Annotated in this window: 58 protein-coding genes (2 of these 58 only partly in view); 36 read left to right on the top strand and 22 right to left on the bottom strand. The window is 63.4% G+C overall.

What is annotated here, in order from left to right; translation table 11 throughout:
- Positions 1–519, bottom strand: partial view of a 1-deoxy-D-xylulose-5-phosphate synthase N-terminal domain-containing protein gene (locus tag BM269_RS02555; protein WP_090435448.1) — the 5' portion only. 276 nt of this gene lie to the left of the window's left edge; only the first 519 of its 795 coding nucleotides appear in the window; the start codon lies at positions 517–519; the stop codon falls past the left edge of the window.
- A 237-nt stretch (positions 520–756) separates the two neighbouring features.
- On the opposite strand from BM269_RS02555, the gene hutU reads away from it, so the two are divergent.
- The 8 genes from hutU (at position 757) to BM269_RS02515 (ending at position 10247) form a co-directional block, all read left to right on the top strand.
- A complete protein-coding gene (gene hutU / locus BM269_RS02550) occupies positions 757–2463 on the top strand; it encodes a urocanate hydratase (protein ID WP_090435447.1) in 1707 nt (568 codons plus the stop codon).
- A 29-nt stretch (positions 2464–2492) separates the two neighbouring features.
- Positions 2493–4034: a histidine ammonia-lyase gene (gene hutH / locus BM269_RS02545; RefSeq protein WP_090435446.1), complete on the top strand. Its 1542-nt coding sequence runs from the start codon at positions 2493–2495 to the stop codon at positions 4032–4034.
- A gap of 9 nt (positions 4035–4043) precedes the next feature.
- Complete coding sequence (gene hutG, locus BM269_RS02540) at positions 4044–4832, top strand: N-formylglutamate deformylase (RefSeq protein WP_090435445.1); 789 nt, start codon at positions 4044–4046, stop codon at positions 4830–4832.
- Entirely contained in the window at positions 4829–6196 is a 1368-nt protein-coding gene (locus BM269_RS02535) for a formimidoylglutamate deiminase (protein ID WP_090435444.1), read from the top strand. Before hutG ends, BM269_RS02535 begins: the two co-directional genes overlap by 4 nt.
- Entirely contained in the window at positions 6193–6777 is a 585-nt protein-coding gene (locus BM269_RS02530) for a HutD/Ves family protein (protein WP_090435443.1), read from the top strand. Before BM269_RS02535 ends, BM269_RS02530 begins: the two co-directional genes overlap by 4 nt.
- 5 nt (positions 6778–6782) lie before the next feature.
- On the top strand, positions 6783–8039 hold the full coding sequence (hutI, locus tag BM269_RS02525; RefSeq protein ID WP_090435442.1) for an imidazolonepropionase: 1257 nt from the start codon (positions 6783–6785) through the stop codon (positions 8037–8039).
- A 5-nt stretch (positions 8040–8044) separates the two neighbouring features.
- Positions 8045–9562 (top strand): glycine betaine ABC transporter substrate-binding protein, encoded by a 1518-nt coding sequence (locus BM269_RS02520; RefSeq protein ID WP_373994374.1) that lies wholly within the window; start codon positions 8045–8047, stop codon positions 9560–9562.
- 418 nt (positions 9563–9980) lie between these two features.
- The gene (locus BM269_RS02515; RefSeq protein ID WP_090435441.1) at positions 9981–10247 is read left to right on the top strand and encodes a hypothetical protein; all 267 of its coding nucleotides are present in this window, start codon (positions 9981–9983) and stop codon (positions 10245–10247) included.
- On the opposite strand, the gene BM269_RS02510 is transcribed toward BM269_RS02515, so the two are convergent.
- The 3 genes from BM269_RS02510 to BM269_RS02500 form a co-directional block, all read right to left on the bottom strand.
- Positions 10244–10726 carry a GNAT family N-acetyltransferase gene (locus BM269_RS02510; RefSeq protein WP_090435440.1) on the bottom strand — a complete coding sequence of 161 codons (483 nt, stop codon included), beginning with the start codon at positions 10724–10726 and terminating at the stop codon, positions 10244–10246. The genes BM269_RS02515 and BM269_RS02510 overlap by 4 nt on opposite strands.
- Positions 10723–11664 (bottom strand): DMT family transporter, encoded by a 942-nt coding sequence (locus BM269_RS02505; RefSeq protein WP_090435439.1) that lies wholly within the window; start codon positions 11662–11664, stop codon positions 10723–10725. The genes BM269_RS02510 and BM269_RS02505 overlap by 4 nt, the downstream gene beginning before the upstream one ends.
- Positions 11665–11885: 221 nt before the next feature.
- Positions 11886–12323: an Mpo1 family 2-hydroxy fatty acid dioxygenase gene (locus BM269_RS02500; protein WP_090435438.1), complete on the bottom strand. Its 438-nt coding sequence runs from the start codon at positions 12321–12323 to the stop codon at positions 11886–11888.
- Positions 12324–12400: 77 nt separating this feature from the next.
- On the opposite strand from BM269_RS02500, the gene BM269_RS02495 reads away from it, so the two are divergent.
- Entirely contained in the window at positions 12401–12910 is a 510-nt protein-coding gene (locus BM269_RS02495; protein WP_090435437.1) for a DNA-deoxyinosine glycosylase, read from the top strand.
- A gap of 319 nt (positions 12911–13229) precedes the next feature.
- Entirely contained in the window at positions 13230–13688 is a 459-nt protein-coding gene (locus BM269_RS28960; protein ID WP_170860257.1) for a hypothetical protein, read from the top strand.
- Between the two features lie 373 nt (positions 13689–14061).
- Here BM269_RS28960 and BM269_RS02490 read toward each other — a convergent pair whose 3' ends face one another.
- Positions 14062–14739 (bottom strand): YebB family permuted papain-like enzyme, encoded by a 678-nt coding sequence (locus tag BM269_RS02490; RefSeq protein ID WP_229204463.1) that lies wholly within the window; start codon positions 14737–14739, stop codon positions 14062–14064.
- 157 nt (positions 14740–14896) lie between these two features.
- Here BM269_RS02490 and BM269_RS30105 point away from each other — a divergent pair, with 157 nt between their 5' ends.
- The 3 genes from BM269_RS30105 to BM269_RS02475 are packed head-to-tail and all read left to right on the top strand — an operon-like array spanning position 14897 to position 17499.
- A complete protein-coding gene (locus tag BM269_RS30105) occupies positions 14897–15835 on the top strand; it encodes an NUDIX domain-containing protein (protein WP_090435435.1) in 939 nt (312 codons plus the stop codon).
- Entirely contained in the window at positions 15832–17115 is a 1284-nt protein-coding gene (locus BM269_RS02480; protein WP_090435434.1) for a glycosyltransferase, read from the top strand. Before BM269_RS30105 ends, BM269_RS02480 begins: the two co-directional genes overlap by 4 nt.
- A 45-nt stretch (positions 17116–17160) precedes the next feature.
- Complete coding sequence (locus BM269_RS02475) at positions 17161–17499, top strand: carboxymuconolactone decarboxylase family protein (RefSeq protein WP_090435433.1); 339 nt, start codon at positions 17161–17163, stop codon at positions 17497–17499.
- On the opposite strand, the gene BM269_RS02470 is transcribed toward BM269_RS02475, so the two are convergent.
- Entirely contained in the window at positions 17490–17735 is a 246-nt protein-coding gene (locus BM269_RS02470; protein ID WP_090435432.1) for a DUF3297 family protein, read from the bottom strand. The two genes, BM269_RS02475 and BM269_RS02470, sit on opposite strands and share 10 nt — an antisense overlap.
- 38 nt (positions 17736–17773) lie before the next feature.
- Entirely contained in the window at positions 17774–19378 is a 1605-nt protein-coding gene (locus tag BM269_RS02465; protein ID WP_090435431.1) for an acyl-CoA dehydrogenase family protein, read from the bottom strand.
- Positions 19379–19452: 74 nt separating this feature from the next.
- Between BM269_RS02465 and BM269_RS02460 the strand changes: the two genes are divergently transcribed.
- On the top strand, positions 19453–20109 hold the full coding sequence (locus tag BM269_RS02460) for a TetR/AcrR family transcriptional regulator (RefSeq protein WP_090435586.1): 657 nt from the start codon (positions 19453–19455) through the stop codon (positions 20107–20109).
- Positions 20110–20118: 9 nt separating this feature from the next.
- Entirely contained in the window at positions 20119–20976 is an 858-nt protein-coding gene (locus BM269_RS02455) for an alpha/beta hydrolase (protein ID WP_090435430.1), read from the top strand.
- On the opposite strand, the gene BM269_RS02450 is transcribed toward BM269_RS02455, so the two are convergent.
- Positions 20960–21796, bottom strand: a complete 837-nt coding sequence (locus BM269_RS02450; RefSeq protein ID WP_090435429.1) for an alpha/beta hydrolase — start codon at positions 21794–21796, stop codon at positions 20960–20962. The two genes, BM269_RS02455 and BM269_RS02450, sit on opposite strands and share 17 nt — an antisense overlap.
- Positions 21797–21903: 107 nt before the next feature.
- Between BM269_RS02450 and BM269_RS02445 the strand changes: the two genes are divergently transcribed.
- Together BM269_RS02445 and BM269_RS02440 are read left to right on the top strand one after the other, a co-directional pair.
- Positions 21904–22785: an RNA-guided endonuclease InsQ/TnpB family protein gene (locus BM269_RS02445; RefSeq protein WP_090435428.1), complete on the top strand. Its 882-nt coding sequence runs from the start codon at positions 21904–21906 to the stop codon at positions 22783–22785.
- Between the two features lie 104 nt (positions 22786–22889).
- Positions 22890–23489, top strand: a complete 600-nt coding sequence (locus tag BM269_RS02440; protein WP_090435585.1) for a YdeI/OmpD-associated family protein — start codon at positions 22890–22892, stop codon at positions 23487–23489.
- Between the two features lie 8 nt (positions 23490–23497).
- Here BM269_RS02440 and BM269_RS02435 read toward each other — a convergent pair whose 3' ends face one another.
- Genes BM269_RS02435 through BM269_RS02420 form a run of 4 tightly spaced genes read right to left on the bottom strand, consistent with a single transcriptional unit; the run spans position 23498 to position 28672 of the window.
- Positions 23498–25414, bottom strand: a complete 1917-nt coding sequence (locus tag BM269_RS02435; RefSeq protein WP_090435584.1) for a CocE/NonD family hydrolase — start codon at positions 25412–25414, stop codon at positions 23498–23500.
- Positions 25415–25463: 49 nt separating this feature from the next.
- Positions 25464–26642, bottom strand: a complete 1179-nt coding sequence (locus BM269_RS02430; RefSeq protein WP_090435427.1) for a tetratricopeptide repeat protein — start codon at positions 26640–26642, stop codon at positions 25464–25466.
- A gap of 42 nt (positions 26643–26684) precedes the next feature.
- Entirely contained in the window at positions 26685–27800 is a 1116-nt protein-coding gene (locus tag BM269_RS02425) for a hypothetical protein (protein ID WP_090435426.1), read from the bottom strand.
- Positions 27801–27805: 5 nt separating this feature from the next.
- Positions 27806–28672 carry an HDOD domain-containing protein gene (locus BM269_RS02420; protein WP_090435425.1) on the bottom strand — a complete coding sequence of 289 codons (867 nt, stop codon included), beginning with the start codon at positions 28670–28672 and terminating at the stop codon, positions 27806–27808.
- Between the two features lie 122 nt (positions 28673–28794).
- On the opposite strand from BM269_RS02420, the gene BM269_RS02415 reads away from it, so the two are divergent.
- Entirely contained in the window at positions 28795–29364 is a 570-nt protein-coding gene (locus BM269_RS02415) for a DNA-3-methyladenine glycosylase (RefSeq protein WP_090435420.1), read from the top strand.
- Here the strand turns inward: BM269_RS02415 and BM269_RS02410 are convergent.
- The gene (locus BM269_RS02410) at positions 29293–31020 is read right to left on the bottom strand and encodes a methyl-accepting chemotaxis protein (protein ID WP_090435418.1); all 1728 of its coding nucleotides are present in this window, start codon (positions 31018–31020) and stop codon (positions 29293–29295) included. The two genes, BM269_RS02415 and BM269_RS02410, sit on opposite strands and share 72 nt — an antisense overlap.
- A gap of 9 nt (positions 31021–31029) precedes the next feature.
- Positions 31030–31479 carry a cache domain-containing protein gene (locus BM269_RS02405; protein ID WP_090435415.1) on the bottom strand — a complete coding sequence of 150 codons (450 nt, stop codon included), beginning with the start codon at positions 31477–31479 and terminating at the stop codon, positions 31030–31032.
- Positions 31480–31650: 171 nt separating this feature from the next.
- Here BM269_RS02405 and BM269_RS02400 point away from each other — a divergent pair, with 171 nt between their 5' ends.
- The 3 genes from BM269_RS02400 to BM269_RS02390 all read left to right on the top strand — a co-directional run bounded on the left by BM269_RS02400 (position 31651) and on the right by BM269_RS02390 (position 35239).
- Positions 31651–33027: a KamA family radical SAM protein gene (locus BM269_RS02400; RefSeq protein ID WP_229204462.1), complete on the top strand. Its 1377-nt coding sequence runs from the start codon at positions 31651–31653 to the stop codon at positions 33025–33027.
- Between the two features lie 132 nt (positions 33028–33159).
- Positions 33160–34362: an MFS transporter gene (locus BM269_RS02395; protein ID WP_229204461.1), complete on the top strand. Its 1203-nt coding sequence runs from the start codon at positions 33160–33162 to the stop codon at positions 34360–34362.
- Positions 34363–34393: 31 nt separating this feature from the next.
- Positions 34394–35239: a fumarylacetoacetate hydrolase family protein gene (locus BM269_RS02390; protein ID WP_090435411.1), complete on the top strand. Its 846-nt coding sequence runs from the start codon at positions 34394–34396 to the stop codon at positions 35237–35239.
- A gap of 64 nt (positions 35240–35303) precedes the next feature.
- Here BM269_RS02390 and BM269_RS02385 read toward each other — a convergent pair whose 3' ends face one another.
- Complete coding sequence (locus BM269_RS02385) at positions 35304–36641, bottom strand: aspartate aminotransferase family protein (RefSeq protein ID WP_090435410.1); 1338 nt, start codon at positions 36639–36641, stop codon at positions 35304–35306.
- Between the two features lie 96 nt (positions 36642–36737).
- On the opposite strand from BM269_RS02385, the gene BM269_RS02380 reads away from it, so the two are divergent.
- From BM269_RS02380 to BM269_RS29720, 7 genes are all read left to right on the top strand, one after another.
- Positions 36738–37292 (top strand): carboxymuconolactone decarboxylase family protein, encoded by a 555-nt coding sequence (locus BM269_RS02380; RefSeq protein WP_090435405.1) that lies wholly within the window; start codon positions 36738–36740, stop codon positions 37290–37292.
- A gap of 80 nt (positions 37293–37372) precedes the next feature.
- On the top strand, positions 37373–37960 hold the full coding sequence (locus BM269_RS02375) for a (2Fe-2S)-binding protein (RefSeq protein ID WP_090435402.1): 588 nt from the start codon (positions 37373–37375) through the stop codon (positions 37958–37960).
- Positions 37961–37971: 11 nt separating this feature from the next.
- Positions 37972–38958 carry an FAD binding domain-containing protein gene (locus tag BM269_RS02370; RefSeq protein WP_090435399.1) on the top strand — a complete coding sequence of 329 codons (987 nt, stop codon included), beginning with the start codon at positions 37972–37974 and terminating at the stop codon, positions 38956–38958.
- The gene (locus tag BM269_RS02365; protein ID WP_090435395.1) at positions 38955–41165 is read left to right on the top strand and encodes a xanthine dehydrogenase family protein molybdopterin-binding subunit; all 2211 of its coding nucleotides are present in this window, start codon (positions 38955–38957) and stop codon (positions 41163–41165) included. Before BM269_RS02370 ends, BM269_RS02365 begins: the two co-directional genes overlap by 4 nt.
- Positions 41166–41339: 174 nt before the next feature.
- A complete protein-coding gene (locus BM269_RS02360; protein ID WP_170860256.1) occupies positions 41340–42095 on the top strand; it encodes an alpha/beta fold hydrolase in 756 nt (251 codons plus the stop codon).
- Positions 42096–42127: 32 nt separating this feature from the next.
- Positions 42128–42559, top strand: a complete 432-nt coding sequence (locus tag BM269_RS02355; protein ID WP_090435392.1) for a MarR family winged helix-turn-helix transcriptional regulator — start codon at positions 42128–42130, stop codon at positions 42557–42559.
- On the top strand, positions 42559–42732 hold the full coding sequence (locus BM269_RS29720; protein ID WP_373994373.1) for a VOC family protein: 174 nt from the start codon (positions 42559–42561) through the stop codon (positions 42730–42732). The genes BM269_RS02355 and BM269_RS29720 overlap by 1 nt, the downstream gene beginning before the upstream one ends.
- A gap of 67 nt (positions 42733–42799) precedes the next feature.
- Here the strand turns inward: BM269_RS29720 and BM269_RS02345 are convergent, their stop codons facing one another.
- The 3 genes from BM269_RS02345 to yjgA are packed head-to-tail and all read right to left on the bottom strand — an operon-like array spanning position 42800 to position 44674.
- On the bottom strand, positions 42800–43468 hold the full coding sequence (locus tag BM269_RS02345) for an alpha/beta hydrolase (RefSeq protein ID WP_090435388.1): 669 nt from the start codon (positions 43466–43468) through the stop codon (positions 42800–42802).
- Positions 43465–44073: a molybdopterin adenylyltransferase gene (gene mog, locus BM269_RS02340; protein ID WP_090435385.1), complete on the bottom strand. Its 609-nt coding sequence runs from the start codon at positions 44071–44073 to the stop codon at positions 43465–43467. Before mog ends, BM269_RS02345 begins: the two co-directional genes overlap by 4 nt.
- The gene (gene yjgA / locus BM269_RS02335) at positions 44066–44674 is read right to left on the bottom strand and encodes a ribosome biogenesis factor YjgA (RefSeq protein WP_090435383.1); all 609 of its coding nucleotides are present in this window, start codon (positions 44672–44674) and stop codon (positions 44066–44068) included. The genes mog and yjgA overlap by 8 nt, the downstream gene beginning before the upstream one ends.
- Before the next feature lie 94 nt (positions 44675–44768).
- Between yjgA and pmbA the strand changes: the two genes are divergently transcribed.
- Positions 44769–46121 carry a metalloprotease PmbA gene (pmbA, locus tag BM269_RS02330; RefSeq protein WP_090435380.1) on the top strand — a complete coding sequence of 451 codons (1353 nt, stop codon included), beginning with the start codon at positions 44769–44771 and terminating at the stop codon, positions 46119–46121.
- Between the two features lie 51 nt (positions 46122–46172).
- Complete coding sequence (locus BM269_RS02325; RefSeq protein ID WP_090435377.1) at positions 46173–47264, top strand: TRAP transporter substrate-binding protein; 1092 nt, start codon at positions 46173–46175, stop codon at positions 47262–47264.
- A 74-nt stretch (positions 47265–47338) separates the two neighbouring features.
- Here the strand turns inward: BM269_RS02325 and BM269_RS02320 are convergent, their stop codons facing one another.
- Positions 47339–48739 carry an aminotransferase-like domain-containing protein gene (locus BM269_RS02320; protein WP_170860255.1) on the bottom strand — a complete coding sequence of 467 codons (1401 nt, stop codon included), beginning with the start codon at positions 48737–48739 and terminating at the stop codon, positions 47339–47341.
- 120 nt (positions 48740–48859) lie between these two features.
- Here BM269_RS02320 and BM269_RS02315 point away from each other — a divergent pair, with 120 nt between their 5' ends.
- Positions 48860–49096 (top strand): hypothetical protein, encoded by a 237-nt coding sequence (locus BM269_RS02315; protein WP_090435581.1) that lies wholly within the window; start codon positions 48860–48862, stop codon positions 49094–49096.
- Between the two features lie 30 nt (positions 49097–49126).
- Here the strand turns inward: BM269_RS02315 and BM269_RS02310 are convergent, their stop codons facing one another.
- Positions 49127–50026 (bottom strand): LysR family transcriptional regulator, encoded by a 900-nt coding sequence (locus BM269_RS02310; RefSeq protein WP_090435375.1) that lies wholly within the window; start codon positions 50024–50026, stop codon positions 49127–49129.
- Positions 50027–50126: 100 nt separating this feature from the next.
- Here BM269_RS02310 and BM269_RS02305 point away from each other — a divergent pair, with 100 nt between their 5' ends.
- The 4 genes from BM269_RS02305 to BM269_RS29345 all read left to right on the top strand — a co-directional run bounded on the left by BM269_RS02305 (position 50127) and on the right by BM269_RS29345 (position 52470).
- Positions 50127–50957: a type 1 glutamine amidotransferase domain-containing protein gene (locus BM269_RS02305; protein ID WP_090435372.1), complete on the top strand. Its 831-nt coding sequence runs from the start codon at positions 50127–50129 to the stop codon at positions 50955–50957.
- A 12-nt stretch (positions 50958–50969) separates the two neighbouring features.
- Positions 50970–51551 carry a DUF4241 domain-containing protein gene (locus BM269_RS02300; RefSeq protein ID WP_090435369.1) on the top strand — a complete coding sequence of 194 codons (582 nt, stop codon included), beginning with the start codon at positions 50970–50972 and terminating at the stop codon, positions 51549–51551.
- 45 nt (positions 51552–51596) lie between these two features.
- Positions 51597–52154 carry a PH domain-containing protein gene (locus BM269_RS02295; RefSeq protein ID WP_090435366.1) on the top strand — a complete coding sequence of 186 codons (558 nt, stop codon included), beginning with the start codon at positions 51597–51599 and terminating at the stop codon, positions 52152–52154.
- A 139-nt stretch (positions 52155–52293) separates the two neighbouring features.
- On the top strand, positions 52294–52470 hold the full coding sequence (locus BM269_RS29345; protein WP_170860254.1) for a hypothetical protein: 177 nt from the start codon (positions 52294–52296) through the stop codon (positions 52468–52470).
- Here BM269_RS29345 and BM269_RS02290 read toward each other — a convergent pair whose 3' ends face one another.
- Together BM269_RS02290 and BM269_RS02285 are read right to left on the bottom strand one after the other, a co-directional pair.
- On the bottom strand, positions 52471–53250 hold the full coding sequence (locus BM269_RS02290) for a DUF2145 domain-containing protein (RefSeq protein ID WP_090435363.1): 780 nt from the start codon (positions 53248–53250) through the stop codon (positions 52471–52473).
- Between the two features lie 3 nt (positions 53251–53253).
- Positions 53254–53652, bottom strand: coding sequence for a hypothetical protein (locus tag BM269_RS02285; RefSeq protein ID WP_090435360.1), 399 nt, complete (start codon positions 53650–53652; stop codon positions 53254–53256).
- A gap of 132 nt (positions 53653–53784) precedes the next feature.
- On the opposite strand from BM269_RS02285, the gene BM269_RS02280 reads away from it, so the two are divergent.
- Positions 53785–54023, top strand: partial view of a helix-turn-helix domain-containing protein gene (locus BM269_RS02280; protein ID WP_090435358.1) — the 5' end (the start) only. It continues 493 nt past the right edge of the window; only the first 239 of its 732 coding nucleotides appear in the window; it begins with the start codon at positions 53785–53787; its stop codon lies beyond the right edge, outside the window.

The following is a 54023-nucleotide window of genomic DNA, read 5'->3' as shown; positions in this document are numbered from 1 at the left end:
GCCTTGCATGCCGTTCTGGTCGACCAGGATGGTCAGGTTGTCGAGGCACTGGTGGACAGCGAAGTTGAGCGCCTCCCAGCAGCTGCCTTCCTGCCATTCGCCATCGGAGCATAGGCAATAGACCTGGCGCCCGCTGCCCTGGTGGCGCGCGGCCAGCGCCAGGCCGGCCGCCAGCGAGGGACCATGGCCCAGCGAGCCGGTGGCAAACAGCAGCCCTGGAATTGCCGAGCCGCTGGGGTGGCCGGGCAATAGCGTACCGTCGCGCGCAAAGCTGGCCAGCGCCGCTTCGGAGAGCTGGCCCAGGCTCCACAGCGTGGCGTACAGCGCGCCGGCCGAATGGCCTTTGGAGAGCACGAAACGGTCGGTCGGGGCCATCACCCGGTGATGCAGCGTCATCAAGGCGTCGATACACGAGAAATTGCCGCCGATATGGCCGCAGTTGGCGTCCCGGTGCAGCTGGAGCAGCCGTAACTTGGTCGCGCGCAGCAGGTCCGCGAAATTCTGTTCAGGCTGTTCCATAGTCGGTTGGTGTCATTTAAATTGCCCTACGTCACAACTTGATTCGTCAGGGCAACTTGTGGGGATAGTAACATTCTAATCTGAACCGGCGGGGGCGTCACCCACTTTGCTGGCGCGCGGCGGTGCGGCGTGCCGGGCACGCCACGAAAAAGCGTTTGACTTGGTTGTCTATACAACTTAAGCTCTGTCTATGCACGGGCTGGTGCAGGCCCGTTCTCACCAACTTGAGGAGATGACATGAGCAGCAAGCACCTGGAAACCGATCCCCGCTTCGATGCCACCCGCGACATCCGCGCCCCGCGCGGCCCGCACATGGTCTGCAAGACCTGGGGCGCCGAGGCGGCCTACCGCATGCTCCAGAACAACCTGGACAAGGAAGTGGCGGAGAACCCGCAACACCTGGTGGTGTACGGCGGCATCGGCCGCGCGGCCCGCAACTGGGAGTGCTTCGACCAGATCCTCGCTGCGCTGAAGCAGCTGGAAGCCAATGAAACCCTGCTGATCCAGTCCGGCAAGCCGGTCGGCGTGTTCCAGACCCATGAAGACGCGCCGCGCGTCCTGCTGGCCAACTCCAACCTGGTGCCGAAATGGGCCAACTGGGAGCACTTCAATGAACTGGACCGCCAGGGCCTGTTCATGTACGGCCAGATGACGGCCGGTTCCTGGATCTATATCGGCACCCAGGGCATCGTGCAGGGCACCTACGAAACCTTCGCCGAAGCAGGCCGCCAGCATTTCGGCGGCGACCTGAAAGGGCGCTGGGTGTTGACTGCGGGCCTGGGCGGCATGGGCGGCGCGCAGCCGCTGGCAGCCACCTTCGCCGGCGCCGTCTCGCTGAACATCGAATGCCAGCAATCCTCGATCGACTTCCGCCTGCGCACCCGCTACCTGGACAAGCAGGCTGCTTCCATCGATGAAGCGCTGGAAATGATCAAGCTGCACCAGGCCAATGGCGATGCCATTTCCATCGGTCTGCTGGGCAACGCGGCCGACATCCTGCCGGAGCTGGTCAAGCGCGCCAAAGCCGGCGGCATCGTGCCGGACGTGGTGACCGACCAGACTTCGGCGCACGACCTGGTCAACGGCTACCTGCCGCAGGGCTGGAGCGTGGAGCGGTGGAAGGCCGCGCAGGCCGACGCCGCGCAGCACGCCGAGCTGGTCGACGCCGCCGCCGCTTCCTGCGCGGTGCACGTGCAGGCCATGCTGGACTTCCAGGCGCTGGGCGCCAAGGTGGTCGACTACGGCAACAACATCCGCCAGGTGGCGCTGGACCGGGGCGTCCAGAACGCCTTTGACTTCCCAGGCTTCGTGCCGGCCTACATCCGCCCGCAGTTCTGCGAAGGGCGCGGCCCGTTCCGCTGGGTGGCCCTGTCCGGCGATCCGGAAGACATCTACAAGACCGACGCCAAGATCAAGGAACTGTTCCCGCACCACGCCAATGTGCACCGCTGGCTGGACATGGCGCGCGAACGCATCGCCTTCCAGGGCCTGCCGGCACGTATCTGCTGGCTGGGCCTGGGCGAGCGCCACATCGCCGGCCTGGCTTTCAATGAAATGGTGAAGAACGGCGAACTGAAGGCGCCGATCGTGATCGGCCGCGACCACCTGGACACTGGCTCGGTCGCTTCGCCCAACCGCGAAACCGAAGGCATGCGCGACGGCACCGATGCGGTGTCCGACTGGCCGCTCCTGAACGCCATGCTGAATACCGCCGGCGGCGCGACCTGGGTTTCGCTGCACCACGGCGGCGGCGTCGGCATGGGCTACTCGCAGCACTCCGGCGTGGTGATCGTGGCCGACGGCACGGAGGCGGCCGCCAAGCGCCTGGGCCGCGTGCTGGTCAACGACTGCGGCTCGGGCGTGATGCGCCACGCCGACGCCGGCTATGAATCCGCCATCGCTTGCGCCAAGCGTAATAAACTGAACCTGCCGATGATCAAATAAAACCGGTAAACGAACACGAGACACAACACATGACCCAACTGACCCTGACCCCCGGCAAACTGACCCTGGCCGACCTGCGCGCCGTATGGGCCGCCCACACCCCGATCGCCCTGGCCAAGGAAGCCTATACCGCCATCGAAGCCTCCTGCCAAGCCGTGCAGGACATCGTCGCCAAGGGCGACGCCGCCTACGGCATCAACACCGGTTTCGGCCTGCTGGCCAAGACCCGCATTCCGGACGACAAGCTGGAACAGCTGCAGCGCAACCTGATCCTGTCGCACTCGGTGGGCACCGGCGAGCTGATGTCCGACCAAGTGGTGCGCCTCTTGATGCTGACCAAGATCAGCAGCCTGTCGCGCGGCTTCTCCGGCATCCGCCCGATCGTGATCGACACCCTGGTGGCCCTGTACAACAAGGGCATCGTGCCCGCCATCCCGGCCAAGGGTTCGGTCGGCGCCTCCGGCGACCTGGCCCCGCTGTCGCACATGACCCTGGCCATCCTGGGCGTGGGCGAGGTGCGCGTGAAGGGCGAACTGGTGCAGGCTGCCGACGCGCTGAAAGCAGCCGGGATTGCCCCTGTGGTGCTGGCTGCCAAAGAAGGCCTGGCCTTGATCAACGGCACCCAGGCGTCCACCGCGCTGGCGCTGCATGGCCTGTTCATGGCCGAACGCCTGCTCGAAGCGGGCATGGTGACCGGCTCGATGTCGCTGGACGCCGCCAAAGGCTCCGATTCGCCGTTCGACGCCCGCATCCATGAAGTGCGCGGCCAGCCGGGCCAGATCGCCGCCGCCGGCATCTACCGCGAACTGGTGGACGGCAGCGCGATCCGCGCCTCCCACCTGGTGGGCGACGAGCGCGTGCAGGACCCGTACTGCCTGCGCTGCCAGCCGCAAGTGATGGGTGCCTGCTGGGACATCATCGCCAACGCCGGCCGCACCCTGCTGATCGAAGCCAACGCGGTGACCGACAACCCGCTGATCTTCCAGAACGACGACGGCCCGGTGGTGGTCTCGGGCGGCAACTTCCACGCCGAGCCGGTGGCCTTCGCCGCCGATACGCTGGCGCTGGCCATCGCGGAAATCGGCTCGATCTCCGAGCGCCGCGTTTCGCTCTTGATCGACGCCACCCTGTCCGGCCTGCCGCCGTTCCTGGTGCGTGACCCGGGCGTGAACTCCGGCTTCATGATCGCCCACGTCACCGCCGCCGCCCTGGCCTCGGAAAACAAGTCGATCGCGCATCCGGCTTCGGTGGACACCATCCCGACTTCCGCCAACCAGGAAGACCACGTTTCGATGGCCACCTACGGCGCGCGCCGCCTGCACGATATGGCGCACAATACCGCGACCATCCTCGGCATCGAGCTGCTGGCGGCGGCGCAGGGCATCGACTTCCACCGTCCGCTGAAAACCTCGGCGCAACTGGAACATGTGCATGCCCAGCTGCGTTCCAAGGTACCATTCTTCGACGCCGACCGTTTCTTCGCGCCGGACATCGAGGCAGCCAAGCAGATGGTGGTGAACGGCGACCTGAGCGCAACGTGCAAGAGCCTGTTCAGCGCCCTGCATCCGTAAGGAGGTTTCATGGACTACCGCTTCCAAGCAGGCAGTATTCCCTTGCTGGTGTCGATGCCCCACGTGGGCACCGACATTCCTGACGCCATCGCCGCGGCGATGGCGCCGGCGGCGACTGAAAAGGCCGATACCGACTGGCACCTGGTGCAGCTGTACGACTTCCTGGACGCGCTTGGCGCGTCCACCCTGTCGGCACGCTGGTCGCGCTATGTGATCGATTTGAATCGCCCGCCGGAAAACACCAACCTGTATCCCGGCCAGGACACTACCGGCCTGTGCCCGGTCGATACTTTCCACCGCGAGCCGCTGTACCTGGAAGGCCGCCAGCCCGACGCAGCGGAAGTGCAGCGCCGCCTGGCCGCCTACTGGCAGCCTTACCACACCCAGTTGCGCGCGGAGCTCGATCGCCTGCTGGCTATCCACGGCAAGGTCGTGCTGTGGGATGCCCATTCGATCGCGTCCGTGGTGCCGCGTTTCTTCGAAGGCAAGCTGCCCGACCTGAATTTCGGCACCGCCGACGGCGCCAGCTGCGATCCGGCCATGAGCGACGCCATCGCCGGCGTGGCGCGCCGCGCTGAACGCTTTACGGTGGCCGTCAACGGCCGCTTCAAGGGCGGCCACATCACGCGCTTCTACGGCAAGCCGGAGCAGGGCGTGCATGCGATCCAGCTCGAAATGTGCCAGTCCACCTACATGGACGAAGCAGCGCCGTTTGGCTACCGCAACGACCGCGCGGCCGACATCCAGCCGCTGCTGCGCCAGCTGGTGCAAACCGCCGCCGACTGGGTGCGCAAATGAAAGCCCTGTTCGCGCACCACGCGCTGCTGGCCGACGGCTGGCGCAAGAACGTCCTGCTGCAATGGGATGACCGCGGCAACTTCAGCGCGGTGCAGGCCGATGCCGTCGCGGCGCCCGGCATCCCGAACGCGCGCCTGGTCATGCCGGGCATGGTCAACCTGCACTCGCATGCCTTCCAGCGCGCGCTGGGCGGGCTGACCGAAGTGGCCGGCGATTCGAAAGACAGTTTCTGGACCTGGCGCGACCTGATGTACCGCTTCGCGCGCAACATCACGCCGGATCAGATGGAGGCCATCGCGGCCCAGTTGTACTCCGAGTGCCTGCGCCACGGCTACACCTCGATGTGCGAATTCCACTATGTGCAGCGCGCGCCGGACGGCAGCATGTATCCGCAAGCGTCGGAAACGGCGCAGCGCGTGATTGCCGCCGCGCGCCAGGCCGGCATCGGCATCACCATGTTGCCGGTGCTGTACTCGTGGGCCGGCTTCGGCGAGCAGCCCTTGAAGCCGGAGCAGGCGCGCTTTCGCACCGATGCGCGCGACGTGCTGAAGATCATCGGCGAACTGGAACCGCTGCGCGACGCCCAGGTGGAAGTCGGCGTGGCGCCGCACTCGCTGCGCGCCGCTTCGGTGGCGCAGATCCGCGAAGTGCTGGACCATCTGCCCAAAGCGCGTCCGGTGCACATCCACATCGCCGAGCAGCAGGGCGAGGTGCAGCAGTCGCTGGACTTCTCCGGCCAGCGCCCGGTGCAGTATCTTTATGAAAACCTGCCGGTCGATGCGCGCTGGTGCCTGGTGCATGCCACCCACCTGACGCCGGACGAAGTGGCCGCCATCGCGCAAAGCGGCGCAGTGGCGGGCTTGTGCCCGACCACGGAAGCCAACCTGGGCGACGGCCTGTTCCCGCTTGAAAGCTTCCTGGAGCTGGGCGGCCGCTTTGGCGTCGGCAGCGACAGCCATGTGTCGCAAAGCGCGGTGGAGGAACTGCGTTGGCTCGAATACGGCCAGCGCCTGCATCAGCAGCGGCGCAATATCGCCGTCTCCGGAACCGAGCGCCGCGTCGGCGACTTCCTGTGGCAAGCTGCCTTGCAAGGCGGGGCGCAGGCGGCGGGACGCCCGGTGGGCGCGCTGGCGGTCGGCAAGCGTGCCGACCTGATAGTGTTGGACGACGACCACCCGAATCTGGACGGAATCGACGCTGCCGATATTTTGGGATGCTTCATTTTCAGCGGAAATGATAATCTTGTCAGGGATGTGATGGTCGGCGGCCAGTGGGTGGTGCGCGGCCGGGAGCACGTGGCGCAACCGGCCATCACCACGCGCTTCAAAAAGACGCTGGCCGAACTGCGCGAGCTACGAGCATGACTCAAATCATCCAGTATGCAAGCCTGCACTCCACGCCCTGGAAGAACGGCGGCGGCAGCACCACGGAGCTGTGCGTGATGCCGCCGGGCGCCAGCTTCGACGAGTTCGAATGGCGCCTGTCGCTGGCCACCATCGCGCAAAGCGGCCCATTCTCGGTCTTTCCCGGCATCGACCGCACCCTGACCCTGGTCGAGGGCGGCGGCGTAGTGCTGGACGTCGGCAACGAACGGCGCGTGGCGCTGTCCGAGCGCGAACCGGTGATCGCCTTCCCGGGCGAGAATGCCGTCACTGCCACGGTGGAAGGCGCGCCGACCACCGACTTCAACGTGATGACCCGGCGCTCCATCTGCAACCACCAGCTGGAGCGGCGCACCATACGCGACTTTTCCACGCTGGAGCGGCGCAGTCCGACCACCGTGGTATTCCTGGCCGAAGGCGAAAGCCTGAACCTGGCCAGCACCAGCGAGCGCATTTCGCTGGTGCGCTATGATGCGGTGGTGCTGGACAAGGATGACGTGTGGACGCTGGAGGCGGGCCACGCCACCGTGTTCATTGTCGATATTTTCCCGAACGAAGAGTAAAACACATGGCAGTAGAGTGGGACCTGTTGATCACCAACGTGCACCTGGCCACCATGGTGGGCCAGGGCTATGGCGAAATCCGCGACGCCGCCATCGCGGTCGATAACGGCCGCATCGCCTGGATCGGCCGCCGCGAGGACGCCGCCGCGGCGGGCAGCGCGGAGCTCGAGCATGACGCCGGCGGCTGCTGGCTGACACCGGGCCTGATCGACTGCCACACCCATATCGTCCACGCCGGCAACCGCAGCGATGAATTCGAGGCGCGCTTGAACGGCGCCACCTACGAGGAGATCGCCCGTGCCGGCGGCGGCATCATGTCCACCGTGCGCGCCACCCGCGCTGCATCGGATGAGGAGCTGCTGCGCCAGTCGCTGCCGCGCATCGCTGCGCTGCTGGCCGAAGGCGTCACCACGCTGGAGATCAAGTCCGGCTACGGCCTGGACCTGGACTCTGAATCGAAGATGCTACGCGTGGCGCGCCGCGTCGAGGAAGTAATGCCGGTCGCGGTGCGCACCACCTTCCTCGGAGCCCATGCGCTGCCGCCTGAATTCAAGGACCGTCCCGATGATTACGTGGACGCGGTGATCGGCATGATCCCGGCGCTGGCTGCCGATGGCCTGGCCGATGCTGTGGATGCCTTCTGCGAGCGCATCGGATTCACTGCCGCGCAAACGGAGCGCGTCTTCGCCGCCGCGCGCGAACATGGCCTGCCGGTCAAGCTGCACGCCGAACAGCTGTCCGACCAGGGCGGTGCGGCGCTGGTGGCCCGCTACGGCGGCTTGTCCGCCGACCACCTGGAGCACCTGTCCGCCGAAGGCATCGCCGCCATGGATGCCGCCGGCACAGTGGCCGTACTGCTGCCCGGCGCCTATTACTTCCTGCGCGACACCACACCGCCGCCGGTTGCCGCCTTGCGCGCAGCCGGCGTGCCGATGGCCGTCGCCACCGACAACAATCCCGGCACCTCGCCGATGACATCCCTGCTGCTGGCGATGAACATGGTGTGCACGCTGTGGCGCCTGACGCCGCTCGAGGCGCTGGCCGGCTGCACCATCCACGCCGCCCGCGCACTGGGGCTGGACGGCGAGGTTGGCACGCTGGAATTGGGCAAGCGTGCCGACTTCGCGCTGTGGCAGATTGCCCGCCCGGCGGATTTGTCGTACGCCTTCGGCTTCAACCCCTGCGTCGCCGTCGTCAACCACGGCGTCTGGCGCGATCCCGTGGTCGGCATTCCCGCAGTCGCCCCTGCGGCAGGCGCCTGAACTTGCTGCGCCGCGCCGCCACTGTCTTGCTGGCCCTGGCGGCCTTCACCTTCTTTTCTTGCCCCGCCAGCGCTGATGCCACGCTGCGCATCGGTTCCAAGCGTTTCACGGAGTCCTACGTCCTGGGCGAACTGCTGGCGCAATCGGCTGCGCCGCACGCCCGGGTCGAGCATAAGCAAGGCCTGGGCAACACCGCCATCGTGCTGGCGGCACTGAAGTCCGGCAGCATCGACGTCTACCCTGAATATACGGGTACCATCAGCCTGGAAATTCTCAAGCACGCGCAACCCGCGACGCTGGAACAGATGCAGCGCGAACTGGCGGCGCAAGGCCTGGGCGTTGCCGTCCCGCTGGGCTTCAACAACAGCTATGCGCTGGCGGTGCGCGGCGACGCCGACGGCCCCCGCAAACTGAGCGAACTGGCCGCACGGCGCGAGCTGCGTTACGGCCTGTCGCATGAATTTATCGGGCGCGCCGACGGCTGGCCCGGCCTTGCCAGGCAATACGGCATCGGCGCCAGGCCGCGCGGCCTGGACCACGGCATCGCCTACGAAGCCCTGGCACGGAAGCAGGTCGACGTCATCGACATCTACGCGACCGACGCCAAGATCAGCCAATATGGCTTGCGCGTGCTGGAGGACGACCGCGCCTACTTTCCGCGCTACGACGCCGTCCTGCTGTACCGCCTCGACACCGAGCAGCGCTTTCCCGCAGCCTGGCAAGCTTTGCGCGCGTTGGAAGGCCGTCTCAGCGCTCCCGACATGATCGCCATGAATGCCGCCGCCGAATTGCGCGGCCAGCCATTCAACGCCATTGCCCACGACTGGCTCACGCGCCATGCCGCATCCGCTCCCGGCCCAGTCAGCTCCCCCACGTTCTGGCAACGCCTTTTTGCAGACGACTTCTGGCCGCTAACCCGCCAACATATCCTCCTGGTCGCGCTGTCGGTGGCCATGGCGAGCTTCGTCGGCATCCCACTCGGCATCATCGCCGCCTACCAGCCGAAACTGCGCGAACCCGTCATGGCTGCGGCAGGCATCCTGCAAACCATTCCCTCATTGGCGCTGCTGGCCATGCTGATCCCCCTGCTGGGCATGATCGGCACCATGCCAGCCTTGTGCGCGCTGTTCTTCTACGCGCTGCTGCCGATCATCCGCAACACCTGCACCGGCATCGGCGGCGTCCCGCAAGGCTTGAAGCAGGCCGCCGAAGCACTGGGCCTGCGCACCACACAGCGCCTGAAAGAGATCGAGCTCCCGCTTGCAGCGCCGGTGATCCTGGCTGGCGTGAAGACAGCCGCGGTGATGAGCGTCGGCACTGCCACGATTGCCGCCTTCATCGGTGCCGGCGGCTATGGCGAACGCATTACCACCGGACTGGCCCTGAACGACCATACGCTGATGCTGGCCGGCGCGCTGCCGGCAGCCGTCCTGGCCCTGCTCACGCAAGGCCTGTTCGAATGGATGGAAAGGGGATTTAAAGCATCAGCAGCCGCGCGCGCACCTGCTCGGCTTCATGTGTAAGTACTTGCTCCGCTAGCGCGTCATTGGCCCGTTGCGCCGCCAAGACCTGCAATTCCCGCGTATAGCGGCTCAGCAAAAAGCGCAGATAAGCCCGATAAAAAGCCTTGAACATCTTGAGTCTCCACCGAGGGCGGGACTATCCATTTTGGGAGTTTCCTCAGGGAATGTATTGAGCTAGATCAAATGTAAGCCAGGTAAGAATTTGTAAGGGACAAGGCAAGGCCGGGTCAGGGCGACTATATTGAAACCGTCGATTCATCTCCCCTCCCAACTGACACCTGGGTTTACTCTCCCTCGCCCGACCACACACGAGCCGCGAGGGATTTTTTTTGCCCAAGCGGGAACTCCAACGCCTGCGCCATATCAAAGCGTCTACGGTCGAACGGCGAACAATGGCATGACCACATCAGGAGATGCCATGGATGCGACCAAAGCTGAATCGCAGGAAGTGCGTACTCGCAATCTGGAGTTAAGAATGGAAGCCATGGCCAAAGAACCAGATCTATTGAGAGCTGAGTTCCGTGCCACGATCCTTGAGTCCGAAATGCGGATGAAGGAATATGTAGACCAGCGCTTTTCAAGGCTTGAGACGCGTGTCGACTTTCAGTTCAAGGTCGTGATGAGTCTGCATGCCGTCCAGATCGCCGGCATCATCGCCGTCGCGGTGCGTCTGTTCCAGGCCTAAGCGTTAGCCAGGGCCTGCAGCGACGGGCCAGTCACGCGGCACACGCGCCAGTCAGGCAACACATCGGCCCCCATCTGCTCGTAGAACTTGATCGCATTCACATTCCAGTCCAGCACCGACCATTCGAAGCGACCGCACTGGCGTTCGACCGCGATTTTGGCCAGCGCCGCCAGCATTTGCTTGCCGTAGCCCGCGCCGCGGCGGTTCTGTTTCACGTACAAGTCTTCCAGGTACAGGCCTTTCTTGCACAGGAAGGTGGAGAAATTATGGAAGAACAGCGCGTAAGTCACCACCTCGCCCGCTTCCTCGCCCACGATGCCTTCCACGCCCGGCTTGGCACCGAACATTTCCTGATGCAGCATGGCCTCATCGGCCACCACCAGGTGTTCCAGCTTTTCGAAAACAGCCAGTTCACGAATCATGGCCATGATGGACGCCACGTCGTCCGGACGGGCAGGGCGGATATGCAAATTGCTCATGAGGCTTTCTTCAAAGGTTTAAGGTCAACAGGAGTACGGCTGGCCGGCATCGATGGCGCCTTGAGGGCCCAGGCCACGCTGGCGATACACACCACCATGCCCAGGATTTCCATCCAGCCCGGCCGGTAATTTTCAAGGCGAATGCTCAGCAGCACAGAAATCACCGGCGTCACCACGCCGATGTATACGGCCTTTTGGGTGCCGATACGGTCGATCAGCGTGAAATAGCAGGCAAACGCAATGACGGAGCCCAGCAGCGACAAATACAGCAAGCCGCCCCAATACGAAGCCGTGGTCGGCATGACAAAGGCATCGCCCCGTACCAATGCCCACAACGCCACCAGCAGCGTGCCCCACAACATGCCCCAGGCCATGGTCAGCAGCACATTCGATTCATGCTGGCGCACCTTGACCACCAGGGTATTGCCGACCGAGCTGGCAATGGTCGCACCCAGTGCCAGTCCCAAGCCCAGGATGAAATGCCCTTGGCCGCCTGCCAATACATCGCGCAGCGACGCGGAAATCGAGTGATAGAACAGCAGCACCACGCCGCCCACCGCAGCGCTGCCGGCCGTCCAGGTACGCCAGGTCAGCGGCGTGCCGAAGGCGATGCGGTTCAGGATCGGGTTCCAGAACACCATCAGCGCAAACAGCACGGCCACCAGGGCCGACACGACGTACTGCTCGGCGTTATAGGTGCCGATATAGCTCAGGCCAAAGCTGCAGCAGCCCTGCAGGATGGTCCAGCGCTGCGCCTTCCACGACAACTTCAGCTTGTCGCCCCGCAGGAAGCACCATGCAAACAGCACGCTCGAGGCCAGCGCAAAGCGGTAAACGATGGAAACTGCGGGAGCGATTTCACCCAATTGCAGGGTAATCGCGAAGAAGGTGGAACCCCAGATAAGGCAGGCGAGAATGAAGAGTATCGGAGAAGGCATCCCGCCAGTATAAGTGTTTCTGTAATATGGCGCAGTGCGACAATCAGTGACTATTCGAGGCCAAAAAATCGGTATTATTCAAGTACTTAAAGACTGGAGAGCGGCATGAACATGGAAACGCGCATCTGGGTCGCCTCGGTGCTCGGCTATGTCGCGGCAGCGGTGATCATCCTGGTGGCCGGGGAAGCGATGTCCCCCGACCAGCTCAACGTCGCACTGTTCTAGTAGGCGAGATTCAGGCGGCGATACAGCACGCCCAGCACGAACAGGGGCCCGATCAGCAGGAAGCGCAGGTCATCGAAGAACGATGGCTTCTTGCCCTCGATCTTGTGGCCGATGAACTGGCCGATCCAGGCCAGCACGAAAATCACAATACTCAGCGGCAGTACCGACGCCGGCGGCAGCGCGCTCAGCACGGCCAGCATGAAGCCGGCCATGAGCAGCATCCCTAACGCGAAATTGCGCGACAGCTTGAAGTAGTAGACCATCGAGGCCGCAGCCAGCGCCACTGCCAGCAGCGGGTGGACAGCCCAGATCAGTCCCAGCAGGCTGAACACGATCAGCGGCACGCAAACGCAGTGGATCGCCTCATTGGTGGGATTCAGGTGACTCTCGCTGTATTTCAACAGCAGGGTAACGATGGCACGCTGCTCAGACATGGTTGCGGTCTCCGGTGTGATTATTTGTTTAGCACTACCGTTCGATTCTACACCCGAACTCCCGCTAAAATGCATGAATGGAACTGAAACGTTGCTTTGATCCCGTCGTCGACGAACGCACGCGCCTGCTGGTGCTGGGCAGCTTGCCGGGCGACAAATCCCTGGCTGTGCAGGAGTACTACGGCAATCGCCAGAACAAGTTTTGGGAGCTGCTTGGGGCCGTCATTGATGTTGACCTGCGCACCTTGGCTTACGAGCAGCGCCTGACAGTGCTGCGCGCGCATGGTATCGGCTTGTGGGACGTCGTCGCCGAAGCGCACCGCCAAGGAAGCCTGGACAGCGCAATTCGCTTCCGCAATGAGAATGACCTTCACGGATTGCTTGACCGCTTCCCGACCATCAAAGCGATTGCCTTTAACGGCGGCACGGCAGGGAAATTAGGCATCAAAGTGCTTGGTGCACGAGCTGACGCGTATGAGATTCTTACTTTGCCATCGAGTAGTCCGGCTTACACCTTACCGTATCAAGATAAGGCGAAGTTATGGTTGGCGCTACAGCAGATGATGAGACGATTCGATGGTTATTAGGCGGCGGCTTCAAACGGGCCAGAAGCTGACTTGCCTGCGCACTGCTCGAAAGGATGGCGCAAGGGCTGAAAGGCACTTTTTCGATTACTGACAGCAGCGGTCACACAAGATGCGCGGCACCGTCAGAATGAAGATCCAACATGGAATTTCGCAAGGATCCAAAGTATTCGGCGGGCAGGCGTATCCCCAAGCGCGAGTGCTGACGCAACCGTCAATGAGCGGTTGCAAGCGCTTCTGCGACGAATCGATGGGACGCGTACTAGACACCCTCGGGACAGTCTCCTAGAGAGCAGCCGCCGGCCGGGAGCCGTTGATTTTGATGAAAAAACACCCTATGAAGCGCATTCAGGTTCGACACGAAGCACCTTCCAATGGCTGGTTACCGATTCGCTTGACTGTGAGTGGGCGTGAAATCGTCATTGTTGCGTCGGATGTTCCAAATAATCCTGTTCAAGAATTGCTTGAGACGCTAGAGTCGGCTGCGCGCGGAAGCGAGGCGAGCGTATGGTGGCACTTGGAGCCCGATGGTTACTACTTGCGATTTTTTCCGATTGGAGGTGAGATCAAGCTCGTGCTTGAATTTGCTGCGGAAAGCAAAGCATGTTGTGTCGAAGATGTTCTATCGATCCAGGGGACACGTGCTGAAGTTCTGCTCCCGTTCTGGCGATTCTTAAGGGAGTTCCAATCGTATGATTACTCTGAACCGGACTGGCCTAGTGTCGACTACAGGCGCATTGCTGCAGTTCGAGAAGCGATCGGAATCTCCCATGAAGACTGATATCGATTCCGACGAACGCCCTGCAGCACCGCTGAAGAGCCCTGCTGAAACTCTGGCGCCATCGGCCAAGAGCAGTCATTGCATAATGAAAAGAAGCGACTGAAAGTAAACCTATGGTTGACGACAAACAGAGGACCGAAGTGTTCGATATGGCAAGTGGCTCCTGATTCGTCTAGCAAATGAACAACGCGGCTGACGGCCAGTAGCCGACCTCCAACTTCGCCAGGCCCAGACCGAGAAACTTGTTCGGGAGGCTGCTGTGGCTGGTCTCCGCATTGAAGACTATGCTTCGCCTGCAGTGATAGGTTGTACTGCTAGGCGTAATCCAATGGAACTCAGAATCGCTCGCAATGTTCGAACAGCCTGGCTAATTTCACTGAAGGCTTGCGACATAGCCATCGAAGACGGCGTGCACCTGTGTGCTGTTCATGACGCTGGCCGGCGTGACCGTCTCGCGTTCCCATGGAATCTGCCCGAAGTACCAGTACTTCCAGAATGCCTGGTCGGTGTCGGGATTGCGCGCGAGCAGGTTGGCGAAGGTTTCCACCTGGCCCACTTCGAGGCCGCTCGCTTCGCGCAGCACCTCGTGCACAAAGCGTGAACAGAACTGGCGTCGCGAATGTAAGTTGAAGCCGGTGTCGTAGAGAACACCCATGCGTTCCTGCGCTGCCTGGATCAAGATACGCTGCTGGTCGTCTGTGAGCGGTGTGTTAAGGCGGCTCACTTCCACGCGCCCGCCTTCCGAGCGCGCCAGGAAACGTCCGAGGCTGCCTCGCTTGGAAACCGGGAAGGTGCTCTCTGCGATCACGGGCTCGGCGCCGTCGGTCGCTACGACGATGCCGACATGGTTAGTCCAGCTATTCGTGGTCGAGGCGACCTTGAGGAAGGGAAGGGCGCCTACCCGGATAAAGACCAGGTCACCGACCTGCAATTGCTGGGCCAATGCCGGCCGGGAAATCGAAGGAAGCTCCGACGCGGCCGATGCGGCCGACGCCCGCAGCGCAAGCAGTCCGATGGCCAGGATGGCGACAGTACGGCAGCAACGCCGCACGTGGTTGATTCCCCACATGATGTTCTCCTTTAGTAATGATGGAAACGGTAGAAGTGGAGAAGTTTGGCCACAGGGCGAGGAAAGCAGAAGTTTTATTTCCAAGATATCATCGGCGGGATGGCTTGGTATCACTAGCCGATACTTATTGGGAAACTCCATGCAAGAATACGTCCGGATCAAATCGGTCCAGCTACTGTCAGACAACTGGTACGTCCTCAAAACCTCCACCTTCGATTTGAAGCGCCGCGACGGCCGCTGGCAAACCATGAGCCGGGAAACCTATGACCGTGGCAATGGCGCCGTGGCCCTGTTGTATAACCGTGCGCGTCGCACGGTGCTGCTGACGCGCCAGTTCCGCTTTCCCGCTTACGTCAACCAGCATGACGGCTACCTGATCGAAGCTCCGGCCGGGCTACTGGACGAGGCGCACCCGGAGCAGCGCATGCATGCCGAGCTGGAAGAAGAAACCGGCTACAAGGTGGATTCATTGCGCCAGGTATTCGACGTGTTCATGAGCCCTGGTTCCGTCACCGAGCGGCTGCATTTTTTCGTCGGCGAGTACGACGCGGCATCGAAGATCGGCAGTGGCGGCGGGCTGGAACATGAAGGCGAAGATATCGAGGTCCTCGAACTCGATGCCGACAAGGCGCTGGCCATGACCGCCAGCGGCGAGATCATGGACGCCAAGACCGTGATGCTGCTGCAGTACCTGCACCTGCACTTGCTGCCACCGCGCAGCATGATGATCCTGGTCGCCGGGCCGTACCGCTCCGGCACCGGCGACGATCCGGCGCGCATGGCGGCTAATGTAGCGGCGATGGAGTCGTACGTCCTTCCGCTGTACCGCAAAGGCCATACCCCGGTTTTGGGCGAGTGGCTGGCGCTGCCCGTGCTGCATGCGGCTGGCTCGAAGGCCGTTGGAGACCCGGTGTACGAAGAGATTTTTCAGAAGCACTGTGAGCGCTTACTCGCGCATTGCAATGCCGTCCTGCGTATTGGCGGGCCTTCCACCGGAGCCGACGCCATGGTGGCGGAGGCGCGCAAGCGCGGCCTGCTGGTGTATCACGACCTGGTGGATATTCCGGACGTACGATGAAGATCGGCATGCTGACATGGGGCAGCCACGGCGACATTCGTCCCTTTCTTGCCCTTGCCGACGGCCTGCAAGCCGCCGGCCATGAGGTCCATCTGGTCATCACCAGCCTGGAAGCGGGAACTTACGACAGGGTGCGCTCTGCGGTGGGCGCGAAGATCACGGTCCTCACACCGCACACATTCAGTCCCGAGCAGGCGCAGGCCGTCGGCCAGACCGCATACAGCATCCGCGACCCCATGAAGCAGATGGCGGCGATCTTGCGCCTTGCGTTTGCCCCGGCCGAAGACGCAATGTTCGAAGCGGCACAGCGCCTGTGCGCCGAGTCGGATGTGCTGGTAGGGCATTACTTTATGCACCCCTTGCAGATCGCGGCGGAGCATGCCGGCCTGCCGTACGTCAGCGTCCTGTTGTCCCATGCCGGGGTGCCAAGCGATTACGTCAATCCGCTCGGCTTGTCGATGGTGGGTCGGGGCGGCAACCGCCTGCTGTGGTGGCTGACCCGTACGTTCCTGAATCGTACGCTGCGGCACTATCCGGACCGGTTGCGCAAGCAGTTGGGCATGGCGCCAATGCGCGACATCGTGTCGGACGTCTGGGTGTCGCGCCACCTTGCCTTGGTGGCGGTCAGTCCCCAGCTCTGCCCGCGGCAGCCGGATTGGCCGGAGTCGATCCAGGTCTGCGGCTTCCTGGACCGCCCGAACTGCGAGCTGGAAGGCGTCTTGCCGCCATCCTTGGCCAGCTTCCTGGCAGCCGGGGAGTCGCCGCTGTATATGACATTTGGCAGCTGGATGCCCAAGGACCTGAAGGGGCAGACATTGGCACTGCGCTTGCTGACCGATGCGGCGCGCCGGGCGAACTGCCGCGCGATCATCCAGTGCAGCGACTGGCAAGCGTGCGGCTTCAGCTCAGATGACCGGATCCTGTACGCCGCAGCTGCGCCGCACCACCTGATCTTCCCCCATTGCCTGGCGATTGTTCACCATGGCGGCGCCGGGACGACCCAGTCCGCAACGCTGGCCGGCAAGCCTTCAATCGTGGTCGCCAATCTCAGTGAGCAGGAACACTGGGGGCGCGAGCTGCAACGTATCGGCGTTGCAGGCAAGCCTGCCAAGCGCCGCAACGCGACGGTGGCCAGTCTCGCGGCGCAGATCTGCGCGTTGCGCAGCACGCCGGCGATGGGCGAGCGGGCGCGCCGCGTCGGCGAAGTGATGCGGCAGGAGGATGGCGTTGCGCAAGCGGTACGGCAAATAGAAATTCGCAGCGGCCGCGAATCCTTTTGACATCCTGCTGCCTCTTAGCTGGTGATTTCAACCAGCGAAGGAGACATGATGGACGACCTGAAGTACTCAAAAGACCTGATCCAGTTCGCGCCGCAGGAGGCGAAAGCCTTCCTGGGCCTGAAGGCAGCGGCAGAGCGCGAAGACGGGGCAATACCCGCCAAATACCGCGAGCTGGTATCGATCGGGGTGGCGCTGACGACGCAGTGCACGTATTGCATCGACGTGCACACGAAAAACGCTGTCGCGGCGGGCGCCACGCGGCAGGAAATTGCGGAAGTGGTCTTTATCGCCGCTGCGCTGCGGGCCGGCGCGGCAGTAGGGCATGGCCTGTTAGCCATGAAAAAGGCCAGCGAAGGCTGGCCCGGGGAGGAATATCAGCGGTAGAACGCGTCTACCTTGCCTTTCAGCTTGATCAGCATCGGCTGGCCGCGGCGGTCTTTGGCCGTCGCGTGCTGGACTTTGATCCAGCCTTCGCTGATGCAGTATTCCTCAACGTCAAAGCGTTCTTTGTCGTTGAAATTGATGCCAATGTCGTGCTCGAACACGGCAGCCACGTGGTGCGGGCTGCGCGGGTCGATCGACAGGTGGTCCGGGAGTTCTGGGCGGGTAGTATCGTTCATGGGGCAGGATTATACCGGAAGCCGGGCCGCGGCCCGCGCTACACCGGCCAGGCGCGGTCGATGATGGCGGGCAGGGCGGTGGTGCCGGGCAGCGTGCCGTAGATGCGGCCGTGTGCGTTGTCGAAGCGGCTGGCGATGAAGGCGTCGGCGATGGCGGCCGGGGCGCGCTCGCGCAGCAGGCGGGCCTGGATCAACAGGACCAACGATTGCGCGTTGCGGCGGGCCAGGGTTTCCTGGGTGACCGAGTCGTCCAGCAGGCGGCCAAGCTCCTCGATGTGCGGGCGTAGCGCGGCATCGGCGTGGCAGCCGTCTTGCAGATCGGCCAGCAGTGCGGCCATTGCTTCCGGTTCGCGGGCGATGGCGCGCAGCAGGTCGAGCGCCATCACGTTGCCGGAGCCTTCCCAGATCGACAGCACCGGCGTTTCGCGGTACAGGCGTCCCATCGGCCCTTCATCCATGTAACCGTTGCCGCCAAAGACTTCCATCGCCTCCGCCGACAGTTCAATCGAGCGCTTGGTGGTCCACAGCTTGCCGGCCGGGGTGACAATGCGCTGGTAAGCGCGCTCCAGCGGGGAGTTGTCGCGCTCGAAGGCTTCAGCCATGCGCATCATCAATTGCGTGGCGGCCTCGCTTTCCAGCGCCATATCGGCCAGCACATTCTGCATCAGCGGCTGTTCGACCAGCCGCTTGCCAAAGGCGTTCCGCTGGCGCGAATGGTGGATCGCCTGCACCACGCACTGGCGCATCAGGCTCGCCGCGCCCATCACGCAGTTCAGCCGCGTGATATTGGCCATTTCGATGATGGTCGGGATGCCGCGCCCTTCCTGGCCGACCAGGTGCCCCCACGCGCCATGGAACTCGACTTCGCTGCTGGCGTTGGAGCGGTTGCCGACCTTCTCCTTCAGGCGTTGGACCAGCACCGCATTCTTGCTGCCGTCCGGCCGGTAGCGCGGCACGAAGAAGCAGGACAAGCCACCGTCGGTGCGGGCCAATACCAGGTGGGCATCGCACATCGGCGCTGAGAAGAACCATTTGTGGCCGGTCAGCTCGTAGCCGCCGGCTACCGGCTCGGCGCGCGTTGTGTTGGTGCGCAGGTCCGAACCGCCCTGTTTTTCGGTCATGCCCATGCCGACCAGGATCGACTCCTTTTGCTCTAGAGGGATGTCGCGCGGGTCGTAGGTGCGTGAGAACAGCTTGGGGGCCAGCGCCTCGAACAGTTCCGGCTCCTGGCGCAGCACGGGCACGCAAGCCAGTGTCATCGAATGCGGACACTGGCTGCCGGACTCGACCTGGTGGTGCATCGAGAAGGTCGCCGCGTAAGCAGCCCAGGCACCGGGCCGCGAGTCGGAGAATGGTTGGGTGATCATGCCCTGTTCGCGCGCCATGCGCATCATGCCGTGCCAGGCCGGATGGAACTCGACGCGGTCGATGCGGCGGCCCTGGCGGTCAAAGGTAAGTAGTTCGGGTTTGAAGTGGTTGGCGTCTTCCGCCATGCGGATCGTGGCCTCGCTGCCTAACAGGGCGCCGTAGGCTTCCAGCTCGGCTTCGTGGGTGCCGGCACCGGCGCGGCGGATGCCCTCCTGCAGCGCGAGGTCGCTGGTGTACAGGTTATAGCCTTTTAGTTCATGGGTCAGGTTATCCATTGCGGCACAGCTCCTTGATTAATGTACAAGAAAGTGTAATGCTCGGCGCTTTCCTGGGTGTTCGGGTTCCGACCATGCATGTACCACCTTCCGTTGCGCCGAAGCGGCGAAAACCGATACAGTCCCGCGCGCGGGCCACGGCGCAGGCCATCGAACAGGCCTTCATGCAATTGCTGGTCGAGAAGGGCTATGCGCAAGTGAGCATCCGCCAGGTGTTGGCGCTGGCGGGTGTCGGCGCGGGCAGCTTTTACGAGTACTTCGCCAGCAAGGAAGCGCTGGCGGCGGTCAGCATCCGCCAGCGGGTGCGGGCCATTGCCGGAGCATTGGAAAAATCGGCGCAAGCGGCAGCCGGCCTGGCACTGCCCGAACGGGTCGATGCGCTACTGGAAGCGCAACTGCAGGCGCCCCTGGCGGAACCCGAACAGTGGGCCGCTTTGTTCCACCTGGAGCGCCAGGTCTCGAAGCCGGAGGCATTCCGTGAGCTGTATCGGGAGTTCGTCGCGCTGTGGGAGCGCGGCCTTGGCGCCGGCGCTGACTGGCCGGCCGAGGCCGCGCTGGCTGATGCTGCCTTCGCAGCGCACGCCATCGCTTACAGCCTGGTGTCGCAGTCCTTGATGGCGCGCTCGGAACGGCCCGATGCGGCTGCGCTGCGGGCGCTGGTGCGGCAGGCGGTGCATGGTTATTTGTCCGTGGTCGCGCCGCGCGCGTACCGGGGCTGTCTCACGTTCTAAGGAGAAGGTATGGCAAGCAGGAGGCAGGTGTTGGGAATGGCGGCGGGGGCGTTGGCCGCCGCCATGGCAAGGGCCGGAGAGCAGGCGCCTCAGGGCGCGTCCTTGGGCGCGACGCCCGCCGCGCCGCTGGCGATCGGTGAAACCTTCACGATGGAGTCGAAGATCCTCGGTGAAACGCGCCGCATCAACGTATACTCGGCGCGCGCCTGGAACGTGAAGCCGGATGCGCCGTTGCCGGTGCTGTTCATGCTCGACGGCGGCGTCGCGGAAGATTTCGTCCACACGGCGGGCCTGCTGCAAATCTCGGTAGCGAGCCTGGTGATGCGTTCCTTCATGCTGGTAGGGATAGAGAATACCCAGCGCCGCCGGGACATGACGGCCCCCAGCGATAACGCGGAAGACAGGAAAATTGCCCCGGTGGTCGGTGGCTCGGCCGCGTTCCGCCGCTTCATCCACGAAGAGTTGATGCCACAGGTGAAAGCCCGCTACAGCACCACCGGTGAAACCGCCTTGATCGGTGAGTCGCTGGCCGGCATGTTCGTGCTGGAGACCTTCCTGCAGGCGCCTGGGATGTTCGACACCTTCATTGCCATCGATCCAACCCTATGGTGGAACAACCGCCATCTGCTGAAGACTACCGGCGACACGCTGCGCAAGCGCAAGCGCCTGGACAAGACCCTGTTCATTGCCAGCAGCGGCGAAAAGGGCCAACCCGAGCTGGCGAAGCAGTTGGAAGATGCGCTGGTCGGCGCAAAGATTGAAGGATTGCGCTGGCAAATGACGCCGATGCTGGAGGAAACCCATATGACCATCGGCCACCCGGCCGCGATGCGCGCCTTCCGCACTGTATTCAAGCCGCCTGCGTGAACTGCGACTGAAGGAAGGTGGCGATCTTCTGCTGCGTGGCTGGCAGGTAGGGGATATTCAGGTGGTCGGAATCGGGAATGATTTCGTCGTGGTGCAGGCAGCTCAGCTTGCTGACCAGCTCATTGGTGTGCGAATGCGGCACGATATCGTCGCTGGCCGCGCGCAGCACGTAGGTCGGCGCAGCCAGTTGCGTCGCGTGCTTGACCGATTCGAAGCGATGCTGCAGCAGCATTGACACCGGCAGGGCAGGGAATTTGCGCTGCGCCAGCGCCAGGATCGAATCGTAAGGCGTGATCAGCACCGTAGCCTGCACCCGGCGCCGCATCGCCAACTGCACCGCTACGCCAGAGCCAAGGCTGCGCCCGACCACCGCGATGCGGGTCGGGTCGACCTTGTGGTGTTTACATAGCCAGTCAAGCTGCATGCAGGCGTCGGCCACCAGCATTTCTTCGCCAGGCTCGCCGTGCGAGTCGCCGTAGCCGCGGTAATTCAGCGTCAGTACCGTCATGCCGGGGAACAGGTTGCCGGCGTCGCGTACCAGCCATGACACTTCCTCCGAGCGTCCGCCGAAATACACCACCGCGGGCCGTACGCCGGGCTCGCGCGGCGTCATCAGCCAGCCCGCAAGGCGCGTCCCGTCGTCGCCGCGCAACACGATCGCGCGCGTGCGGTGGCCGCTGCTGCGCGGGCTTTGCACCTCGCGCTTGACGGTGGGATTGAACAGCAGTTTGCGCTGGCCGGCCATGAGAAGGGCGGTCAACCCAGCCCATACGAATCCCACGGCGCCAGCGGCGGCGGCCACTTTGCGTGAATTGTTCATCAGGGTTGCTCCGAGAAATCCCGCCCTTCAGGGCGGGGAGTGAAAGGAGCCGACTGCGTAGCAATCGCTCTCCTTGAGATTTGCGAAATGCTGTATAAAATTACAGTATGATTCTCGTCTTTCGCTATCGTGTGAAGTCGTTGAGCGGACTGCTTAATCAATGGTGCCGTGCGGTGAATTTCGTCTGGAATTACTGCAACGACCGGCAGAAAGATGCCTTGCGATTCGAGCGACCTTGGATCAAGGGGCGCGACTTGCACCGGGAAGGCGATGCGTTTCGCTTTGCTGGACATACCTTCCGCGTGTTCAACTCGCGGCCTCTTCCCGAGGGCAAGATCAAGGATGGCACCTGCTTTTCGCAAGACAGCCGCGGCAACTGGTTCCTCAATATCGTGATTGAGGTTGCCGAATCGCCAGTGCGACCGATCGATCATGGAGTCGGCATTGACTTGGGTTTGAAAGACCTGGCCGTACTGTCTGATGCGAATAGGATTTCTGCACCTGGCTTCTATCGCAAGGCCGAAGCGGCGCTCGCGGCCGCGCAGCGCGCGCATAAACGGCGCAGGATCAAGGCCATCCATGCCTATACGGCGCGCCGCCGGCTCGATTCTCTGCATAACGCGTCGCTGCAGATTGCGCGTTCTTTTGACCATATCGTTGTCGGCAATATCAATGCCGCCGGACTCGCCCAAACCAGCCTGGCGAAGTCCGTGTTGGATGCAGGCTGGTCGTCCTTCCGGAAAATGCTGGCGTACAAGGCTGTTAAGCATGGCGCACGGTATGTGGAGGTGGACGAACGCTTTACCACCCAGACCTGCTCGAATTGTGGCGCCCTGCCCGACTCGCGGCCGAGAGGTATCGCAGGCCTTGGAATAAGGGAATGGGCATGCAGTGATTGCGGTGCAGTACATGATCGCGATCTAAACGCTGCGAAAAACATTCTCCGTCGCGGACGTGCGACGCTGGCTGCAGGAATTCCCGCCCTTTAGGACGGGGAGGACGTCAAGTGTTTTAGTATGCTCCTAATGCTGAGCAAACTGCGTTATGCAACGCACCTATGTCAGATTGCGGCAACACATTTATGAGGATGACCATGCCCACTACCGATCCGCGCGTCGACGAGTACATCGCCAATGCGGCCGGCTTCGCCCAGCCTATCCTGACGCACCTGCGCGAGGTGATTCACGCGGCTTGCCCGGAGGTGCAGGAAACCATCAAGTGGAGCATGCCGAATTTCGACTACCACGGGATTGTCTGCAGTTTCGCAGCCTTCAAGCAGCATTGCGCTCTGAATTTCTGGAAAGCCGAATTGCTGATCGCGGCGGAGAATGACAAGGGCAAGGAAGCCATGGGCCAGTTCGGCCGGATTACCTCCGTCAAGGACTTGCCGCCGAAGAAAGAACTGACTGCGTACATCAAGAAGGCGATGAAGCTCAATGAGCAAGGTGTGAAGGTCGCGCGGGCCAGGGCGGCGCCGCGCGAGCTGGTGGTGCCGGACTACTTCATCGCGGCGCTGGAGGACAATCCCGCCGCTTACGAAGTCTTTAACGAATTCTCAACCAGCGCCAAGCGCGATTACTGCGACTGGCTGACCGAAGCCAAGACCGAGGCCACGCGCGACAAACGCATGGCCCAGGCGGTCGAATGGATTGCCGAGGGCAAGAAGCGGCACTGGAAATACGAGAGCTGCTAAGCCCCCGCTTAAGGCATCACCATCAGCTGCAAGCCGGACGCCGTTCCGGGCGCATGGTAGACGCGCTGGGTGGCCTTCACGAAGTCTTCCGGCTTGGCGTTCGGGATGTTGGTGAATGTCTGCGGGTTCAGGTCGACCAGCGGGAACCAGCTGCTCTGCACATGCACCATGATGCGGTGGCCGCGGCGGAAGGTGTGCTGCACGTCGCCCAGTTGGTAGCTGAGCGGCTCTACCTTGCCTGGCACGAAAGGTTCGGGCTTTTCGAAGCTGTTGCGGAACTTGCCGCGCAGCGGATTTCCACGCACCAGTTGCTGGTAGCCGCCCATTTTGATTGAAGGCGGTGCCACGTCCTTGTGCTTCTCTTCCTCTTTCTCCTGCGGATAGTCGGTCGGGTAGACGTCGATCAGCTTGACCACGAAATCGCTGTCCGTGCCGGTGGTCGAGACGAACAGCTTGGGCGTCACCGGGCCGGCGATGGTCACGTCTTCTTCCAGCACTTCGCTCTGGTACACCAGCACGTCCGGGCGGCTTGAGGCAAAGCGTTGGTCCGACACCATATATTCGCGCGGCACGCCGGTGGCCGGGTAGCCGATGTATGGCACCGGCTTGCGTGGATCGCTGACGTATTCATCGAAGCCCGTGCCGGCTGCGGGTTGGGTCCAGCTCAGGGTGCCGTTCGGGCCCAGGTAAAGCGTTTTTGCCTTGGCCTGCACCGGCGGCCAGGCGCTGTACTGGCGCCAGACATTGGTGCCGGTCTCAAACGTGTTGACGGCGGCAATCGGCTGCGCCGGTTTGACGCCCTTCAACTGTTCCTCGAAGAAGGGGAACAGCAGCTTCTTGTTGAAATGCTCGCTGGTCTTGCTGTCGAATTGCACATGGCCCAGGCGCTTGCCTTCGCCACCGGCCCAGCCGCCGTGCGACCATGGGCCGATCACCAGGCCGTTGTAGATGCCCGGGTTGTGCTTGCCTACCGCGCGATAGATGGAGAACGGGCCGGCCGGATCCTCCGCATCGAACCAGCCGCCGACCGTCATCACGGCCGCCTTGACGTTCTTCATGTGCGGCGCCAGGTTGCGCGCTTTCCAGAACTCGTCGTAAGTGTCGTGGTCGATGGTCGGCTTCAGATAGGCGAGCTGCTTGGGCTGCATGCCGGCCAGGATCTTGGACAGCGTCAGGCGCTGCAGGAAGTAGTCGTAGCCGCTGGTGGTGCCGTAATCGAAATCGGTCCAGGTCTTGGGCAGGGGCGAGGGATTCTTTTCTTCCGTAAAGGCGGCATAGAAGTCGAAATTCGCCGCCAGCATGAAGGCACCGCCATGGTAGGAATCGTCGCCCATGAACAGGTCGGTGACTGGCGCCTGTGGCGAGGCGGCTTTGATCGCGGGGTGTGAATCGATGATGCTGGCCGCGGTGTAGAAGCCGGGATAGCTGATGCCGTAGATGCCGACCTTGCCGTTGTTGTTGGCCACGTGCTTGAGCAGCCAGTCGACGGTGTCGTGCATGTCGCGGCTTTCGTTGCCTTCGCCCGCTTCCAGCGCCGTCTTGGCGTGCGGCGTCATTTCCTGCCACTTGCCTTCGGACATATAGCGGCCGCGCACGTCCTGCTTGACGAAGATGTAGCCGGCTTCGCTGAAATCGGCCGCAGGGCCCAGGCGGCGCGGGAAGAAGTCAGGACCATACTGCAGCTGGCCGTTGACGTTTACGCCGGCACTGTAAGGCGTGCGCTCGATCAGGAAGGGATAGGTCTTGCCGGCATCCTTGGGCACATACACGGCCGTGAACAGGCGCACGCCATCGCGCATGGGGATGCGGAATTCGTATTTGGTGTAGCTGGAACGGAGGTCCGGTTTTTCATCAGGCGCCGCCTGGGCGGCGCCTGCGAAGGCCAGTGCAAGGGAAAGGGCGAGGGGACTGAGTTTTGAGAGCATGGGCTTATAGATGGCGGTGCCAGGCGCTGGCACCGGGTTGTCGGCTTATTTAGATTTCTCCCGGTCGAAGACGGGCTCGCGATTCGTACAGGCGCAGGTTGGCCAGTTTGCCGGCGTAGATGGCGCTGTCGCCGCGCGTGGTGCTATTCATCAAGGCCAGTGCCATATGTTTGTCGGCTTCCTTCAGGTTACCGAGCAGGAAGGCGGCCTTGGCCAGCCAGAAGTGGAACTCGTGGTAATACGGCGCGCGCTGCACTTCCCGCACGAACATCGAGCGTGCCTTCTGGTAGTCGCCATCGGCCATGGCTTTCTGGCCGATGTGGAAGAAGTGGAACGGCGGATACGGTTCCAGGCGCGCCAGCTCGGCTTTGTACCTGGCCGATTCCTCGCTCTTGCCGAGCGCATTGGTCACTTCGGACAGGTTGAACAGGATGACCGTATTGAGCGGGTCGTGCTGGTGGGCGAAGCGCAGCGTGCTTTCGGCCAGGTGTATGTTGCCGTGACGCTGGTAAATGGTGGACAGGGTGTTGTACCCCATCAGGAAATTGGGCTCGTATTCGATGGCGGCGCGGGCCCACCAGTAAGCCTCATCCAGCTTGCCCTGCACCAGCGTTTCCGCAGCGCGGTTATTCATGTACATGGCCACCACGGTGCGTTCCGAAATGACTTCGGTCGGCATCAATTCGGCATCCGGCGGCGGCAGGAAGTCGATGGTTACCGATTGGGCTGTGTCGTAGGTGCGCGCTGCTTCGGTCTTGGGCTTGCTCAGTACCAGGTTGACGTGGCCGCTGCTGAAGTACAAGGAGCCGGAACGGCTCCAGGTGTCTTCACTGGTGATGCGCTGGAATTGCACCTCCAGTCCCAGTTCCCGGGCAAAGGCGGCAGTCATGATCACCAGCGACATGCAGTTGCCCGCGCGGGCTTCAAAGGCCTGGGCGGCCGTGCGCGTGGTTTCGGAGTCGTACTCGAGGCGGAGCTGGTCGCGATGATACAGCGCTTCATACAGCGCCTGGTGCCTGGATTTGCTGCCAAGCGTTGCGCGGATCTTGCCCGCATACGCTTTCATCTCCGGCGACAGCTCGAACACTTGCGCCGGGGTGATCATGCCGGCCGGTTTGCGGAAAGCCGCGTCGGTAAAGAGCGTGCGCTCAGGCGTCTGAATCGCCGGCGGACCGCTTGCGCAGCCGGCCAGCAATGCCGCAAAAATCAATGTTGACAGTAGTTTCATGGTGGCGTCTCCTCACCTCTATGAAACAAGTATGTGCGTGTCTCAGGGGGCTGTCAATTCAACGCTGACGTCGTCGATTCCCAGGGTGGCCAGGGCGTCGCGCAAGTCGTCGATTTCCGCTTCCACATCGGCGCCGATGTCGAGGCGGCGGTCGGCATGCGCCAGTTCGCCGGCCGCGCCGATCAACTGCACGCCGAGGGCGGCATCTTCATCGGTTTCCACCAGGGTGATGACGGCACGGGCCGCGCCCTGGCTGTCCAGCGCGGCGCCGAATCCGGCCATCATGGCCAGCATCCAATGCTCGGACTTGCCCTGCTGCAGGGCGCCATGGAACAGGTCCTGGTACAGGAAGTTCAGGCGCAGTCCGGCGGCACGGGCGGCGCCGGCCAGGCAACGCTGTACCAGCGGCGCGGCGGACACGGTCCAATCCTGGTAACGGTGCATGCGCGCGTCGAACCAGGCGTCCTGCTTCTTGCCGGCGGCCGGCATGGCGTAGAACGGGTCGTCGGCGCGCTTCAGGGCGAAACCGAGCAGGAAGCGCAATTCGACCGCTTCGTCGTCGGCGCCGAAGGCCGATGGCTGCCAGCCGGCGATGCTGCGCAGCAGGGCCGGGGCGTCCGCCACTTTCTTGTCCAGCATGGCCGCTGCCGCTTCATGCACCATGGCGTTCAACTGGCTGGCGCTGATGCCTTCCATCTCGGCCTGGTCGTAGGCATGCTGCACCAGCACTACCTTGGCTCTGGGGCTTTCCAGGCCGGCCCTGGTAAAACTGTCCAGCAGGGCCGCATACGCCTCTTCATCCAGAAAGCCTTCCGTTTCGCGCAGGCCGCCCTGGCTGTGCACGAACAAGGGAATGGCGAAGGCGTTGATTTCCATGTCCGGCCCGTCGCCCTTGCGCAGCAGGACGGTGCCGGCGTCTTCCTCGATGGCTTCCTTCAGCGTGCGGTAGGCGTCGGCGTCTTCGCCGCGCGCCAGCTCGATGGCGCCGTACAGGATGGCGTCCTTGCCCTGGCGCAGGTAGCGCCGCACGGCGTGGCGCAGGTCGTCTTCCTGTGCCAGCGCGAGGCTGAACAGTTCCTGGCTCAGGGTTTCATCTTTGTCGGCGGGCGGGGTAGTCGGCTTGCGTGGTGCTGGGCGCTTGTTGTTGGTCTTTGGCATGCGGCTCAGTGTTCAATGTGGAAGGTTTCGTGCAGTTCGTCCAGCAGGTCGGCGGTTTCGTCCTCGTTCATGCCGAGGTGGCGGCAGGCAGCGTCGCCGCCTTTTTCCCATTCCAGCGCAGCGCTGTTGCCGTGGTAGCGCTGGATGGCGCGTTCGGCCAGCACCGCGCTGGCCACCAGCGAGCGGATGGCGTCGTCGGTGGCGTCGTCGCCCAGCACTTCGTAATCGTGATGGTGCAGGATGGCCCAGGACACGTCCGGCGACAGGCCCCAGTTGCGCGCCAGCAGGCAGCCGATGGCGGCGTGGTTGGTGTTGTGGCGCGCGTCTTCGATGTCGGTGAACTTGCGGGTGGCGGCGCCGTTGCAGATGTCCAGGGTCTGGCCGTAATCGTCGAAGCGCGCCATCAGGATCGGGATGCCGATGTCGCAGAACAGGCCGAAGGTGTGGGCGATATCGGGTGGCGCCAGGCGCAGCTTGCGCGAAATGAAGACCAGGGCCTGGGCGCGGCAGGACGACACTTCCCAGAACTGGTTCAGGGACGGGTTGTTGGCGCCCACGGCTTCGCGCGCCAGGATGCCGGTCAGCATGGCGGCGCACTGGTTAATGCCGAGGAAGTTGATGGCTTGCTCGACCGATTTGGCCTTGCGTGCCGCGCCATAGAACGGCGAATTGGCCAGTTTCAGCAGGGCGCCCGACATGCCGACGTCGTTGCCGATGATGGTCGCAATCACGCGCGGCGAGGGGTCGGCTTGCGCCAGTTCGCGCTGCAGGTCGACCAGCAGGCTGGGACGCGGCGGGATGCGGATGGAGCGCAACAGCGCGTCTTCTGCGGTCGTATTGTGGGCCGGGAGCCGGGTTGCTGCTGTTGTCATTTTGCTTCGAGGGTTGTGCTGCTGGGCGGGCATCGCCATTATCGCCTGTTTTTTGCCTGCAACCCGCAGCACGAATGGGTTTTTTTTCATGTATAAATGGCAGGGTTGCTACAATCGATAGCATGTCTTCCCACATTTTGGCCGGTATCGATTTCAGTGCGCCCGCACAGCAAGTGGCGCGCCGCCTGATCGGTGTGACAGTGCTCGTCAATGGCGTGGGCGGCCGTATTGTCGAGGTGGAAGCGTACGACCGGGAAGATCCGGCTTCGCACGCCTTTGTCGGCGAGACGCCGCGCAATCTCGCCATGTTCGGGCCGCCGGCCCATGCTTATGTCTACCTGTCGCACGGCATCCACTGGTGCATGAACTTTGTGTGCCAAGAGGCGGGGCATGGGGCCGGGGTGCTGATCCGCGCCATCGAGCCGCTGCAAGGCATCGAGCAGATGCAGGCGCGGCGCGGCCTGCAGGACCTGCGCTTGCTGTGTTCCGGGCCGGGGCGCCTGGCGCAGGCGATGGGGGTGACGCGTGAGCTGAACGCCATGTCGCTTGGCGCGGCGCCGTTCGAACTGCTGCCGCGCAAAGGGCGGGCGCAGGTCGTGGTCGGGCCGCGCATCGGGATTTCAAAGGCGGTGGACGTGCCTTGGCGCTTCGGCTTGGCCGGCTCGCCGTTTGTCAGCCGCCCATTCCGCTAAGCCTGGCCGCCCGCGCATCGGGCTGCCCGCCGCGCGCCGTTCGCCATCATCGGGCGCCAGGCCGGCCCGGGCCGCGGCGACCGGGCTTGCCGCCGTTTCCGCTGACGCCTCATCGCCCAGCTCGAACACGGCAACCGCCTGCGCCAGCCCGGCCGCCTGCTCCTGCAGGCTGGCCGCTGCCGCTGCCGCCTGTTCAACCAGGGCGGCATTCTGCTGGGTGACATCGTCAATCTGCCCGACCGCCTGGTTGACCTCGGTAATCCCGCGCGCCTGCTCCGCACTGGCATCGCTGATGCGCTGGATAATGCCGCCGACCTGCCGCACCGAGGCCACGATATCGCCCATGCTGCCGCCCGCCACGCCTACCGATTGCGCGCCGCGGTCGATGGTTGCCACCGAGGCATTGATCAGGGCCTTGATTTCATGCGCCGCCGTCCCGCTGCGCTGCGCCAGCGTCCGCACTTCGGCGGCCACGACGGCAAAACCGCGGCCCTGCTCACCCGCCCGCGCCGCTTCCACCGCGGCATTCAGGGCCAGGATATTGGTCTGGAACGCGATGCCGTCGATCACCCCGATGATTTCGACGATCTTGCGGGACGAGGATCGGATCGCCTCCATGGTCTGTACCGCATCCGACACCGCCGAACCGCCACGGGCCGCGAGTTCGTTGGCATTGGCGGCCACCTGGCAGGCTTCGCGCGCATGTTCCGCATTGCTGCGCACGGCCGCCGCCAGGCTGTCCACCGCGCTGGCCGTTTCCTCCAGCGAGCTTGCCTGCAACTCTGTGCGCGCCGACAGATCCATGTTCCCGCTTGCGATCTCGCGTGCTGCCAGGTCAATCTGCCGCACCGCGCCGCGAATCGCGCGAATGGTGCCGTTCAGCTGGGCCACGCTGCCATCCAGCGCCCGCGCGGTATCGGCAATCTCATCGCGCCCGGGCGCCGGCGGCCTTGGCGCCAACTGTCCCGACGCCAGGCTGCGCACACCATCGCCGATGGCATGGATATCGCGCAGCAGCGCGCGCCGCACCAGCATCGATACCGCCAGCGACAAGGCCACCGACAGCAGCAGCAGGCCCGCCATCGTCATGCCAAGCAATCGGAATTCCTGCCGCGCCCCCGCGTAAGCCGCCTCGCTCAGCGCCTTCTCCAGCGCGGCCAGCTGCGACAACTGCTGGTCCAGCGCCGCGAACTGGCGCTCCGCCTTCGCCATCGCGTTGGTCGCAATCGACTGGTCCACTTGCGCCAGCTCGATGGTTTCCTGCACTGCCTTGCGATAGCTGGCCAGCGCCTCCAGCGACACCGCCAGCAAGGCGCGCTCGTCGGTTGCCGCCCCGCGGCCCAACTGCTCCAGCCGCGTGCCGACCGCGCCGTGCCGGTTGCGGATCTGCGCCGTCAGTGCATCGAGCCGGGCCTGCGCAAAGCTGCCGTTGATCCAGGCCAGGAGCTGGTAGATGTTGGCGTGCGCCATGCGCGCCTGGCCAGCCACGTCGGCCACTGCCTGCAGCCGCGCAGCGCGCAACTGCACCAGGTTTTCCATCGATGCGTTCTGCCGCACCATGCCGAACCAGGCGCAGGCCGCTGTCACCAGCAGCAGCGCCAGTACCACGCCCGGCGCCAACAACAGCTTGGGTCCAATCCGCAGTCGGTTCAGCATGCTCGCCTCCTACTTTTTGTAGATGCCGGCTTCCAGCACCGCGTCGCCGACGCGCTGGATATAGGTGGTCTTCGGTTCGATCTTGCCGGTGGTGGGATTCTTGTACATGTAGTCGACCCAGCCCTTGCCCTTCCTGGCGGCCAGTTCGATGATCTCGCGCCGGTACTTCTTGCCGCTGGCATCGGGCACGTCGGTCAGGTCCTTGCCGACGATGGTGGGATTGACCGGGTGCGCCAGCACGATGCCCGACTGCAGGTCGCGGATGTCGACGTACAGCGCGCCCTGGATGAACTCGGGATCCTTGGCGGCGACCTTCTCGATGAACTTGTCCTTGCCATGCTGCTTGATGAAGGCGGCGCCTTTTTCCACCATGGCGATGGCGTCTTTCTCGTTCGGTTCGCTGGCCAGTGCAGCCGTCATGGCGAGGCAGAGCAGTGCTGCGGTCAGGATGCGTTTCATGCCGGGCTCCTTTGGGTGGGGGGAAGCCCCACTGTACGTCTGCCCACCCGGTCGGGAATTGCGCAAACGCAAGCTCGTAGGATTTTTCCGGCCAGGTATTGAGCTACGGCAATAGGCGCTTTCTTAATCGGACCATCATGAACTCCTAGCCCACCCACCCAGGAGTACGTCATGACCGCCGATGCCCTGCCAAAGTTCAAGCCTTATACCCGCCAAACCATCCGCCAGGCACCGCAGTGGGAACTGCTGACGCCTGAGCAGCAGGAGGCGGTGCAGGTCATCTCGCATGTGCTGCCGTTTCGTACCAACCAGTATGTGCTGGAGCGCTTGATCGACTGGGACAATATCCCGGACGATCCGATCTACCGCCTGGTGTTCCCGCATCGCGACATGCTGCCGGCGCACGAGTACTGGCAGCTGCGCGACCTGGTGCTGGTGAAGCGGGATGACGCGGCCGCGCAACAACTGGTGCGCCAGATCCGCCTGCGCATGAATCCCCATCCCGCAGGGCAGATGACGCACAACGTGCCGCGCGTGAACGATGCGCCCTTGCGCGGCTTGCAGCACAAGTACAAGGAGACGGTGCTGTTCTTCCCCAGCGCCGGCCAGACGTGCCACGCCTACTGCACCTTCTGTTTCCGCTGGCCGCAATTCGTCGGCATGGACGACATGAAGTTCGATGCGCGTGAAACCACGGAGCTGGTGGAGTACCTGAAGATGCACAAGGATGTGACGGACGTGCTGATCACGGGCGGCGACCCGATGATCATGAATACGCGGTCGATGGAGGAGATCATCACGCCCTTGCTGGGACCGGGCCTGGAACATATCCAGAATATCCGTGTCGGCACCAAGTCGGTATCGTATTGGCCGCAGCGCTACGTCAGCGACCGCGATGCCGACGACTTGCTGCGCCTGTTCGAGCGTGTGGTCGCTGCCGGCAAGAACATGGCGATCATGGGACATTACAACCATGCCGTGGAATTGCGGCAGGAGGTGGCGCAGCAGGCGGTCAAGAGGATTGTCGGCACCGGTGCCACCTTGCGCATGCAGGGGCCCTTGATCAGGCATATCAACGAAGACCCGGCCAGTTGGGCTGAGTTGTGGCGTACCGGGGTCAGGCTGGGAGCGATACCGTATTACATGTTTGTGGAGCGCGATACCGGGCCGCGCGAATATTTCCAGCTGCCCCTGGCGCGCGCGCACGAGGTGTTCCAGCAGGCCTACCAGATGGTGTCCGGCCTGGCGCGCACGGTGCGCGGACCGTCCATGAGCGCCTTCCCCGGCAAGGTGGTGATCGACGGCGTGGCGCAGATCGGCGGCGAGAAGGTGTTTGCGCTGCAGTTCCTGCAGGCGCGCAACGCGGATTGGGTGCGCAAGCCGTTCTATGCCAGGTACGACCCTACCGCGACCTGGTTCGACCAGCTGCGTCCCGCGTTCGGGCGCGAGAAGTTCTTCTTCGAGGAGGATGGGCCGGGGGCAGGACATGTGCCGGGCATGGCGACGGTGCCGGTGCTGCCGCGCCGGGTGATTCCATTGGTCGCGTAGGGGCATGCGATGCGCGCGCCCGCCGCCGCTCCCGCAGCGCCCGCAACAGCGCCACTGCCCGGGGATTGGCGCAGGCGGTGGGCGGCGGCGCCGGTCCGCTGGTGGTGTGGGCACGAGCGGGTTCCCGGCACTTTGTCGGGACCCGCCACCTTGTTCCTGGTGTTCATTCCCTTCGCGCTGGGACATTACATCTCCTGGCTGCTGCGCAGCGTGAACGCCATGCTGGCGCCGCAGCTGGTGGCGCAGGCCAACCTGACGCCGTCGCAACTCGGCATGTTGACCAGCGCCTACTTCCTGGCTTTCGCGTTCGCCCAGCTGCCGATCGGCTTTGCGCTGGACCGCTACGGCCCGCGCCGCGTGCAGTTCGTGCTGCTGCTGGTGGCGGCAATCGGCACGCTGGCCTTCGCAGGCGGCAGGGACTTCGCCGGCCTGGCGATGGCCCGTGCGCTGATGGGGTTTGGGCTTGCTGCCTGCTTCATGTCCGCCCTCAAAGCCCTGACCACCTGGCTCCCTGCGCACAAGGTGCCGTCGGTACAAGGCTACCTGATCGCGGCCGGCGGACTGGGCGCCGCCACAGCTACCTTGCCGGTGCGCCTGGCCTTGCATCATATGAGCTGGCAATGGCTGATGATCGGGCTGGCCGGTGCCTGTATCGCGGTCGCGCTGCTGATCCTGTTCCTGTCCCCCACGCCGCCGGCCGCACCGCCACGCCCGTTCACCCGCAGTGCATTGGTGGAGACTTTCAGCCACCCGGTCTTCCGCGAGACTGCCATGCTGGTCCTGCTGCCGCATACGGTCTTCTTCGGCGTGCAGGGCTTGTGGATCGCGCGCTGGCTGGCCGACGTGCCGCGCTACAGCGAACAAGCCATCGCCTGGCTGCTCTATCTCGGCATGGCGGCAGTGATCTTCGGCTCCATCGCGGTCGGCCAGTTGACCGAATGCGCGACCAGGCGCGGCTGGCGTACGCTGGATGTGGCGGCCGCCGGCGTGCTGCTGTTCGTCCTGCTGCAATGCGCTTTCGTGTCCGGATGGCGTCCGGCCCAGCAGGTACTGCCGGTGCTGTTCATGCTGGTTGGCTGCGTCACCGGCATGGAATACTCGATCGTTGCGCAAGCCATGCCGCCAGCGTTGACCGGGCGTGCTTCGACTTGCCTGAACCTGTTGATCTTCGTTGGCGCCTTCCTGGTGCAGGCCGGTTTTGGACAAGTGATCGGCTTGTGGGCGCCTTCGCCGCTTGGGCATTACCCCGCCGTTGCATATGAATGCGCCTTCGCTTTGCTGGTGCTGATCCAGTTGCCGGGCCTGTGCAGGTACCTGCTCCGACGCTTCCGGTAAAATGTCGCCTTCAACAAGAAGGAAGATGTTTATGAAACTGGTTCGTTACGGCCGTATAGGCAAAGAAAAACCTGGCCTGATCGATGAATTCGGCAAACTGCGCGACTTGTCGGGCGAGATCAGCGACTTCGCCGGCGCCAACCTGTCGGACAAGGTGCTGCGCAAGCTGGCCAAGATCGATCCCGAAACGCTGCCGGTAGTGCGCGGCAATCCGCGCTTCGGCGTACCGGTTGCCAAAGTGGGCAAGTTTATCGGCGTGGGCCTGAACTACGCCGACCACGCGCAGGAAGCCGGCCTGCCGATTCCAAGCGAACCGATTATTTTCATGAAGGCGGTCACCTGCCTGTCCGGCCCGGACGATCCGATCATGCTGCCCAAAGGCTCCAGGAAGACCGACTGGGAAGTGGAGCTGGGCGTGGTGATCGGCACCCGCGCACGCAATGTCAGCGAGGAAGAGGCGGAGAAGCACATCGCCGGTTACTGCGTGGTGAACGACGTGTCCGAGCGCGAGTTCCAGTTGGAGAACGGCGGCACCTGGGACAAGGGCAAGGGTTGCGATACCTTCGGCCCGGTCGGCCCGTGGCTGGTGACGCGCGACGAGGTGTGGGACCTGGACCAGCTGGATCTCTATCTCGAGGTGAATGACAAGCGTATGCAGACCGGTTGCACCGAGACCATGATCTTCAAGGTGCCGCAGCTGGTTGCCTACATCTCGCGCTTCATGACGCTGGAGCCGGGCGATATCATCGCCACCGGCACGCCGCCCGGTGTCGGACTGGCGCGCAAGCGCTTCCTGAAGAAGGGCGATTTCGTGCGGCTGGGGATTGCCGGCCTGGGCGAACAACAGCAGGACGTGATCGGTTACCAGGAATTCTAAACCGGTAATTCAGTGCCTGACCCGCAGGGTCAGGCACTTGGCCCGCGGCTGCCGTTTGCCGGATTCAGGCCGGCCGCACCCGCAGCAACGCCCGCTCCAGCCCATCACTCAAGCGCGCCACGATCTGCTGCAAATCCACCTCGGTCGCAATGAACGGCGGCGCCAGGAGAACATGGTCCCCGCGCCGGCCGTCGATGGTCCCGCCCATTGGATACACCATCAACCCGCACTCCATGCAGGCATCCTTCACCGCCGCATGCAGCCGCAGATCCGGATCGAACGGCCGCTTGCCCTCCCGCTCCTGCACCAGCTCCAAGGCCAGCAGCATTCCGCGCCCCCTGATATCACCCACATGCGGATGCATCGCAAACGCATCGCGCAACATGCGCTTGAACGAAGCCCCGCGCACCGTCACGGCCCCCAGCAACGAATCGCGCCGGATCACCTTCTGCACTGCCAGCGCCGCCGCCGCCGCCACCGGATGCCCAACATAAGTATGCCCATGCTGGAACACCCCACTGCCTGAACGAAGCCGCTGCACGATATGGTCGCGCGCCACCACGGCACCGATCGGCTGGTAGCCGGCCCCCAGCCCCTTGCCCAGCGCAACGATGTCCGGCACCACGCCTTCCTGCTCGATCGCATACAGCGTGCCGGTGCGTCCCATGCCGCACATCACCTCATCGGCGATCATCAGAATCCCATACTTGTCGCACAGCGCCCGCACGCCCTTGAAATAACCCGGCGTGGGCGGCACCGCTCCGCTGGTGGCGCCAACCACCGTCTCGGCGCAGAAGCCGATCACGTGCTGCGGCCCCAGGTCGAGGATCTTGGCCTCCAGCTCCTGCAGCAGGGTGGCCGTGTACTCGTGCACATCCTGGCCGGCGCGGCGCTCACGGTATTCGAAGCAGGGCGAGACCCGCGCCACATCCATCAGCAGCGGCTCGAAATGGCGCCGGCGATACTCGTTGCCGCCCAGGGCCAGCGCGCCCAGCGTGTTGCCGTGATAGCTCTGGCGCCGCGCGATGAACACGCGGCGTTCGGTGTCGCCGTGCTCGACGAAGTACTGGCGCGCCAGCTTGAGCGCAGCCTCGATCGCCTCCGATCCGCCCGATACCAGATAGGCATGATTCAAATCGCCCGGCGCATCCTGTGCCAGACGGTCACCCAGCTCCTCCGCCACTTCGGTCGTAAAGAAGGAGGTATGCGCATAGGCGGCCACCTTGAGTTGCGACTGCATCGCCGCCAGCACGTCCGGGTGACCATGCCCCAGCGAGGAAACAGCGGCGCCGCCACTGGCATCGAGATAGGTTTTGCCCTCGCTGTCGCGCACTTGCATGCCGAAAGCGCAGACTGCAACGGACGGCGTGCGGCGCAGGTCGCGGTGGATCAGGTGGGTCATGGCAGCTCCTCGCAGGGTTGGTGGTCCAAGGACATTAGCGCGCGTGCCGCAGCGCCGTTTTGATTTTTCTCCTGTCCTGTGCGACCATTTGTCGCTATGAATGAACGACTAGGACCCATTCCCACTGCGGAGATGACAGCCGAGCAGCGTGCCGCCGCACAGGCCGTCATCGATGGCCCGCGCGGCGCCCTGTATGGCCCCTTTGTGCCCTTGCTGCACAGCCCTGAGCTGATGGCTTGCACCCAGCGGCTGGGCGAATACCTGCGCTACCGCAGCGCCATTGGCACCCGGCTGACCGAACTGGCCATCCTGGTGACCTCCCGCCACTGGGACCAGCAGGTGGAATGGGCGATCCACGCCCCTATCGCGGCACAGGAAGGGATCCCGCAGCTGGTGATCGACGCCATCGCTACCCGCCAGGCGCCGCAAGGCTTGCAGCCTGACGAGCAGGCCGTCTACGATTTTTGCCACGAACTGCACAGCACCAAGCAGGTCAGCGATGCCACCTGGGCGGCTGCCATGCTGCAGTTCGGCGAAAAAGGCGTGACGGACCTGATGGGTATCAACGGCTACTACACCCTGCTGGCCATGGTGATGAATGGCGCGCGCTCGACAGCCCCACCTTCCACCGCCGCCCCCCTCGCGGAATAGCATTTGTGTGCGCGGGCTAACGGAAGCCCGGCGCACGAGCGGGCACCATCGATAGCGCTGCTTTTTCCGGGGAGCCTACGATGCCTGACCGCCGAAGTTTCCTGCAATCCGCGCTGGCTGTTGTCGGCGCCACGCAAGTGCCAGCCGCAACAGGCGCGCCGCCGCTGGCGCCGGCGACTCCCGCCGCGCCACCGCGGCCGGTGCACCTGAACATCAACGGCCGCGATTACAGCCTGTCGCTGGAACCGCGCGTGACGTTGCTGGATGCCCTGCGCGAACATATCGGCCTGGCCGGCACCAAGAAGGGCTGCGACCGCGGCCAGTGCGGCGCCTGCACCGTGCTGGTGGACGGCCGCCGCATCAATGCCTGCCTGACGCTGGCCGTCATGCACGAGGGCCAGCGCATTACCACCATCGAAGGCCTGGCGCAGGACGGCAAGCTGTCGCCGATGCAGCAAGCGTTCCTCGAACAGGATGCCTTCCAGTGCGGTTACTGCACGCCGGGGCAGATCTGTTCGGCGACCGCGCTGCTGGAAGAGGTTCGTGCGGACGGCGCCGGCTTCACCGACGAGGAAATCCGCGAGCGCATGAGCGGCAATATCTGCCGCTGCGGCGCCTATCCCAATATTGTCGCCGCCATCCGCCAAGTGGCGCTGCGGCGCAGCTGAGCGAGCGCGCCATGCAATCCATCTACTACGATCGTGCCCGCGATGCGGCGGACGCCTTGCGCCTGGCGCAGCAGGACGGTGCGCGCTTCATCGGCGGCGGCACCAACCTGCTGGACTTGATGAAGGGCGACGTCGAACACCCGCTGCGGCTGGTCGACATCACCCACGCGGGCCTGGACCGTATTGAAGAACTGCCGGGCGGCGGGCTGCGTATCGGCGCCGGCGTGCGCAATGCCGATGCCGCGCGCCATGCAGTGATCCGCCAGCACTACCCCTTGCTGACACAAGCCATGCTATCCGGCGCTTCGGCGCAGTTGCGCAATATGGCGACCATGGGCGGCAACCTGATGCAACGCACCCGCTGTCCGTATTTCACCGATACGGCCTTCAGCCGTTGCAACAAACGCCAGCCCGGTTCCGGCTGCGATGCGCGCGAGGGAGTCCAGCGCATGCATGCGATTCTCGGCGCCAGTCCGGCCTGCGTGGCAGTCAACCCCTCCGACATGAGCGTCGCACTGGCGGCGCTGGAGGCTGTGGTGTTATTGCGCGGCCCGCAAGGCAATCGCGAAGTCGCGCTGGGCGACTTCCACCGACTGCCGGGCGACGCGCCGCAGCGGGATACGCTGTTGCGGCCTGGCGAGCTGATAATCGCCATCGACCTGCCGCCGTCGCGCATGGCGCGCCACAGCCACTACCTCAAGCTGCGCGACCGCGCCAGTTATGCCTTTGCGCTGGTGTCGGTGGCGGCAGCGCTGGAGATGGATGGTGGTACCGTACGCGAGGCGCGCATCGCACTGGGCGGTGTGGCACACAAGCCCTGGCGCCGGCCGGAAGCGGAAGCCATGCTGCAAGGCCATGCGCTCGACGACGCGCAATGCCGCGCTGCCGCCCAGCGCCTGCTGGAAGGTGCGCAACCGCTGGAAGGCAACCGCTTCAAAGTCGATCTCGCGCAGCGCGCCATCGTTCGTGCGCTGCGCATCGCAGGGGAGGGCGCATGAAACAGATCGGACAAGCCATTCCCCGCACCGACGGCCGCCTGAAGGTCACGGGTGCAGCCACCTTCGCCGCAGAGCATGCCGTGCCGCGGGTGGCGCACGCAATGCTGGTGCTCAGCACCATCGCCAAGGGCCGCATCAGTGCCATCGACACTGCGCGCGCAAGCAGCATGCGCGGCGTGCTGGCGGTCATGACGCACAAGAACGCACCACGCCTGCCGCGCGAGAAGCCGGGCGGCGATGAGCAGAAACCGCCGCCGCCAAAGCTGAACCTGCTGCAGGATGATGAGATCAAATACAACGGCCAGCCAATCGCGGTCGTGGTGGCCGAAACACTGGAGCAGGCGCAAGACGCGGCGCGCGCTATCAAGGTGCGTTATGCGCTGCAACCGGCGCTGCTGGACTTCCAGGCCGCCAAGCGCAAACTGCGCAAACCGAAAGAACAGCCGGACCGGCCAATGCAGACGCAGCGCGGCAATGTGCAAGCCGGCCTGTCGCAGGCTGCCCAGCGCGTCGACGCCCTGTACAGCACGCCGATCGAGAACCACAACCCGATGGAACCGCATGCCACCATTGCCGCCTGGGAAGGCGACCACCTCACCTTGTACGATGCTACGCAGTACGTCTCCGGCGTAAGAAAGAACTGCGCCCGTGCGCTCGGCATACCGCCGGAAAAGGTAAGGGTGGTATCGCCCTACGTCGGCGGCGGGTTCGGATGCAAAGGCAATATGTGGTCGCACGTGGTGCTGGCCGCCATGGCCGCGCGCATGGCTGGCCGCCCGGTCAAGCTGGCGCTCGAGCGGCCGCAGATGTTCGCGCCGGTCGGCGCCCGCCCAATGACGGAACAACGCTTCCGCCTTGGCGCTAGCGCCGATGGCCGCCTGCTGGCGGTGGTGCACGACACCATCTCGCACACGTCGGTGCAGGACGATTTCACCGAGCCTTGCAGTTCGCCGACGCGCATGATGTACGCCAGCGACAGCCTGCAGACCACGCAGCAACTGGCGACGCTGAACGTCGGCGTGCCCACCTATATGCGCGCCCCGGGAGAGGCGACAGGCAGTTTCGCCCTCGAGTGCGCCATCGATGAAATGGCCTATGCGTTGAACATGGACCCGGTGGCCCTGCGGCTGCAGAACTACGCCGAACAGGATCCGGAAAAGAACATTCCTTTCTCAGCCAAGCAACTGCGCGAGTGTTACAAGGTTGCTGCTGAACGCTTCGGCTGGGCCAAGCGGACTTCGGCGCCACGCTCGATGAAGGCCGGCCGCACGCTGGTCGGTTGGGGCATGGCCACGGCCACCTATCCCGCCAACCGCATGCCGGCCAAGGCATGGGCCAGCATTGCGCCTGACGGCACGGCGCTGGTGCGCTGCGGTTCACAGGATATCGGCACCGGCACCTACACCATCATGACCCAGGTGGCGGCCGACGCGCTGGGCCTGCCGCTCGAGAAGGTGCGCTTTGAACTGGGCGATACCGAGATGCCCGAAGCACCCGTATCGGGCGGATCAATGACAGCGGCCAGCGTTGGCCCGGCCGTGCATCGCGCCTGCACGGTTGCGCGCGACAAACTGGTGGCGATGGCGGTGTCCGACAAGGATTCGCCGCTCCACGGCTTCAATGCGGCCGAAGTGGAGGCGGCCGGTGGCTGGCTGCGGCTGCGCGCCACGCCGGAACGCGGCGAGCCAATGGCAGCGGTTATAGCGCGCAATGGCGGGCAGGCGGTGAGCGGCGATGCGGAAGCCAAACCGGGCGAGGAGAAGAAGCAGTATTCCATGCATTCCTTCGGCGCCATCTTCGTGGAGGTGAATGTTGATCCAGACCTCGGCACGGTGCGCGTGCCCCGCATCGCGGCCTGCTACGACGTGGGCACGGTGCTGAATGCGAAGACCGCGCGCAGCCAGTTCATCGGCGGCATTGTCTGGGGCCTGGGCATGGCCCTGATGGAAAACACCGAGATGGACTGGCGCTACGGCCGCGCCACCAACGCCAACCTGGCCGACTACCACGTGCCGGTGAATGCCGACGTCGGCGACATCGACGTGGTGGCGTTACCGGGCAATGACACGCGCTTCAATGAACTGGGTGCGCGCGGCATTGGCGAGATCGGCATCGTCGGCGTAGCCGCCGCGGTGGCGAACGCGGTCTATCACGCCACAGGAAAACGGGTACGCGACCTGCCGATTACACTGGATAAACTGGTTTGAGCAGCATGGCGGTTCCGCGTCGGCAAGCGCGGCAGGATCTAAGCCAAGGCGAGTAATTCAAGTTTCTCTCCCAATCGATAGAAATAATTTGCACACTAACGATTAGTGCGCTATATTTATATCCATGCGCTGAGCGCGCTAATCATTAATACACTACTTATAAGGAGCTTCGCCATGAAAACGTCCATCAAATCCGCCCTGTTTGCTGCTTCCCTGGTTGCCGGCGCCGCCATTGCCCCTGCCCACGCTGCCGAAGACACCACTGTCGTACTGGTACACGGCGCCTTCGCCGACGGCTCCGCCTGGAACAAGGTCATCCCGATCCTGCAGAAACAGGGTGTCAAGGTGGTATCGGTGCAGAATCCGCTGACCTCCCTGGCGGACGACGTGGCCTTTGCCCAGCGCGTGATCGATGCGCAAAGCGGCAAGGTGGTCCTGGTCGGCCACTCCTGGGGCGGCGCGGTGATCACCCAGGCTGGCGCCAGCGATAAGGTGAAATCCCTGGTCTACGTGGCCGCTTTCGCGCCATCGGAAGGCGAGGTGGTTGGTGAAGTGGGCAAGGACTTCCCGCTGCCACCCGGCATCGCCACCCTGAAACCCGACAACAACGGCTTCATTTACCTGTCGGCGGAATCGATGGCCGTCAACTTCGCGCAGGACCTGACTCCTGCCGAGCACCGCCTGATGACCGCGACCCAAGGCCCGATCAAGGCCAGCGCCTTCGGCGACAAGGTCGACGTGGCCGCGTGGAAGACCAAGCCGAGCTACTACATTGTCGCGTCCAAGGATCGCATGATCGATCCGGGCCTGCAGAAATCCTTCGCTGCCAAGATGAACGCGACCACCACCACGCTGCCGACCAGCCATGTGCCGATGGCGTCGCAACCGGAAGCGGTGGCGAAGGTGATCCTGGCCGCGGTCAAGCGTTAATCCCAAAGGGGGGCTGTGCTACAGTACGCGCCATGGAAAAACGCACGCCCCCTACGCTGGACCAGCATCTCTGCTTCAAGCTGTATTCGACTTCGCTGAAGGTGACGCAGCTCTACAAGCCTATCCTGGCTCCGCTCAACCTGACCTATCCCCAGTACCTGGTGATGGTGGTGTTGTGGCAGCAGGAGGGCTTGGGCATCAAGGGCCTGGCCGAGCGACTGCAGCAGGACTCCGGCTCGATCACGCCGCTGGTCAAGCGGCTGGAGGCGGAAGGTTATCTGGTGCGCGACCGCGATCCGAACGATGAGCGCAACCGCGTGCTGACCTTGACCGACAGAGGCCGCAAGCTGCGCGCCGAAGGCCTGAAGGTGAGCGAAAAGATTGCCGAGGCTTGCGCCATCACAGCCGGTGATGTGGAGCGGTTGGCGGCAGGGTTGGACAAGTTGAGCAGCAACCTCGGTTGATGCTTCGCTCCTGGCGGAGCATTTGTCGTCGAACGCAGCAGCAGATTATCCTCAATTTCCCGGTGAAGGACCTGAACCGGTCCAAGGCTTTCTTATCCGCGCTCGGTTTTACTTTCAACGAGCAATTGAGCGGCGAGAACGCGGCGTTCATGAACGTCGCCTTTCATGTATGACCAGGGTTTCGAAGACCTGGATGGCCACCTGTGGAACCTGGTCTGGTCGGCGTCGTGAGGCGTTGTCTTATGCGAGCACTTTCTTCAGCCATGCCGAGATGTGTACCAGTTCTTCGGCGCAGGCGGAATGCTGCATCGGATAGTCGTGCCATTCAATCTGGTAGCCCAGCTTCGCCAGCAGGTCGCGCGATGCCACCGCGCGGTCGATCGGGATCACCGGGTCCATACGGCCGTGCACCATGAAGACCGGGGTCTCCTGGTTGGCAGCGTGGCGCTCGGCGGCCACCTTGTCGGCCAGCGGCACGTAGCCGGAAAGGCACATCAGGCCTGCCAGCTTCTTGGGATAGCGCAGGCCGGCCTGCAATGTCATCGCACAGCCTTGCGAGAAGCCGCCCAGCACGATGCGGTCGGCAGGAACGCCGCGCGCGATTTCGCGTTCGATCAGCGCGTCGACCAGGATCTGCGACTCGCGCAAGCCTTTCTCATCTTCCTGGCGACCCAGGTCGGTGTGGATGATGTCGTACCACGAGCGCATGACGTAGCCGCCGTTGATCGTTACCGGCATGGTGTTCGCATGCGGGAAGATGAAGCGGATACCCGGCAGGCCGCTCAGGTTCAGCTCATTGACGATAGGCGCCCAGCCTTCGCCGCTGTCGCCCAGGCCGTGCATCCAGATCACGGACACTTCCGGATTGGGCTTGCTGTCGATGACGATGGAATCCAGCAGGTGGGTCATGCGTTGTCCTTCTTGCGAATGGCGGATTTGGGGCGGAATGCCTTGCACACGGCGTCGTTGGTTTCAGCGTAAGGACCGCCGATCAGGTCGATGCAGTAAGGGACGGCTGCGAACACGCCGCCGACCAGTTGCTTGCCGTCGGCATCCTTCAGGCCTTCCAGGGTTTCCTTGATGGCTTTCGGCTGGCCCGGCAGGTTGATCACGAGGGCAGCGTGGCCGGCGGTCTCGCGGATGACGGCGACCTGGCGCGACAGGATGGCGGTCGGTACGAAGGCCAGGCTGACCTGGCGCATCTGCTCGCCGAAGCCCGGCATTTCCTTGGTGGCGATGGCCAGTGTGGCTTCCGGCGTCACGTCGCGGCGCGCCGGACCGGTGCCGCCGGTGGTCAGCACCAGGTGGCAGCGCACGTTGTCGACCAGGTCCACCAGGGTGGACTCGATCTGCGCGCGTTCATCGGGAATCAGGCGCGTTTCGAAACGCAACGGGCTGGTCAGGGCGCTGCGCAGCCACTCTTCCAGCGCCGGAATGCCCTGGTCCTGGTACACGCCGCCGCTGGCGCGGTCGGAGACCGATACCAGGCCAACGACGAGCGTTTCGTCACTCATCTTCATCGCCTTCGGGCGCGTCGACGTCCACCTCCTCGCCTGGCGACGGAGCGGCGGCGGCCGGCTTGTTCAGGTCCTTCAGGATCTGGAAGATTTCGCGGTAGGCCTTCGGCGGTTTGTTTTCAGCCTGCTCCTTGCGGGCGTTGCGGATCAGGGTGCGCAGGTGCTGCACATCCAGCTGCGGCGCTTCTTCCAGCAGTGCGGTCAGGGCCTTGTCGTCGGCCAGCAGCTTGTCGCGGCGGCGTTCCAGCGCGTGCAGGGCGGCGGTATCGGCCTTGGAGGCGCCTTTCCAACCTTCGATGGTGCGCTTGATGGCAGCCACTTCCTCTTCGGACAGGGTGCGCATCTTCTTGCCGATGAATTGCATCTGGCGGCGGCGGCCTTCGTGGTTATTGATATTTTGGCATTCAAGAATGACATCACGCACATCTTCCGGCATCGGCACGCGCTTGACTCGGTCGCGCGGCGCTTCCACCAGTTCCTTGCCCAGCGCTTGCAGCGCGTCGGACTGGCGTTTCAGCTCGGTTTTGGAAGGGCGTTCGTATTCTTGTTCGAACTCGCTGGACTGAAAGCCCACCGAGCCACGGTTTGGATTTGGCATGATATGGACGGCAGGGGCTTACACACCCCACCTGTAAAAACGGTAAACGGCTGCTATGATAACTGTTTTAACGCCCAGACCCCTAAAACACCCCATGAGCGAATCCGCCTTCTCCTATTCCCAGGACCAGCTGAAACAGCTGGCACGCGACGTTTTGAAGTACGCGCGCGAGCAGGGCGGTTCCGATGCCGCCGTCGAGATCAGCGAAGGCAGCGGGCTCTCGGTCTCGGTCCGCAAGAGCAAGATTGAAACCATCGAGCAAAACCGCGACAAGGGCATCGGCGTCACCGTGTTCATCGGCCAAAAACGCGGCAATGCCAGCACTTCCGATTTTTCCCCCGCTTCGCTGAAGGCGACCGTGGAAGCGGCCTACAACATCGCCCGCTTCACGGCGGAAGACGATTGCGCCGGCCTGGCGGAAGAAGAGCTGCTGGAAAAGAATCCTCAAGACCTGCAACTGTTCTATCCATGGGCGATTTCCACGGAAGAAGCGGTGGTCCTGGCGCAGCGCGCTGAAGCAGCGGCCTTCGCGGTCGATCCGCGCGTGACCAATAGCGAAGGCGCCGGCGTGCATGTGCAGCAGTCGCACTTCGTGTCGGCCAACTCGCGCGGCTTCATCGGCGGCTATCCTTACTCGCGCCACACCCTCTCGGTGACACCGATCGCGGGCAAGGGCGCCAAGATGCAGCGCGACGACTGGTACACCTCGGTGCGCGATCCCAAGAAAATGGCGAGTGCAGAGGCGGTCGGTCGCTATGCCGCCGAACGCTCGCTGGCCCGCCTGAACGCGCGCAAGCTGGCGACCCGAACCTGCCCGGTACTGTTCGAGGCGCCGCTGGCAGCCGGCCTGCTGGGCGCCTTCGTCCAGGCCACGTCGGGCGGCGCGCTGTACCGCAAGTCCACCTTCCTGGTCGATTCGCTGGGCAAGGACGTCTTCCCCTCGCACATCCAGGTCAAGGAAGACCCGCACGTGGTCGGCGCCATCGGTTCCGCGCCGTTCGATGAAGAAGGCGTGCGCACCCACAAGCGCGAGGTGGTCAAGAACGGCGTGTTGCAGGGTTACTTCCTGTCGACCTATTCGGCGCGCAAGCTGGGCATGAAAACCACCGGCAATGCCGGCGGCTCGCACAACCTCACCATTACTTCCTCGAACACCAGGAAGGACGACGACTTTGCCGGCATGTTGCGCAAGATGGGCACCGGCCTGCTGGTCACCGAGTTGATGGGCCAGGGCACCAACTACGTCACCGGCGATTACAGCCGCGGCGCGTCCGGCTATTGGGTGGAGAATGGCGTGATCCAGTACCCGGTGGAAGAGATCACCATCGCCGGCAATATGAAGGATATGTTCAAGGACATCGTCGGCATTGGCACCGATGTCCTGGTGCGCGGCACCAAGCAAACCGGCTCGATCCTGATTGAAAAGATGGTGGTTGCCGGGAACTAAATATTTCCATACACTGTCCCGAGATAAAACCCTCATAAGGAGACAGTACGTATGGAACGTCGTTCCTTTATCAAGAAGGCCGCAGCAGGTGCGGGCGCAGGAGTTATCGCCGCACCGGCTGTCGCCGCCGAAATGCCTGCCATCACCTGGCGCCTGGCATCCAGCTTTCCCAAATCCCTCGACACCATTTACGGCGCAGCCGACACGTTCACCAAACGCGTGTCGCAGCTGACCGGTGGCAAGTTCAATATTCGCGTATTCGCCGCCGGCGAAATCGTGCCGGGCCTGCAGGTGCTGGATGCGGTACAGGCGGGTACGGTGGAATGCGGCCACAGCGCTTCATACTACTACTACGGCAAGGACGCAACGTTCTCCCTCGACTGCGCGGTGCCGTTCGGGCTGACCTCGCGCCAGCACACCGCCTGGTACGACCAGGGCGGCGGCAAGGAGCTGCTGCGCGCCTTCTATAAGGACTACGGCGTGATGAACTTCATCGCCGGCAACTCGGGCACCCAGATGGGCGGCTGGTTCCGCAAGGAAGTCAAATCCGTGGCCGACCTGAAGGGCACCAAGATGCGCATCGCCGGCCTGGCCGGCAAGGTGATGGAGCGCCTGGGCGCGGTGCCGCAGCAGCTGGCTGGTGGCGACATCTATCCCGCGCTGGAAAAAGGCACCATCGACGCGGCGGAATGGGTTGGTCCATACGACGACGAGAAGCTGGGCTTCTACAAAGTCGCACCGTTCTACTACTATCCGGGCTGGTGGGAACCGGGTGCTTCCTTCACCTTGTACGTCAACATCAAGGAGTGGGAGAAGCTGCCGAAGGAATACCAGGCCGCACTGGAATGCGCTTCTTACGAGGCACACGTGGTGATGCAGGCCGAGTACGACTTCAAGAACCCGAGCGCGCTGGGCCGTCTGATGAAAAACGGCGTCAAGCTGCGCAACTACTCCAACGACATCATGGAAGCGGCGTACAAGGCTTCCAATGAGCTGATGGCGGAGGAGGCTTCGAAGAACGCCAAGTTCGCCAAGATCTACGAACCGTGGAAGCGCTTCCGCAACGACCAGAACCAGTGGGCGTCGGTGGCGGAATCGACCATGCAGAACTTCCTGATCAAGGCTGGCCGAGGAGGGAAGTAATCAAGCCATGCCCCGCAGCGCTCATCCGGCGCTGCGGGCGCGGAACAGCGATGGCGCCGGCCAGGCGGCGCTAGTTAAACCACGGCAGCGCTGAACGACTCGGGCCGCCGCGCAAGCAGATGAGACAGCCGTTGAAGCCCCGCCTGTAAGCGCCCACGGTCTTTGATGTTGCCCAAAGAGATCCGTATTGCATTCACGGATTCGCTGCCAGTCGCGAATGCCTCCGCCGGCGTGACTGCGATGCCTTCGCTGGCGGCTGCACGCGCAAGCTGCAACGAGTTCCAATATGCCGGCAACTCGAGCCATACATGCAGGCCGTCTCCAGCGCCGCAGTAACGCCCCGCCAGAATATCCCTAGCCATCCGGTGGCGCAGGCGCGCCTCCTTGCGCACCCCTTCCATCAATCCGCCAGCGGAACCGTCGAAGATCCACTGAGTGGCCAATGCGGCCGTCAGAGGAGCGACCATCAACGCAAATGATCTTAGCGCGACCAGGAACCGTTCGCGTTCTTGCGGGTCGCGTATCAGCACGAAGGCGACACGCAAGCCGGGCGTCAGGCATTTCGACAGGGTCGAAATGTAGTACACCTGTTCCGGGGCCAAGGAGGCAATAGGCGGAGGCGGGGCATCGGCAAGAAGCAAGTAGGGATCGTCCTCAACGATGCGTACCTTGCAGCGCTGCGCGATGCTGGCGAGCTCCCTGCGCCGGCGTATCGGCATGGTGATGGCGGTCGGGTTCTGCAATGTCGGATTGAGGTAGACCAAGCCGGGCTTGTGCTGGCGGCACGCTTTTTCGAGCATCTCCGGCACCATCCCGTGCTTGTCCGCTTGCACGGCAATGAGGTGCCGGCCAAATTGGGTCGCTGCGGCGCGCAAGCCGGGATAACTCATTGGCTCTGCCAGGATAATATCGCCAGGCTTCGTCAGCGCAAGGATTAATGCGGCGATCGCCGCTTGCGCACCGGGACAGACAACAACCTGCCGGGAATCCAGATGGTCAAACATCGGTTCGAGCCATTTGGCTCCAGCGTGACGGTCAGAGTCGCTGCCCCCGGCCAAGTGGTAAGTCATCAGCAATTCGCTATCTGCCCTCATCAGTACTTGAGACAAACCCTGTTTCAACATGTCGTCGAAGTCCACGCCATCCGGCGGCGGTGGGGTATTCATGCTCAGGTCGAGGATCGAGGTCAATTCGACTTTCGGCGCCGCGACATACGTGCCCCGGGCGCCGCGGCCCTCCAACAAGTTGCGGCGCCGGGCTTCGTCGTACGCGCGCGTGATCGTTGTCAGGTCGACGCCCAGCTGTGCTGCCAGCTGGCGCTGCGGAGGAAGACGGTCACCCGCCTTCAGCGATCCATCTGCCACCGCCGCCTGCAACGCATCCGCAATCTGCAAGAAACGTGGCCCGCCATGCAGCGCCAATCGGGGCAACCAGATTGGCAAATGTGCATTTTGTATGGTTTTCGGCTGGGACATTTTGTCTCAATGTATGGAAGTTGCTTTCAAGTAGTATGCACAAGAGCGCGCAGCAACGCCATCTTGCATGGCAGTCGCTGACGGATAGAGTCAAGTAATAGTCCTGGAAATATGCAAAAGATGGATTGGATCCCGATAGTCTTGGTTACGTTCAAATTTCTCGTGCTCGGCACGGGCATGTTCTTCGCCATCAAGTGGCATTACGACCAAGGGAAGAAGGAGAATGGAAAAGAGAGGCGCGCTGTGCTAAGCGCGGGCGGCAAGGTCGCCGCAGTCTTCGTGTTATCGCTCCTGGGGGTGGGGTTCGCGACCGTCGTCCTTGGCAGGATGCTGGGTTTGGACTTGAGCTTCCCGTGATGGTGGACGACAAGAACCGTAAGGGCGGCCCTACGTCTCGCCAAGGAGGCAAGCAAGCAAGGCACGCGCCGCGGCCGTCATTCGGCGCTGCGGCGTGTAGATCAAGGAGAAGGGCCGGCTGCGGCCCTTCAATTCTGGCAGCACTTCCACCAGCACGCCGCGTTCCAGGCGGTCCTGTGCGATGAAGCGGAAGGTCTGGCATATACCCAGTCCTGCCTCTGCCAGCGATACCGTTCCCAGCGCATCATCCGTCACCTGCAATGCCGATTCCGGCGGCCAGTCCAGCTCCTCGCCTCGGCGCATGAATTGCCAGGGAAAGGCGCGCCCCGTGCTGGGTAGCAGGAAGGTCAGGCAATCATGCTCCGCCAGCGCATCGAGGTCGCGCGGCAAGCCTCGCCGCTGCACGTATGCCGGCGAACAGACCAGCACCAACTGGGCGTCTTCCAGCTTGCGGGCGATCATGCCGCTGTCTTTCAGGGCGCCCTGGCGGATGGCGAAGTCGAAATTCTCGCCCGCAAGGTCGACGTTGCGGTTGGTGATGTTCAGCTCCACGCGCACCGACGGATAGCATTCGGCGAACTGTTGCAGCAGGGCGGGCAAGCGGTAATGGCCGAAGGTGGTCGGGGCGCTGATGCGAATGCGGCCTGTGACTTCGCCGCCTTCAGCCTGTACGGCGCGTTCGGCGTCGTCGATCAGGGAGAGGGCGGCGCGTGTCTGTTCCAGGTACAGGCGGCCGGCATCGGTCAGTCCAAGGCTGCGCGTGGTCCTGCGCAAAAGCTGGGTGCCGAGGCGTGTTTCCAGCCTAGCCAATGCGCGGCTGATCACCGAGGGCGTGGTGGACATGGCGACAGCGGCCGCCGTCAGCGAGCCGCGTTCGACGACAGTGACGAAAGTTTCGACGTCGCTCAGGTGGTCGTATTTCCGGCTCATTATTGCCTTTAAGGGAAAAATGGTTTGGTCTGGCGGTAGTTTATCGCCGTTGGAGGTTTGAATAAAGTAGCGCCATCAACTTCCACAAAGGAGCAAAACCATGATCAAGAAACTCACCGCCATCGCCCTCGCCGCCGCCGCAATGAACGCCCATGCCGGCAACGTGCTGGTCGTGCTGTCCGACGCAGCGACGCTGGACCTGAAAGCCGGCAAGACCTTCCAGACCGGCTTTTACCTGAATGAGCTGATGCAGCCGGTGAAGATGCTGCTGGATGCCGGCCACACCATCACTTTCGCCACCCCGAACGGCAAGGCGCCCACCCTGGACAAGGGTTCGGTCAACCCCATGTTCTTCGGCGGCGACCAGGCCGCGCTGGATGCGCATCAAAAGCTGTTGGAGCAGCTGCGCCTGACCGACAGCGCCAATTCGCCGGTGGTGAGCCTGGCGCGCGTGGAGCAGCAGGGCTACGGCAAATACGACGCGGTCTACGTGCCGGGCGGCCACGCGCCGATGCAGGATTTGCTGACCAGTTCCGCATTGGGTAAGGTGTTGGCTGCCTTCCACCAGGACGGCAAGCCGACCGCGCTGGTGTGCCACGGCCCGATCGCACTGCTGTCGGCCATGCCGGACGCGAAAAGCTTCACCATGAAGCTGGCACAAGGTGCCACGCCGACCCAGCCGAAATGGATCTACGCCGGCTACAAGGTGACCGTCTTCACCAATGATGAAGAGGAAGCATCCAAGGGCCAACTGGGCGGCGGCGAAATGAAGTTCTACCCACAAACCGCGCTGCAAAAGGCCGGCCTGCAGTTCTCCAAGGCCGCCAACTGGCAGGGCAATATGGTGACAGACCGTGAACTGATCACCGGCCAGAATCCCGCTTCCGCAGCCCTGGTAGGTAAGGAATTGCTGGCACGCCTTCAAAAGTAATATGATGGGCGCATGAGTTATGCGCCCGATCCTGAAGGACTGCGCTCCGCCTTTGCAGCGGAGCGCTTTGCGTTTGAAGAGACCTCGATTCAGTTCTCGCTGGTCGAAGCCGGCCGGCTGGCCATCACGTCCGGCCAGATCGCCGCCGGTGACCCCCAAGGTGAAGTCGGGCTGCTGCCGTTCACCCAATGCCTGCCGAGCGGCGATTATCCCGTCACGCTGGCGGTTGCCAGAAACGGGAACGGCGACGAGCGCATCGCCTACGCCCGCGTGCAGCTTGGCGCTGCGCCGGCGGTCTGCTGGTATCCGGCGCTGGTGGCTACGCAGGATGCCCGTTCGCTCAAACCAGGCGACATCTTCGGCTACCACGTGGAATCGGGCAGCGCCTGTTTCATGGATCCTCAGGCAGGGCAGGAAAACGCCATCTCGTTCTCCATTGGTGGGAGCGGCGGCCCTTACGCTTCCTACTTCGGTTACAGCGCCGACGGCCGTGCTGTCAGCCTGGTCACGGACTTCGCTGTGGTCCCCAACATACACGACGCACCGCCTGCGGACCGAAGTTGGTGGAAACGCTTACTGTTCTTCTGGAAGTGACAATCTGCCAGAATTGAAAGCACTCCTGCCGGGTAAGATGACGGCATGGATAATTTGTCAACCAATGAACGCGTCTTATGGAGCGGCGCCCCGCGACAGGGCCTGGTGCTGCGCGCTTCCGACTTGCTGATGATTCCATTCAGCCTGCTATGGGGCGGTTTTGCCCTGGTCTGGGAATACTCCGTTCTCAGTTCCGACGCGCCGCTGCTGTTTCGCCTGTGGGGCATGCCCTTTGTGCTGGTTGGGCTGTACATGATCGCCGGCCGCTTCATGGTCGAAGCGTGGCAACGTGCTTATACCGACTATACGGTGACCAATGAACGCATCATCATCCGCTCGGGCATCTTCAAGCGCCGGATGAAAAGCCTGCAGCTGCGCGCCATGGGCGAGTTCTCGCTGACAGAAAACGGCAAGGGCGAAGGCACCATTGCGTTCGGCATTTCGGCGGCGGGGAATATGTTCAGCGGGCTCGCTTCCTGGCCCGGCATAGACGAGCTGCCGCGCTTTGACACCATTGCCGATGCGCGCAAGGTCTACGAAATTATCCGCAACGCGCACTCCGCGGCTCACCACACGCGTCCCTTCGGCCAACGCCTGGGCTAAGGAGCAAGGCGCAAGCCAACAGGAAAATAAATAGCGCCAAGTTCGCTGCCCAAAAGAGGCATATTCGACGCAGATCGCAGCACGGCCTTGGCGCCGGCGTAAAACTGGCAACTTTCGGGGCCCGTGCCTAACATGAAGCATGACCAGCAAACGCCAAATCGAGCGCCTGCCTGCGCTGTATTTCGAGCCGGAGGCGCCATCCACTCTCCCACCGCACCTGCGCGCACCCGGCCAGCCAGGCTACCCACAGGCGCGCGAGCTTGAACGGCTACGCCGCAAGCATGTCACGCGCGTCCGGCAACTGACCCGTAAGTAATCACAGTTCGATCACGCGTGCGCCGCTGTCATGGCTGCGCACGAAATTCTCGATCTCATCGACCGTGATCGTGTCGAAGTGGCCGCGGATGCGCGGGCCGGTCGGATGGTCGTCAAACGCGACGTTGGCGCGGAACAGGCGGGCGCCGACGCGCGAACCCAGGCCTATGTCGATGCCGGAAGGGCGAAAGCCTGCGTCGTTCAGCCACTTTTGCGCCTCGGCGCGGGTTTCAACCCTGCCCGGGGCCGCACTGGCAGCGGCCAGCGTCTCGAGCACCCACTGGTTGGAGTTCTGGTAGCGCGTCGACCAGGCATAGGACAGCATGCTGTATTTCGGCTCGTGCAGTCGTTGCGGCGTGCGCGAAGCCAGCACCTGCGCCAGCCGTTGCTGCACGTCCGGCGACGGCAGGATCAGTTGCGATGTGTATTGATGCAGGCCGCTAAGAAAGAAGTTGCCCAGGCCGTCGTTGTACAGGGCGGAATGGGCGGTGCCGCAATCGTTCAGCAACTGCACCACCACCCAGCGCCCGGCTGGATGATCGCGCCACGCCAGGCCGACGTGGGAATAGCGCAAGCCATACTTCGACAGGTCCTGTCCGGCGCGGGCGATGATTGCAACCTGGGCGCCGCTGGCGTCGAGCTTTTGCATGCTGCGCTGGGCCAGGTCCAGCGAGCGTTCCACTTCGTCCAGCGCGAGCGGCTTGTTTTCGCAATGCTGGCCCGCGTGGGCGGCGCCGGCCATCGTGCAGGCCAGCGACATTGAAAGGAGCAAGCGCTTCATGGCTTAGTTCACGCGGCTATGATGCAGCAGGGCCTTGCCCAATTCGTTCGGGATAAAGGCGATCACCTTGCCCGATACCACCAGCGCATGGCCGGCCGACATGGCCACGGCGCTGACCGCGGTGCCGGCCGCCACCGAGACGCCTTCCAGCGCCTTGCCGCTGAATTCCACCGTGGCCTTGCTGCCGTCGCCCACGGCCTTCAGCACCACCACGACGCCGTCGCCGATGACTTCGACGGATTCGACCACCAGCGATCCGGCCGCAAAGACGGTCAACGCCGAACCGGCCGCCACGACGGCCGACAGGCCGCCGGCGTTCTTGCTCAAAGCTTGCGAACCATCCGCCGCCTGGCTGCTGGCGCAAGCGGCAGCAAGCAGGGCGGCGATCAGGATGCGTTTCATTTTCTGCTCCACAGGTTAAGGGAGCGGCCATCTTGGCGCGCTTGCCGGCGGCGGGGCAATCGCTGTGCGCACTGTAGCGTCGGGGCATGCTGGTGGTATCATATTCCGATACTTATTGCAGGAATTCCAAGCATGTCCAACGTTATCCGCCTGGTCGACGCGCTCAAACGCCAACTCAAGGCGCGCGGCATCACTTACGCTGCCCTCGGGCAGAAGATCGGCCTCTCCGAGCCCAGCATCAAACGCATGTTCGCGGCCCGCAATTTCACGCTCGACCGCCTGGAGCAGGTCCTGGCCGTGCTGGAGATGGACTTCGCGGAACTGGCGCAGGCCAGCGCCGACACGCCGCAGCTGGTCTCGCAACTGACCTA

It is taken from the genome of Duganella sp. CF458, assembly GCF_900113115.1.
GTDB lineage: Bacteria > Pseudomonadota > Gammaproteobacteria > Burkholderiales > Burkholderiaceae_D > Rugamonas.
Note: the sequence above shows the minus strand (reverse complement) of the source record. Positions and strands in the feature narration are given on the sequence as shown.

What these genes read in the sequence shown, in the direction of transcription:
- BM269_RS02475 (WP_090435433.1), top strand. Translation starts at nt 17,161, where the DNA reads ATGATGGACGACCTGAAGTACTCAAAAGACCTGATCCAGTTCGCGCCG.
- BM269_RS02430 (WP_090435427.1), bottom strand. Translation starts at nt 26,642, where the DNA reads ATGAAACTACTGTCAACATTGATTTTTGCGGCATTGCTGGCCGGCTGC.
- mog (WP_090435385.1), bottom strand. Translation starts at nt 44,073, where the DNA reads ATGAGTGACGAAACGCTCGTCGTTGGCCTGGTATCGGTCTCCGACCGC.
- BM269_RS02445 (WP_090435428.1), top strand. Translation starts at nt 21,904, where the DNA reads ATGATTCTCGTCTTTCGCTATCGTGTGAAGTCGTTGAGCGGACTGCTT.
- BM269_RS02535 (WP_090435444.1), top strand. Translation starts at nt 4,829, where the DNA reads ATGAAAGCCCTGTTCGCGCACCACGCGCTGCTGGCCGACGGCTGGCGC.
- BM269_RS02510 (WP_090435440.1), bottom strand. Translation starts at nt 10,726, where the DNA reads ATGAGCAATTTGCATATCCGCCCTGCCCGTCCGGACGACGTGGCGTCC.
- BM269_RS02435 (WP_090435584.1), bottom strand. Translation starts at nt 25,414, where the DNA reads ATGCTCTCAAAACTCAGTCCCCTCGCCCTTTCCCTTGCACTGGCCTTC.
- BM269_RS02310 (WP_090435375.1), bottom strand. Translation starts at nt 50,026, where the DNA reads ATGAGCCGGAAATACGACCACCTGAGCGACGTCGAAACTTTCGTCACT.
- BM269_RS02360 (WP_170860256.1), top strand. Translation starts at nt 41,340, where the DNA reads ATGAAAACGTCCATCAAATCCGCCCTGTTTGCTGCTTCCCTGGTTGCC.
- BM269_RS02290 (WP_090435363.1), bottom strand. Translation starts at nt 53,250, where the DNA reads ATGAAGCGCTTGCTCCTTTCAATGTCGCTGGCCTGCACGATGGCCGGC.
- BM269_RS02515 (WP_090435441.1), top strand. Translation starts at nt 9,981, where the DNA reads ATGGATGCGACCAAAGCTGAATCGCAGGAAGTGCGTACTCGCAATCTG.
- BM269_RS02315 (WP_090435581.1), top strand. Translation starts at nt 48,860, where the DNA reads ATGGATTGGATCCCGATAGTCTTGGTTACGTTCAAATTTCTCGTGCTC.
- BM269_RS28960 (WP_170860257.1), top strand. Translation starts at nt 13,230, where the DNA reads ATGAAAAAACACCCTATGAAGCGCATTCAGGTTCGACACGAAGCACCT.
- BM269_RS29345 (WP_170860254.1), top strand. Translation starts at nt 52,294, where the DNA reads ATGACCAGCAAACGCCAAATCGAGCGCCTGCCTGCGCTGTATTTCGAG.
- BM269_RS02530 (WP_090435443.1), top strand. Translation starts at nt 6,193, where the DNA reads ATGACTCAAATCATCCAGTATGCAAGCCTGCACTCCACGCCCTGGAAG.
- BM269_RS02425 (WP_090435426.1), bottom strand. Translation starts at nt 27,800, where the DNA reads ATGCCAAAGACCAACAACAAGCGCCCAGCACCACGCAAGCCGACTACC.
- BM269_RS02405 (WP_090435415.1), bottom strand. Translation starts at nt 31,479, where the DNA reads ATGAAACGCATCCTGACCGCAGCACTGCTCTGCCTCGCCATGACGGCT.
- BM269_RS02480 (WP_090435434.1), top strand. Translation starts at nt 15,832, where the DNA reads ATGAAGATCGGCATGCTGACATGGGGCAGCCACGGCGACATTCGTCCC.
- BM269_RS02320 (WP_170860255.1), bottom strand. Translation starts at nt 48,739, where the DNA reads ATGTCCCAGCCGAAAACCATACAAAATGCACATTTGCCAATCTGGTTG.
- BM269_RS02390 (WP_090435411.1), top strand. Translation starts at nt 34,394, where the DNA reads ATGAAACTGGTTCGTTACGGCCGTATAGGCAAAGAAAAACCTGGCCTG.
- BM269_RS02305 (WP_090435372.1), top strand. Translation starts at nt 50,127, where the DNA reads ATGATCAAGAAACTCACCGCCATCGCCCTCGCCGCCGCCGCAATGAAC.
- BM269_RS02460 (WP_090435586.1), top strand. Translation starts at nt 19,453, where the DNA reads ATGCATGTACCACCTTCCGTTGCGCCGAAGCGGCGAAAACCGATACAG.
- BM269_RS02370 (WP_090435399.1), top strand. Translation starts at nt 37,972, where the DNA reads ATGCAATCCATCTACTACGATCGTGCCCGCGATGCGGCGGACGCCTTG.
- BM269_RS02285 (WP_090435360.1), bottom strand. Translation starts at nt 53,652, where the DNA reads ATGAAACGCATCCTGATCGCCGCCCTGCTTGCTGCCGCTTGCGCCAGC.
- hutI (WP_090435442.1), top strand. Translation starts at nt 6,783, where the DNA reads ATGGCAGTAGAGTGGGACCTGTTGATCACCAACGTGCACCTGGCCACC.
- BM269_RS02465 (WP_090435431.1), bottom strand. Translation starts at nt 19,378, where the DNA reads ATGGATAACCTGACCCATGAACTAAAAGGCTATAACCTGTACACCAGC.
- hutU (WP_090435447.1), top strand. Translation starts at nt 757, where the DNA reads ATGAGCAGCAAGCACCTGGAAACCGATCCCCGCTTCGATGCCACCCGC.
- hutG (WP_090435445.1), top strand. Translation starts at nt 4,044, where the DNA reads ATGGACTACCGCTTCCAAGCAGGCAGTATTCCCTTGCTGGTGTCGATG.
- BM269_RS29720 (WP_373994373.1), top strand. Translation starts at nt 42,559, where the DNA reads ATGCTTCGCTCCTGGCGGAGCATTTGTCGTCGAACGCAGCAGCAGATT.
- BM269_RS02440 (WP_090435585.1), top strand. Translation starts at nt 22,890, where the DNA reads ATGCCCACTACCGATCCGCGCGTCGACGAGTACATCGCCAATGCGGCC.
- BM269_RS02400 (WP_229204462.1), top strand. Translation starts at nt 31,651, where the DNA reads ATGACCGCCGATGCCCTGCCAAAGTTCAAGCCTTATACCCGCCAAACC.
- BM269_RS02385 (WP_090435410.1), bottom strand. Translation starts at nt 36,641, where the DNA reads ATGACCCACCTGATCCACCGCGACCTGCGCCGCACGCCGTCCGTTGCA.
- BM269_RS30105 (WP_090435435.1), top strand. Translation starts at nt 14,897, where the DNA reads ATGCAAGAATACGTCCGGATCAAATCGGTCCAGCTACTGTCAGACAAC.
- BM269_RS02505 (WP_090435439.1), bottom strand. Translation starts at nt 11,664, where the DNA reads ATGCCTTCTCCGATACTCTTCATTCTCGCCTGCCTTATCTGGGGTTCC.
- pmbA (WP_090435380.1), top strand. Translation starts at nt 44,769, where the DNA reads ATGAGCGAATCCGCCTTCTCCTATTCCCAGGACCAGCTGAAACAGCTG.
- BM269_RS02415 (WP_090435420.1), top strand. Translation starts at nt 28,795, where the DNA reads ATGTCTTCCCACATTTTGGCCGGTATCGATTTCAGTGCGCCCGCACAG.
- BM269_RS02365 (WP_090435395.1), top strand. Translation starts at nt 38,955, where the DNA reads ATGAAACAGATCGGACAAGCCATTCCCCGCACCGACGGCCGCCTGAAG.
- BM269_RS02355 (WP_090435392.1), top strand. Translation starts at nt 42,128, where the DNA reads ATGGAAAAACGCACGCCCCCTACGCTGGACCAGCATCTCTGCTTCAAG.
- yjgA (WP_090435383.1), bottom strand. Translation starts at nt 44,674, where the DNA reads ATGCCAAATCCAAACCGTGGCTCGGTGGGCTTTCAGTCCAGCGAGTTC.
- BM269_RS02455 (WP_090435430.1), top strand. Translation starts at nt 20,119, where the DNA reads ATGGCAAGCAGGAGGCAGGTGTTGGGAATGGCGGCGGGGGCGTTGGCC.
- BM269_RS02420 (WP_090435425.1), bottom strand. Translation starts at nt 28,672, where the DNA reads ATGACAACAGCAGCAACCCGGCTCCCGGCCCACAATACGACCGCAGAA.
- BM269_RS02295 (WP_090435366.1), top strand. Translation starts at nt 51,597, where the DNA reads ATGGATAATTTGTCAACCAATGAACGCGTCTTATGGAGCGGCGCCCCG.
- BM269_RS02345 (WP_090435388.1), bottom strand. Translation starts at nt 43,468, where the DNA reads ATGACCCACCTGCTGGATTCCATCGTCATCGACAGCAAGCCCAATCCG.
- BM269_RS02495 (WP_090435437.1), top strand. Translation starts at nt 12,401, where the DNA reads ATGGAACTGAAACGTTGCTTTGATCCCGTCGTCGACGAACGCACGCGC.
- BM269_RS02450 (WP_090435429.1), bottom strand. Translation starts at nt 21,796, where the DNA reads ATGAACAATTCACGCAAAGTGGCCGCCGCCGCTGGCGCCGTGGGATTC.
- BM269_RS02325 (WP_090435377.1), top strand. Translation starts at nt 46,173, where the DNA reads ATGGAACGTCGTTCCTTTATCAAGAAGGCCGCAGCAGGTGCGGGCGCA.
- hutH (WP_090435446.1), top strand. Translation starts at nt 2,493, where the DNA reads ATGACCCAACTGACCCTGACCCCCGGCAAACTGACCCTGGCCGACCTG.
- BM269_RS02410 (WP_090435418.1), bottom strand. Translation starts at nt 31,020, where the DNA reads ATGCTGAACCGACTGCGGATTGGACCCAAGCTGTTGTTGGCGCCGGGC.
- BM269_RS02380 (WP_090435405.1), top strand. Translation starts at nt 36,738, where the DNA reads ATGAATGAACGACTAGGACCCATTCCCACTGCGGAGATGACAGCCGAG.
- BM269_RS02300 (WP_090435369.1), top strand. Translation starts at nt 50,970, where the DNA reads ATGAGTTATGCGCCCGATCCTGAAGGACTGCGCTCCGCCTTTGCAGCG.
- BM269_RS02375 (WP_090435402.1), top strand. Translation starts at nt 37,373, where the DNA reads ATGCCTGACCGCCGAAGTTTCCTGCAATCCGCGCTGGCTGTTGTCGGC.
- BM269_RS02500 (WP_090435438.1), bottom strand. Translation starts at nt 12,323, where the DNA reads ATGTCTGAGCAGCGTGCCATCGTTACCCTGCTGTTGAAATACAGCGAG.
- BM269_RS02470 (WP_090435432.1), bottom strand. Translation starts at nt 17,735, where the DNA reads ATGAACGATACTACCCGCCCAGAACTCCCGGACCACCTGTCGATCGAC.